Source organism: Leptotrichia sp. oral taxon 498 (assembly GCF_002240055.1).
Taxonomy (GTDB): domain Bacteria; phylum Fusobacteriota; class Fusobacteriia; order Fusobacteriales; family Leptotrichiaceae; genus Leptotrichia; species Leptotrichia rugosa.
In genome coordinates, this window is sequence record NZ_CP016753.1 from 1,668,558 (window position 1) to 1,726,228 (window position 57,671).

Here is a 57,671-nt window from a genome sequence, read left to right on the forward strand (position 1 = left end):
AATTTTATATCATAAAATGAAGTGGCAAATGAGCGAATTAATCCTTTCCAGCTTATATTTTGTCCAGATAAATATTTAGCCAGCATCATTCCGTGTTTATTTGCAACATCTCCAAGCGGCTCAAATAAATTTCTGTCAGTTTTGTAATACTTGTTAAATATACAATCTCCAATTGCGTAGACATCGTCTATATTTGTTTCGAATTTATCATTTATGACGATTTTTCCGCTATCAGTTTTTAATGTTTTAGGTAAAAAATCTATGTTTGGAGTAACTCCGATACTAAATAATGCGATATCAAAGTCAATATTTTCAGATGAGTCTAATTTTACTGATTTTGCAACATTATTTTCAGAATTTACAGCAGTGACACCAGAATTTAATTTTAGATTTATATCTTTTTCTTTAAATTTTTTGTAAATTTTTTCCTTTAGATTTTCTGAAACTGTCGGGAAAATTTCTTTTGCTTTTTCAATGACAGTTACATTAAGTCCATTTTTTTTGAAAGATTCTGCCATTTCAATTCCAACAAATCCAGCTCCAATTACAACTGCATTTTTTAGTTTATTTTTGTTTTGAGTTAAATATTCTTTAATTTTAAAAGCACTTTCAGCGTGAGATAACGTAAAGACATTTTCTAAATTTGGAGAATATCCTTCAATATTTGGAACAAATGATTTTCCACCGACAGCAATTACAAGCTTGTCGTAAGAAAAAATTCCATTAATTTCATTTCCCTTTATTTCAAGTGTTTTATTTTCAAAATCAATGCTTTTAACTTCGTGATGAATTTTTACATTAACTCCTCTTTTTATAAAATCTTCAGGAGTTCCGTGCAAAACATCGCTTTTTTTTAATTCATCAGCGATAAAATAAGGAGTTGGACATCCAGCCCAAGCCACATAGCTTGATTTTTCAAACAAAAAAATTTCATCATTAGGATTTGCTTTTTTATATTGAGTGGAAAACATCATTCCTGCAGCTCCACCGCCAATTACAACTATTTTCATAAGATTACCTCTTTTCTATTTGTTTTTTAATTTGTTAAATAAGTAGCGAAGTCGGCTGACAACCATATTTATACCGACTTTATTGTCTTTTCCTCTTGGAATTATGACATCAGCATATCTTTTAGACGGTTCTACAAATTCCAAGTGCATAGGTTTAACGGTTTTGATATATTGATTTTTTATACTTTCAAAACTTCTGGCTCTTTCATTTAGATCTCTTTCTATTCTTCGCAAAAGTCTTTCGTCATCATCTGTATCTACAAATATTTTTGCATCAAATAAGTTACGGATCTTTTCAATTGCCAGAACTAAAATTCCCTCTACAATAATCAAATTTGCTGGCTCTATATGTTCAGTTCTGTTTACTCTGTTGTGAACTTGAAAATCATAAATAGGTTTTTCGATAGATTTATTGTTTTTTAATGCGAGAATGTGAGTTTCAAGCAAATCAAAATCTATCGCGTCCGGATGGTCATAATTTAATGTAACCCTTTGTTCGTAAGTCAAATGGTCATTTCTTTTGTAATAGGAATCTTGTTCAAGAAGTATTGAGTGAATTTCCTTTTTTTCCAAATTTTTAATAATTGCATGAGTGACACTAGTTTTTCCTGAGCCTGTTCCCCCTGCAATTCCGACAATAATCGTTTTATAATCCATAAAAATTACATCCTTCGTTTAATATTTTTTCTTGTATAAAGTATATAATAGATATTAATTTTTTTCAATATTAAATTTTATATTTAAAAAAAGAAATATTTCTAAAATTAGAATTAAAATTAGAAATATTTTCTTTACATAGTAATTAAGAATTAATAATTATCTTGAATAAGTTTTTGTCAATTTTGCAATATTTTGTGCTAGTTCGTCTGTCAATTGATTTGGTTTTAATCTCCATTGCCAATTTCCAGATGCAAGTCCTGGTGTATTTATACGAGCGTAGCTTCCAAGTCCTAAAAAGTCTTGAATTGGTGCAATTGCAATGTTTGCGACTGAACTCCAAGCTCCTCTTATAGCGTCCCAGTGTATATTTGCATCATTTGTTGAATTTAAATAATCTCTTGCAAATTGTTTGTCTTCTTCTTTTGCTTTTTCAAACCATCCAACGATTGTGTCGTTGTCGTGAGTACCTGTGTAGACAACGCAGTTTTTGTCATATGTGTGTGGCAAGTAGTCATTTTCTTCAGCTGAGTCAAATGCAAATCCTAAAATTTTCATTCCTGGGAAACCAGAAGCATTTCTCAAATCAATAACTCCTTGTGTCATTGTTCCTAAATCTTCAGCAATTATAGGTAAATCTCCAAGTTCATTTTTTATGGCATTAAATAAGTCCATTCTAGGACCTGGACACCAAGTACCATTTTCGGCAGTTTTATCTCCATAAGGAACAGCCCAGTATTCGTCAAATCCTCTGAAGTGGTCGATTCTTATTATATCACAAGTTGTAAGATTAGATTTTACTCTATCGATCCACCATCTGTAGTTAGTTTCTTTCAATTTTTGCCAGTCGTATAAAGGATTTCCCCAAAGTTGTCCTGTGGCACTGAAATAGTCAGGCGGAACTCCTGCCACTTTAACTGGTTTTTTATCTTTGTCAAATAGGAAAATATCAGTATTTGCCCAAGTGTCAGCACTGTCGGCAGCAACAAATATTGGAATATCTCCGATGATTTTAATTCCGTTTTCGTTTGCGTATCTTTTTACAGCTTCCCATTGTGAGAAGAATAAAAATTGAATGAAATTATGATATTCAATGTCGTCAGAAAGTTCGTTTCTATATCTCTCCATAGCTTGTGGTTCTCTGTTTTTAATATCTTCTTGCCATTCGTTCCAAGAAAGTCCACCAAAATGGTTTTTTAGCGAAATGTAAAGGCTGTAGTCGTCTAACCATTCAGCATTCTTAAATTTAAATTCTTCAAATTTTCCTCTTAATTCGTCATTCTGATTAGCTTTATAGTTTTCGTAAGCTTTTCTAAGTAGCGGATATTTACTGTTGTAAATTGCACCATAATCAACGAATTCTTCGTTTTCTCCAAAATTTACATTTTCAAGATCGTTTCCTGAAAGCAAGTTTTGCTCAATTAATAAATCAAAGTCAATCAAATAAGGATTTCCTGCAAATGAAGAAAAACATTGATAAGGCGAATCTCCATAACCTGTGGGTCCAAGTGGAAAAATTTGCCAAAGTTTTTGATTAGATTTTTTCAAAAAATCTATAAAATTAAAAGCTTCTCTTCCAAGTGTTCCAATTCCATATTTTCCTGGAAGTGAAGTTGGATGTAATAAAATCCCAGAACTTCTTTTAAACATAGTAGCCCTCCTAAAATTTTTTTATTAAAAAATATATTTTTATAAAAACTATACTACTTTAAATATACTATATTTTTTTTAAAAAGTCAACTTATCCGTAAAAGTTATTAAAAAAATTTTTACTTATTCGAATATCTTGACTATATAAAAAAAATGTTGTAATATTAAAGTGTAATATAATATTAAGAAAAATAAAAAATAGGAGGCAGTGGAATGAAATTATTGACAATCAACACACATGCGTGGTTGGAAGAAAATCAAGATGAAAAGATGGAAATTTTGGCAAAGACGATTGCTGAAAAGCAGTATGATGTAATTGCTATGCAAGAAGTGAATCAGCTTATGAATAGTCCAGTTATTTACGATGGAATTAGAAACGATAATTACGGATGGAAATTGCTGGAAAAGCTGGAAAAGTACACAGATACTGATTATTATTATCATTGGAGCAATTCTCACATCGGTTTTGGGAAATATGACGAAGGAGTGGCAATTATTACAAAGCATCCAATAAAAGATGAGGATGAGTTTTATTGCACCTTTTCACAATCTGTCAGAGTTATTAACGCAAGAAGAATTGTGAGTATAACTTTGGATTATGAAGGGCAAAAAGTAGAGTTTTACAGTTGCCATATGAATTTGCCAAATTGTGAAACAGAAGATATGGGAGAAAATATTCAGACAATTTTAAAAAGAACGAAAAATGATAATTTAAAATTTTTGATGGGTGATTTCAACACGGATGCTATACATAATCAAGAAGCTTATCAAAATATAATAAATCAAGGATTGTTTGACACTTATGAATTAGCTGAAAAAAAAGATAGTGGAATAACAGTCAATAAAAAAATTGATGGTTGGGCAACTAGCGGTTCTGAGAAAAGACTGGATTACATTTTTTCAAATAAAAAAGTAAAAGTTTTGGAAAGTAAAGTCATTTTTAATGGAGAAAATAAGGAAGTTGTTTCAGATCATTTTGGTTTAGAAGTGAAAATTGAGTTATAAAATCTTCATTCTGGTAAAAGATAAAAAAAATTTAAAAAGTTTTCCGTAAATGTCTTGACAAATGAAAATTATGAGGTATAACTAATATGTAAAACAAATTTTAATTTATAAATATTTTTAGGAGGTACTCAATCATGATGAAAAAAATTCAGCGATTTGGTGGAGCAATGATGGCGCCAGTTCTATTATTTGCATTCACAGGGTTAGTCGTAGGAATAGCATCACTATTTACGAATCCACAAGTAATGGGTTCAATTGCAAATGAAGGGACAAACTGGTATAAATTCTGGTTTGTGATAAGTGAAGGTGGTTGGACAGTATTTAGACAAATGCCGTTATTGTTCGCAATCGGATTGCCAATCAGCCTTGCGAATAAAACAAATGCAAGAGCATGTCTTGAAGCTTTTGCTTTATATACAACTTATAATTATCTTGTAGCAGCAATGCTTGCACAATGGAGCTTCTTTGGTGTTGACATGAGTCAAGAAGCTGGAGGAACAAGTGGACTTGCAGTAATTGCTGGAGTAAAAACACTAGATACAAACTTATTTGGTGCAATTATAATTTCTGCAATAGTAGTTTATTTACATAATAAATATTTTGATAAAAAGTTACCAGACTTTTTAGGAGTATTTCAAGGAACAGTATTTGTTTATATTATTGGTTTCTTAGTAATGATTCCATGTGCTTTCATAACTGCACTTTGCTGGCCAAAAGTTCAAATTGGAATTAACAACTTGCAACAATTATTAAAAGTTTCAGGACCAATTGGAGTATGGATTTACACATTCCTTGAAAGAGCATTGATTCCAACAGGATTGCATCACTTTGTATATACACCATTTATATTCGGACCAGCAGCAGTTCCAGGTGGAATTCAAACTTATTGGGTTCAACATATAAGTCAATTTGCTCAATCTACAAAACCTTTAAAAGAAATGTTCCCACAAGGTGGATTTGCATTGCACGGTAACTCAAAAATCTTTGGTTCAGTAGGTATCGCACTTGCAATGTACTCAACTTCTAAACCTGAAAACAAGAAAAAAGTAGCAGGATTGTTATTACCAGTTTTATTAACTGCAATAGTTTCAGGAATAACAGAACCACTTGAATTTACATTCTTATTTATAGCTCCAGTATTATTTGGATTACATGCAGTACTAGCTGCAACAATGTCAACATTGATGTATATGTTCGGAGTTGTAGGAAACTTTGGTGGAGGATTCTTAGACTTTATGTTCTTAAACTGGATTCCAATGTTTAAAAACCACAGCGGAACAGTAATTACTCAAATTGTAATTGGATTAATCTTCACATGTATTTACTTCATATTATTCAGATTCTTAATTTTAAAAATGGATTTAAAAACTCCAGGTAGAGAAGATGAAGATGAAGAAATGAAACTTTATACAAAAGCTGATTATAGAGCTAAACACGGTGAAGGTGGAGCACAAGGTGCAGCTGCCGCAGCTGGTGGAGATGAATATGCTCAAAAAGGTGCAATCATTCTTGAAGCATTAGGTGGAAGAGAAAACATTGAAGAACTTAACAACTGTGCAACTAGACTTAGAGTAAGTGTAAAAGATGCAAGTAAATTATTACCAGATGCAGCATTTAAAGCAGCAGGAGCTCATGGTGTAGTTAGAAAAGGAACAGCTATTCAAGTAATCATCGGATTGTCAGTACCTCAAGTAAGAGAAAGAATTGAAGACATGATGAAAAAAGGGTAAAAATAAAATTTGATAAATAATAAATAATTGAAATTAAATTTTATAAAAAAATTAAGAAAGAATTTTCAAAAGTCAAAAATTTTAAGTATAAAATTATAAAACTTGCGAAAGTTCTTTCTTTTACATAAATTTATTTTTTGATATTTATATGATTGGATTTGTTAAAGCGTTTGAAAAAATTTAAAAATAAAAGAAAAAGAGGTTGTTTCAAAAGTGATATAACCTCTATTTTTTGTATAAAAATTACCTTTTTGCAATAGCAGTAAAAGTAAATTTCTCAGGATGATGGATTATTGTTTCATATTGGAATAATGTGCCGTTTGACAAATAGGCGTGAGTTTCGATGACAACAACCATATTTATATCTTTTAATTTGAGATATTTCTGTTCTTCTGGCGTAATCTTTCTGAAATTAATATCTCTTCGAGAATAACCAATCTTTAATTTTAAATCCTTTTCCAAATATTCATATATCGACTTTTTGGCAATCTCTTCATTCAAAAAAGGTACAATTTTTCTGTCAAAAAAACTTGTGGAATAATTTAAGACTTCCCCATTTAAGGAATTTGTACGGACAACTTTGTAGAAATCGGCACTTTCAGAAACTTGAAATTCTTTCATTAACTTTTTATCTCCCTGAACAATATATAAGCTAATTAAGTCAGTTTCAAGATTAATATTTTGAAGTTTATTGAGTTCCTGCACAGTTTGAATTGAAGTCAGAGAAATATTTTCCAAATTTTTTTTTTCCAGTACAATTGATTTTTTTCCCTTCACTTTTTGAATAAAACCCTCAGTTTCCAGCATAGAAAGAGCTTTTCTTACAGTAAGTTTGGAAAAATTATAATCTTTTGCCAAGTCATCTTCTTTTTTTAAAAAATCTCCTGGTTTAATAATACCATTTTTAATTTTGTCTTTTATATCATAATATACTTTTTCATATTTAGTCATTTGTATAAACCTTTCATGTTATTTTTATACATTATACACTAAATTGCTTTAAATAACAACTAAAATAAAAAGATTTATATAATAATAATAAAATTTTTAAAAGGATTTATATAAACCTATTGACTTTTTAAAAATTTATGATATAATAGTTACTGAAATGAGAAAACAAAAAATATATAACTAATAAATTATAGGAGATGATTATTTATGAAAAAATTTTCAATTGTAGTAGCTGGTGGAGGGAGTACATTTACTCCAGGGATTGTTTTGATGTTGTTAGAAAACTTGGATAAATTTCCAATTAGACAAATAAAATTTTATGATAATGACGCTGAAAGACAAGAAGTTATTGCAAAAGCATGTGATATTATAATAAAAGAAAAAGCACCTGATATTAACTTTGTTTATACAACTGATCCTGAAACAGCATTTACAGATGTTGACTTTGTTATGGCACATATAAGAGTTGGAAAATATGCAATGCGTGAAAAAGATGAAAAAATACCTTTAAGACACGGAGTATTAGGACAAGAAACTTGTGGACCTGGAGGAATTGCTTATGGAATGCGTTCAATTGGTGGAGTTATTGAATTAGTCGACTTTATGGAAAAATATTCACCAAATGCTTGGATGCTGAACTACTCAAATCCTGCGGCAATTGTGGCAGAAGCAACTAGAAGATTACGTCCAAACTCTAAGATATTAAATATCTGTGATATGCCAATTGGAATTGAAATAAGAATGGCTGAAACGCTTGGATTGAAATCAAGAAAAGATATGGTAGTCAGATACTTTGGATTGAATCACTTTGGTTGGTGGACAGATATTAGAGATAAACAAGGAAATGATTTAATGCCTGCATTAAGAGAAAAAGTTGCGAAAGTTGGATATAATGTGGAAATTGAAGGTGAAAATACAGAAGCAAGCTGGAATGACACATTTACAAAAGCAAAAGATGTGTTTGCAGTTGATCCGACAACAATGCCAAATACTTATTTAAAATATTATTTATTCCCTGATTATGTAGTGAAACATTCAAATCCTAATCACACAAGAGCAAATGAAGTAATGGAAGGAAGAGAAAAATTTGTATTCGGTGAATGTAGAGCAATCGCTGAAAAAGGAACTGCAAAAGACAGTAAACTTCACGTGGATGATCACGCTTCATACATAGTTGACTTGGCGAGAGCAATAGCTTATAACACAAAAGAAAGAATGCTGTTAATCGTAGAAAATGACGGGGCAATCTCAAACTTTGATCCAACTGCAATGGTTGAAATTCCTTGTATAGTAGGTTCAAACGGGCCTGAAAAAATCGTTCAAGGTAAAATTCCTCAATTCCAAAAAGGGCTTATGGAACAACAAGTATCAGTTGAAAAATTGACAGTAGAAGCATGGATAGAAGGTTCGTATCAAAAATTATGGCAAGCAATCACATTGTCAAGAACTGTACCGAGTGCCTCTGTTGCAAAAGCAATATTAGATGATTTAATTGAAGCAAATAAAGACTTCTGGCCAGTATTGAAATAGATTACATCTGAATAATTTTAAAATGAAAATAAATTTTTAGTGCTTGAAATGTTAATTAGTTTATGATATAATTACAATAAGAAAAGAAAAACCAACTGTTTCGTTTGGAAATAAAAAATTTGCAGAAGAAAAGGCTCTATTCTTTATTGAATGGGGTCTTTTTTTATGATATAATTACCAAGTTAGTTCTGCAAAACTAACAAACAAATGGAACAGTTGGGAGGTGGTAAAAATGAATTGGGATTTTACTATTTTTATAGCTATAATCGTATTATTTTTGATTATTAGTAAAAAATGGTTAAAATTCATCATCGGTATCACCTTAATGCCTGTCAATCTGTATATTTAGATTGGCAGGTTTAAAAAAATAACTTTATTGAATATGAAGGAGAAAAATATGGATATAAAAAAATTAAATAAAAAATGGTGGAAAAAAGAAGTTGGATATCAAATTTATCCAAGAAGTTTTTATGACAGTAATAACGATGGAATTGGGGATTTGAATGGAATTACAGAAAAGTTGGATTATTTGAAGGATTTAGGAATAACGCTTATTTGGGTTTGTCCGATATTTAAGTCGCCAATGGATGACAATGGGTATGATATTTCAGATTATTATGATGTGAATCCTGAATTTGGGACAAAGGAAGATTTGGAGAGATTGATTGCGGAGGCTGAAAAAAGAGGAATAAAAATAATTCTAGATTTAGTAATTAATCATACTTCTGATGAGCACGAGTGGTTTTTGGAAGCATTGAGAAATCCTGAAAGTAAGTATAGAGATTACTATATTTTTAAAAGAGGAGAAAACGGATTGCCACCGACAAACTGGAGAAGCCATTTTGGTGGTTCTGCTTGGGAAAAAGTTGAAGGGGAAACAGATGAAAACGGGAATGAAATGTATTATCTGCATTTATTCTCAAAAAAACAGCCTGACTTAAACTGGGAAAATCCTGAAGTTAGGGAAGAGCTTTACAAAATGGTAAATTATTGGCTTGAAAAGGGAATTGCTGGATTTAGAGTTGATGCAATTAATTCGATAAAAAAAAATGCAAGATATTTGGATTTGCCTGTTGATGGAGCGGATGGATTCGCCTACAGTATTAAATATACATTAAATCAACCTGGAATCGAGGAATTTTTGGGTGAATTAGCGAAAAAAACTTTTAAAAAGCATAATTGTATGACTGTGGCTGAAACGCCGTTGTTGGAGTATGAAAGATACAATGATTTTATTGGTGCAGACGGATTTTTTTCAATGATTTTTGATTTCAGTTATTCAGATTTGGATATGGCGAAAGAAGGTTTTTATTATTCAGTGCAGGATGTGAAAATTAGCGAATTAAGAAATAAAATTTTTGAAAGTCAATTGACACAGCAGAAATATGGCTGGGGAGCACCATTCCTTGAAAATCATGACTTACCTAGAAGTTTAAATAAATTTTTAGGGGAAAAAGCAAATGAAATAAATGCAAAACTACTTGCAACATTATTTTTCTTTTTACGTGGGACACCGTTTATCTATCAGGGACAGGAAATAGGAATGGACAATTTTGAGAGAACTGATATAGCACAGTTTGATGATATTGCCAGCAAAGATCAGTATCAGCGTGCATTGGGAGAAGGATTTTCTCCTAAAGAAGCACTATATTTTGTAAACAAAAGAAGCCGTGACAATTCAAGAACACCTTTCCAATGGAATAGCAGTAAAAATGCTGGATTTTCAAAAAATGAAGATGTAAAAGCATGGATAGAATTAACTAGAAGTCAAGATAAAGTAAATGCAGAATCTCAAATAAATAATGAAAATTCAATTTTTGCCCATTATAAAAATATGATTGAGTTACGGCAAAATGGAAAATATTCAGATTGTCTAACTTTTGGAGAATTTATTCCAGTAGAATTGGAAAATGATGAAATAATCGCATATATAAGAAAATATGAAAATCAGAAAGTTCTTTGTATCAATAATTTTTCTGACAAAAATCAGCAAGTGGAATTAAGTGAAATTGCCAAAAATATTGGTAAAAAAGAAATCAAATTAAGAGATATTTTGATTAATAATTATGGGAATATTGAAAATGACGGAAAAGTGTTAGTTCTTGAAAGATATCAAAGTTTATTAGTTGCAATTTAACAATAAAATTTAAGGTAAGATTTTTTCAAGAATTGAATAAAAATAAAAATAGAACTAAAGATAATTGATTACTCGGAGGAAAAATGAAAATAAAAGGGATATTATTTGATTTTAATGGAACAATGCTTTTTGATAGTGCTTTACAGGAAGATGTATGGAAAAAATTTTTAAGAAGCAAAATTGGTAGGGAAATAACAAATGAAGAAATTCATAAGTATATTCATGGTGGAAATAATAAAACTGCACTTTCATACTTTTTTAACAAAAATTTTTCAAATGAAGAAGTTCAAAAACTAGGAGAAGAAAAGGAAAGCATGTATCGGGATATGTGCCTAAAAGATGAGAAAATGTTCAAATTAGTAAAAGGATTGCCAGAATTTCTTAATAAGTTAAAAGAGGCTGGTATTCCAATTACTATAGCAACAGGTGCTCCGATAAGCAATGTAAAATTTTATTTTGAACATCTAAATTTGGGCAAATGGTTTGATATAAATAAAGTTGTTTATACTGACGGAAGTTTTAAAGGAAAGCCAGAACCAGATATTTTTTTGAAAGCAGCCAAAAATATAAATGTGGATATTGAAAACTGTGCAGTATTTGAAGATGCGATACTTGGAATAGAGGCGGCAAAAAGGGCAAATGCTGCAAAAATTATAGCTGTTTCCTCGACTCTTGAGAACAATAAATTATTATCAATTGACGGGATTTCGTATGTTATAAAAGATTTTACGGAAATATCAGTAGATAATCTGTAATTTAAAAATAAAAAAAGAAAAAACTGACTTTTATTCTTAAAAATAGGAATATCAGACAGTTTTTTTTAAATCCTCAATTTAACCCAATAATTTAAAATTCAATTCAAAGATTTTAAATATAAATTTTATCCCTTTTATCTATTTGAACAACCAAAATAAGTAATTCGTTTTCTTCAATTTTTACAATAATTCTATAATTTTCAACTCGATATCTCCAGAATCCTTTTAGATTATATCTCAAAGCTTTTCCAAATTTTTTTGGATTATCTGTATCAAAAAGATTTTGATCAATATATTTTAAAATTTTTGATTTCATAGAATTATCTAGTTTATTTAGTTGTTTCTGCGCTTTTTCAGAGTACATTAGACTATATTTCATTTTCCAACCCTAATTTTTTTATTAAATCTTCGTGGCTAATCCAGTTTTCTCTGTTGTCTTTTTCTTCTTCATAAGCCTCAACAGCCAACTTATAGTCCTCTTCATCTTCGATTTTTTCAAGAATTAAATCTAACATTACTTGGTTTAAATTGATATTATTTTCCTTAACATAATTGTTTATTTTATTTTCTATGTCAGGATTAGCGTTTATAGAAACGGTTATCATTGATTTCACACCCTTTCTGATTATTTCTATTAATGTAATTTTAACATAAAAAGGAAAAAAAAGCAATAAAAATGTTATTTTTCCTAAAATTTTTATAAAAATAAGTTTTTTTAATTTTTTATTGAAAAACTAAAAAATATTAGGTATAATGTAATATATGAAAAAGTTTTGGAAGGAGGATGTGGACAAAAAAGTTCATAAAATTATGAAAAATATAGAAAAGTTAAGAAAAGTATTAAAAATATCATATTTTCTAATAATTGTGGCAGTTGGTTTGATATTGACATTTCCAAAAGAATTGAAACCAAATGAGTGGAAACTTTACATCGTTGACAGTTATTTGATAACAACAGTTGGTTTGACAATTGGAGGAGCTTTGATTGGAATATTTTTGGGGATGTTTTTAGCATTTTTAAAATTTTTGAGAACAAACTTTCCAGTTTTTGATATGATAAAAGAAATAATAATTGATGAATACATAGATATAATGCGTGGAACGCCTATGATATTACAATTACTTATACTTTCAGTACTTATAAAATTATTTGCTAACTATTGGATAGCGATGATTGCACTAGGATTAAATAGTGCTGCCTATGTTGCAGAAGTAGTTCGTTCGGGAATTGAAAGTATTGATAAAGGACAAATGGAAGCGGCAAGGGCAACAGGTATGCCTTACAAAATGGCAATGAATGAAATAATTATGCCACAAGCGATAAAAAATATATTACCCGCACTTGTAAATGAGTTTATTACATTATTTAAAGAAACATCGGTTGTGGGATATATAAGTGTCGTTGATATAACAATGAATAGTAACGGACTTCAAGCAACTTATTACAGTGTTGGACCAATATTATTTACAGGTATTATTTATTATGTGAGCGTAAAAATATTTTCATTTTTAGGAAGAATGCTGGAAATGAGGTTGAGAAGAAATGACTAATTCGAAAGATTTAACTCAAATAAAAAAAGAAATTAACACAAATGAAATGATTAAAATAAAAAATCTTAAAAAGTCATACGGTAAATTGGAAGTTTTAAAAGGAATTGATACAAAAATAAGAGAAGGTGAAGTAATTTCAATAATAGGACCGTCTGGTTCAGGAAAATCAACTTTTTTAAGATGTATTAACAGACTTGAAGAGCCAACTTCAGGGCAAATTTTTATACATGGGACGGATGTTTTAGGAAAAAAAGTAAACATAAATAAAATTCGTGAAAATGTCGGAATGGTCTTTCAGCATTTTAATTTGTATCCTCACAAAACTGTACTTGAAAATATTACTTTGGGACCAATAAAATTAAAAAAAATCTCAAAAACGGAAGCGGGAAAAAAGGCAGTTGAACTTTTAAAAAAAGTTGGCTTGGAAGATAAAAGAGATGTTTATCCAAATAAATTGTCAGGAGGACAAAAACAAAGGGTGGCAATTGCAAGGGCGTTAGCAATGGATCCTAAAATTATGCTATTTGATGAACCTACGAGTGCGCTTGATCCTGAGATGATAGGAGAAGTTCTAAAAGTTATGAAAGAACTGGCTCAAGCAGGAATGACAATGATTGTGGTTACTCATGAAATGGGATTTGCAAGAAATGTTGCAAATAGAGTGTTCTTTATGGATGATGGATATATTTTGGAAGATGATTTACCAAAAGAGATTTTTGACAATCCAAAAAATGAAAGAACAAAAGAGTTTTTGAAAAAAGTTTTGAATCCAATTGATTAGTTTTGGGAAAGAAATATAAAAAATAAAATTTATAAAATAAAAAAATTAAATGCAAAGGAGAAAAAATATGAAAAAAGTATTTTTAATGTTAACATTGTTAGTTTTTGGACTGACTTCATGTGGCGGAAATAAAGCGGCAAAGGACTCAAAAAAATTGAGAGTGGGATTGAATGCAGTATTTGCACCGTTTGAATATAAAGAGAATGGGCAAGTTGTAGGATTTGATGTGGATTTAATAAATGAGATTGCAAAAGATTTAAACTATGAAACCGAAATTATTGACCAGTCGTTTGATGGACTTATTCCTTCATTAAAAGCTGGAAAAATTGACGTTATAGTTTCAGGAATGACAGCGACAGATGACAGAAGAAAATCAGTGGATTTCACAGATGACTACTTTGTGTCAAAACAACTTTACATCAGAAAAAAAGGTAACAGCTCAGTTACGCCTTCAACTTTAAAAGGAAAGAAAATTGGAGTCTTACTTGGGTCAATACAGGAAATTGCAGCTAGAAAAATTAATGGTGCTGTTGTTGTGCCAAATAAGAGTATTGTAAATACAATCTTAGATTTAAAAATGGGAAAAGTTGACGCTCTTATAATGGATAACGTAGTTGCAATTGAATATATGAAAAAAAATCCTGAAATGGAAATTTTTGATGAAAAAGTGGATAATGATGGAATGGCAATGGCATTTGACAAAGGAAAAAATGCTGAGTTAATTCAGAAGATAAATGCAGAACTTAAGAAATTAAAAGAAAATGGAAAATATGATGAGTTACTTAAAAAATATGATTTAAGAAAATAATTGATTATTTGAAATTTTATTCTTAAAAAATAAAAGATAAAGGAGGTAAAATTGATGAAAAAACCGGTAGTGTTAGCGATGTCCTCGATTGTAGCAATGTCAGTACCGACTGTTTCAGGCAAAGTGACAACTTCGGAAATGAGAAAAGAAATCATTCGTGCAAATGTAGCTGATGTGACAGAAGAAGATGAAGAAGAAGATGTGCCAACATTGGATCCGCCTAATCCTGAAAAGCCCGTAGATGATCCTGATTTGATAACAGTTTCACTCACTCGGGACGGAACAGGTACAAAGATAGATAAAGATGAAAATGATGTTCAAAAGAAAAATTCCGATTTGAGTTTGACACAGAAAAAAATTTCTAAAGCAGTTGACGAAACACCATTAGATGAAAATGACAAGTTTGAGTTGACAAAGTCTGATTTTATTTCACTTCGTTCTCATGAATTAGTTTTTGATAAAAATAGTGCTGAGCTAAAAAAAGCAGCTTATCCTATATTGGAAGATGTAAAAGCTTATGTTGAAAAAAATGATTTTTTAGTTTCGGTAGTTGGATATACTGATACAACTGGTATGAAATCATATAATAAAAGATTATCACAAAAAAGGGCAGAAAATGTTAGTTCCAATCTTTTAAATATTGGTCTTGCAGAAGATAGAATTGTAAGTGTAATGGGACGGGGCGAAAAAAATCCCATAAGTTCAAATGATACTGAAGAAGGAAGAATCAAAAATAGAAGAGTGGAATTTAAATTTATAAAAAAAGGTCAAATATAAATTTTCAAGACAAATTGTTAAAAAAAAACTGTTTCACAATATCTAGATTTAGAAACAGTTTTAAAATATAACTATTTGTCTTTTTTTTGTATCTTTTTATTGCTGTTGTCTCCAGCATCTCCAAAAATATCTCTGAAGAATCCGACTTCCAGTTCTTTTGAAAAGACATTTTTTAAAATAATCATGACAACAGGTCCGATTAAAAATCCGCTGACTCCAAAGACTTTAAAGCCTGAATACATTGAAATAAGAGTAATCAAAGGATGAACTCCCAAATTTTGACTTATTAATTTTGGTTCCAACATCTGTCTTACTGACATAATTATTAAATAACAAATAAGTAGTGCAATTCCCAATTTTATATTTCTTGTAGCAAAAGATAGAATAGACCAAGGAATTAAAATTGTCCCAGCACCTAAAATTGGTAAAATATCAGCAATACAAATGATGATGGACATTAAAAGGGGATACGGTACATCAAATTTTAAAAACGCCAGTAAATTTAATAATATTAATGATTCAATAAGACAAATAGTTCCTAAAATTGCCTGTGCTTTTAAATATGAAACAAGCACTGTAAACATTTCCGTTTTTATGCTGAACACTTTATCAAGCCAACTTTTTGGCAATTGATGCTCCAAATAATTAAGTATCTCATCTCTATCTAAAATCATAAAAAAAGTAGATAAAATTGTAATCACAATATATAAAATTAAAGTTGGAATAGATGTAACAAAACTGATAACAGCATTTATAAAAGAGCCAATTTTTACAGAGCCCTTTGAAACAAAGCTATTTATTGTATTGTTTAGCTGATCATTAAATCCAGCGGGAAAATTACCTAGATAAATATAAATTTTTTTAACATTTTCTGTCCATAACTTTTGAATATCAGTGCTATAACTATTTAAATTTTGAGATAATTTATAAATTTCAACAAAAAATTTTAAAGAGAGAATTCCAATTATTCCGAAAAATACTATTAAAAATGTTACAATTGAAATTATGGAAGCCGTTTTTCTGGAAAACTTCAATTTATTCATTAAAAACCTTGTAAGTGGTCGAATTATTATTGAAATAAATAGTGCAAGAGTAAATGGAAATAAAAAAATTCCCAGTTTAAACAGTAAAAAAACTACTAATAAAATTAGAGCTATGTATACAATAAAATATAATTTTTTAAAGTCAAAATCTTTATAACTAGCCATAAATACTCCTTTATTTTTATTGTTTTTGTATATTATATACTAAAATGATATAATTGTAAATGATTATATTATTAGACAGAATAAAATAAAAATTGTAAAATAAAGTGTTGCTATTAGAAATAAAAAATAAGAATCATAAAAATTTTCTGTAGTATAATTGATTTAAGCCAAAAATCAAAGGAGAAAACTAATATGATTCATACAAGCAATACGATAAAAAAGGATTACAAAGAAACAAAAAGTGGAAAAGAAGAAAAAAAATAAAAGGTAAGTATACAACAGTTTATCAAGGTGAAAAGATTATAATTTATATGGAAAGTAATGCTAATTTGCGTACTTCGTATGGTTCATATAAAATATCTTATGAAGAATTTCTAAAATTAGTGAAGAAAGCAGGAAAATAAAATTATGTTTAAATTTAATTACTTAATATACGATAGTATGAAAAAAAAATTAAAAAATATTTCGATAAAAGAATTTGAAGAAGAATATAGTATGATTTATGGAGCTTTTGAACTTTTAATTAATGATAAAATGTATAATTATATTGTAAGGTATAAAGATCAAAAATTTTGTAATGAAAAAGAAAAAGAGGAATTTGATGATTTATTTGAACTTCAAGATATTATAAGTTTATGGATAATAATTTTTTTAGAAATTTGTATTGAATTGAAAAAAAAGGATTATGTTGCTGTAATGGATATTGAATCAAAAAATTGGATCGAATTTAAGAGAATAAATAACGAATTATACATAAGTCAAATTGAAGAAGAAAAAGTAAAATTAAAAATAACAAATTCACATATTGTAAAAGTATATAATAAATTTTATGATGAAGATAAGAATAAGAATATTTTTTTCAAAGAGGAAAAAATTAATTTTGAAGAATTTATATCAGAAATACAAATAACTACTAAAAAATTTATTAAAGAAATAAAAGAAATAAATCCAGTTTTATTGAAAAGTAAAGAAGTTAGTAGTATAATAAAAAAATATAATATTTTGACATCTAAAGAGTATTCGGCAGAGGAAAATTAGAATTATGAGAGTTTCAAATAAAGGGGTAGGTGGAGCTAGACAGATGTCTCCTGACTGGGTAAGAAATGTATTAAACAAATTAGAAAACAATAATCCTGTTAAATATACAATTAAAAATGCTAAGAATAGCGGAAAATTGAATACAGGATTAGTTGGAGTAGATAAAAAAACAGGGGAATTAATTTTTGTACCTGTAAGGATTACAAAATAAATAATTAATGAGCAAGGATTTAAAATGAGTGTAGTAGCAAGTAAAAATAAATATGAAAAAGGAATTAATTTAATTTCAAGTTTTTTAAGAAAGGAATCATAATATGGAAGTTAATTATTATATTACTTCTGAATTTGAAAAATATAAGAAATATGCAGAAGAAGGAATTATGGAATTAATAGAACTGAAATTTTTAAATATTTCAAAAGAAGAAGAACAAATTTTAAAAAATCTTAACATAAATTATAAAATATATAGGAATAAAACTATAAAAATTCAGCTATTGAATTTTATAAACTATATAGTTGAAAAAGATGGGGAGGAAAAAGGAATATATATCAAAAAAACAAAAGAATATGAAAAATTTTTTAAAGAAGCAAATATGATTTTTAATAAAAATGAAAAATATGAAAATTTGATAATATCAAAAGATAAAGTAAGAGTTGAAATTATTATAGAAAGGGATATAAATAATGTTAAAACAGAAATTTAAAAATATTTTTATAAAAAAATGTAGATATAAAGATACAAAATTATATATTTATTATAGGCATAAAAATAATAGTAAATGTCTGGTTTTTTCTAATGTAAAAAGTTTTAAGTCAGTATTTTCTGAACTTTATTGTTATGATAGTCTGTTAAAGAAATTAGAAATAAATGAGTTTTCGAATATGATAAATAGAAATTATAAAGATAATGAAGTATATATAATTGATGGACTGTGGATGAGATATATCATAAAATTCAATGATTAATAAAAAAATACGGAATAGGTGTAAATATAGGAAACACAGGACGTGTGGAAGGATGGAATAATCTGCTTACGCTAAGTGGTTTCTACATACCGTCAGCAAGACCTGACTCGAAGTATATAGTTGAGAGCAGGGCTGAATTTACAGACATAAGCGGATTTTATGGAAGTGAATACTTCCTTGACAGGGCAGGATTTAAGGAGGACTGGAACAGGACAAAGCTTCTAGGGGATGCATACTATAAGAACGGTAACAGGGTCAGTTGTTCCAAATCTGATTACATCAGGAAAGAGTGTGACAACACTGGAAGCACCAAAGAATCCTGTAGTTAAACCAGTTACTAAAGTTGAACAGAATATAGAAACAGTAAAGCAACCAGCTGTTACTTCTGAGAAACCTAAAACAGTAGAGAAAAGTCGTTCTCAGGGAAGTAATAATCATAACAGTAATAAAGAAAGTTTTAATCAGAAAAGAAAAACAGGAGAAAACAAATCTGATAATGGAGATCTTTACTATGAAGGGCGGAAAGTTTATACTGCAAGTGAACTGAATCAGTTAGGAAGAGGAAGTGATGCTACTCCTAACAGAGGAGTTGAGTATATATTTGAAACCCCTGCAGGAAAGCCTAAAGCACAAGAATTTCAGTGGGGAACAGCGGGAAGTATGATGCAGCAGACCCCAGATGGACCGAAAAATATAATTCCGGCTTTAAGATATGACAATAGTAACCCCAGAGGAATGAACTTCATAAAATTTGATGGAATCAGAGTAGAGAATGGTACAACTTATTTGATTGACGCAAAGAGAAATATTCCTTATTGGATTCCAGAAGCAATGGAAGGTTACAAAAACACATTTGATAGAATAAATGAAGCTAAGAAACAAAATCCAGAAATTAAAATAATATATGAATTTCCAGATAAAAAAGCAAAGACTAAATTTACTGACTGGTTAGATAAGAATCCATTGTATCAGAAAACAATTGATGAAATTAGGATTAGACCAGAAAAATAATGTTGAAAGGATATTTAAATTTATGAAAAATAAAGAAAGAACCATCAGAATATACAGAAAAGTAGATGTAAATGAGTCAATGGAAGAAAGACATAAGAAAGTTATGGAAGGGCTGTCGAAACTGGAAGCTCCTTTAGGCTTAAAAGACAGTGAGATCCCGGAAGTACCAGATTTTGGTATAGAAATAAGAGCCTATTACCGTACAAAAAATTCTAAAACTAAAGGAGTTTCAATAGAAGGTGTATATAGATGGAGAGGACTTAAATATGTAACTTGGGATGAGTTACTATATGAATTTAAGATAACATACAATCTGATAGACTATAAGAAAATAATATATGAAGATCTTCCAAAGGTAATAAATATTTTTGATCCTTATGTTGCTGATTTATATGTAGCTTATAATGGTTCCTACGAAGAAGGAAGAACACCGGAAACAAGAACATATGGAGAAAGTATAAATCCTGAATTTTTAAAACTGAAGGAGAAAAATTGTAACATAGGAATGCTGGAAGATGTATTATTTACACTATCCCCAGTGATGTATTTCAATGAAGAGAGTTATACTAAGCTAATAAAAATACCTAAGGAAGAGCTTCTAGAAAGACTCAAAGGGAAAGCGAATGAAGTTCTGTTACTTGAAAAGGGTATATACATTATCTTTAATGACAAGGCAGATATTACTTATAAAGAATTTGTGGAAATGAATAATATATTTAAACCGTTATTAGGATTAATCTAAAAGAAATTGAAAATGTCCAAAATTTTTGTGTGAGTGTGTAAAAAATTTTATGTAAACCTCTAAATAACATATGGTAAAATAACTGTATAATATTTAAAGGTTTTTGTTATGGCTAAAAAGCAATCTGTCTGTTAAAATATAGTTATAGAAATATTTAATAATCTGAATAGAAAAAATGAAAGTTTCTTATAAATAGAGGTTTAAAGCAAGGTGTGGAAAAAAATACAAAACAGTACCATTATTAGAATATAAGCCAGATTATATAAATAATATACAAAATATAATTCAAAAACAACAAATGAAAATACCTATAAAATAATAGGAAAGGGATATCAAAATGTCAAAATATAAAACAATATGGGCAGCAGTAAGATTTGGAACATTAAAAGATGTTATAGAAATATTCAAAAAAGGAGATGAAAAAATTGGAGATGCATCAGGAGATAGTATCTTATTTGATGCATTAGCAAATACTAATAGCATTGCACGTTATGAAATTACTAATTTTTTAATAAATAAAGGAGCTGATGTTAAAGCAGTAACAGAAGATGGGATAAGTTTATTTTTCCCGTTATTCTCATATGGTTGGACAGATATAGTAAAAACAACAATATTATGTAAAACATTATTGGAAAAAGGCGCGGATATAACAACAATATATAAGAAAGAGAAAACGGTTTCTTTCAAGGAATTATTTAATATTGGTGCTCCTGAAATGGAAATGTTACCGTTATACCAACTGATATTTTCTCAACCAGGACTTCCTCTTTTAGTAAAGGATAAATGGGGATTAACAGTGATTGAATTTGCCAGAAGATCTAATAGGCCAATAGCAGTGAAAATGATGGAAGATTATGTAAAGAAATATAATTTGAAAGAAGAAAATTAGAATTTTTAGATAACCGTTGTTGTAAAAAACAGCGGTTATTTTTTATTTATTACGTTTAATATTGGAAATAAGCCTACCTAGGCTTTTATACTCTAAATTGAAAAAAATATTAAAAATTTGTCATACTTTTGTCAAAAAAATATGATATAATAAAAAAAAATTTTTTAAAATGAAACTTTTGTTTATAATAGTTTTATTTGAGAAAGGAAAGTGATGTTTAAAACGTTTTTTGATATTAAGATTATTAATGTAAGTATACTGTTTTGTTTTATGGAAACTTTGAGCTATGGGATTAACGTTGATGACGTGATTTCACAGTATGAAAAAAATTCTTACACGACGAAAATAAACGAAGTTAATATGAAAACTTATGACATAAAAGACAAAGCTTTAAAAAATGGTGACTGGAATGAAATTAAAGTAACTTCTGATAGTAATTATACATTACACGGGGATTTTGATGGCTTAACTATGGAAAATAATGTGAAATACGGAATGCTTTATTACAAAAATGGGTATAATTTTAGAAATAAAAAGGTTACAGAAAATAAAATAGGAATTTCTAAAGAATTAAATGATTATTTTGGGTATAGCGACAATAAATATAATAAAAGTACTAATGATATTTCAAGAAATATTCAAAAAATAAATAATGAGACTACTAAAAATTCTGAAATTAGGGATTTAATTGATTTGTATAAAGATTATAAAAATAAAGAAAAAGAAATCGAGCAGGAAAAATTGACACTGGAAGACAGTAAAAGAGATTATGCCATTCAGTCGGAAAAATGGAATTTGGGAACGACAACGCTTTATGATTTTGAGCTGGCAAAAACAGAATATGAAAATTCCCAGTTAAAATGTGAAAATCTTGAAAGAGAGTTAAAGATTTTGGGAGAAAAATTTATGATTTATAATGTGAAATTGCCTGAAAAAAGCGAACTTGAAGATTTAAAAAAAGTTGAATTAAAAAAAGAGGATTTTTATAATTTGAGATTGTCAGAAGCGGAGTCGATTGAGTTAAATGGCAAACTCAATGATGAAAAATTGAGAAAGGAATCAATAGATTATAAGTATCCAAAATTGACGGCGGATGTCGGATATTCATTAAAAAATCATTCAGTTGTATTTGGTCTTGGCGTTACTAAAACATTTAAAAGGTACAACGATACGATTGAAGATTTGAAAAATGAAAAAGAAAAATTGGAACTACAGTATGCGCAGAAAAAAAATGAGCTATTATCAAATGTGGGACAGCAAATGATAACTTATACGACTTATGAAACCAATGAGATAACTGCTGAAAACACTATGAACATCACAAAGAGAAACTCTGAAATTTATGCGAAAAAATACGAATTGGGAGTTGATACTTTTGAAAACTATGTGGAAAAAAGAAATGAGTACAGAAAAGCTGTAAAAGATTATGAAAAAGCTAAAAATGAACTTGCGGCATTTACGAAAAAGATAAAATATTATAAATAATACAAAAAAAGAGGTGATTTTGTGAAAGGAAGTTATATTTTGAATAAAAAAAATATTATGAAAATATTATCAATTTTTATTATTTTATCATTTCTTTTAATTAGTTGTGGTAAAAAGGAAGCTGTTTTGGAATATGAAGTAACAAAAGTCGGTGTTGGAGATATAGAACTTTCCGTGTCAAAAACGGGACAAGTGGTGTCTGAAAATGAAGTGTCAGTATATACGAGTTCCAGTCAAAGAGTAAAAGATGTATTTTTTAAAACAGGTGATAATGTAAAAAAAGGAGATGTAGTCGTAACATTTTATCCAGCTGATAAAAATGAAACTTTGAGAAAAATTCAGATGAAAAATTTAGAAATTAAAAAATATGAAAGAAATTTAGCTAGTGCTCAAAGTTCCCTTAGAAGAAAAAAAGAAACTAAAAGTTTGGAAATTCAGCAAAAGTCACGAGATTTGCATAACGCTGAAGAGCTTTACAAAGTTGGAGGGGAAACTAGGGTTAATGTGGATGATGCAAGAAAAGCATTAAGAACTTCTAGGCTAGAATCAGATACCGTTGATAGCGAAGAAAGAACTAACATAGAAGACGCAAGGACAGCGTTAAAGACTGCAAAATTGGAACTAGCGACATTGCAGGAAGATATGACGCTTATAAAAAATGAAATAACAAGTCCAGTAGATGGAGTTATTACAGAGATGACTGCCGATGAAAATTATAAAGTAAACACTGAAACAACTTTATTCAAGGTATCAGATTCCAAAAATATGAAAGTGGAAGTGAGTTTATCAGACACGCAAGTAAAAGATATAGAAGTGGGACAAAGAGTAGAAATTACATCAGATGCATTGCCTAAAGGAGAAAAAGTCGAAGGATATGTATCGCAAATTTCAGGAGTGGCTAAAAAAAGTGAGAATTTGGATGAAAGTAACACGACTGTTACTATAAAAATGAACGATACAAAAAATTTAAGACCAGGAACTACAATAAGTGCCACAATTTTTTATAAAGAGAGAAAAAATATTATAAAAATTCCGTATAGCGCAGTAATAAATGAAAACGGAAAGTATTTTGTGTTTATAGTTGGAAAGGATAAAAAAATTACAAAAAGAGAAGTAAAAGTAGGAATCAGTGATGAAACTTATTATGAAGTAACTTCTGGATTGAGCTTAGGAGATAATATAATTTCTATTGTTGACGAAACATTAAAAGATGGTCAGAAAATAAAAATTGCGGATCCTAAAAAACCTAGAAAAGATAACAAAAAAATAATAAAACAACAAGATGTAGAAAGTGTACCAGCAGGTGATGCAGCGCCAGGAGGTCCAGGACCTATGTAAAATTATGTAAAAAAATTTAAAATCTGATAAAGGAATTATAAATTTATGATAGATGTAAAAGATGTTGTAAAGACGTATAAAAATGGAAATTTGGAATTGACTGTATTAAAAGGACTTAATCTATCAGTCAAAAAAGGAGAGTATGTCGCATTTATGGGACCAAGTGGAAGTGGAAAATCTACTCTTATGAACATTTTGGGCTGCCTTGACAGTCTGACTTCAGGAACATATATTTTAGACGGTCAAGATGTTTCTAGAATAAAAGGCGATGCACTGGCAAAAGTAAGAAATGAAAAAATTGGATTTGTGTTTCAGACTTTTAATTTGCTTCCCAAAATGAATGCTGTTGAAAATGTTGCACTTCCAGCACTTTATGCAGGGGTAAAAAAGTCAGAAAGAATGAGAAGGGCGATAGAAGCACTTGAAAGTGTAGGACTTGGAGATAGAATTCACCATAAGCCAAATGAGATGTCTGGAGGACAAAGACAAAGGGTTGCAATTGCAAGAGCCATCATTAATAGTCCAAATATACTTTTGGCAGATGAGCCAACTGGAAATCTGGATTCCAAATCGACTGAAGAAATTTTGGAAATCTTTAAAAAATTAAACGATAAGGGGACAACGATTGTTATGGTAACTCACGAAGAAGATGTCGCCGAGCACTGTAAAAGAATTATTAGATTAAAGGATGGCGTAATTGAAAAAGATGAAATTGTCGTAAATCGGAGAGGAGTGTAAATGGATTTTTTGGAATCGCTAAAGTTGTCTTTATCCAATTTATTTAGTTATAAAGTGAGGTCATTTTTGACGATGTTAGGTATAATAATTGGAATTGGAGCAGTTATTATGATGTCATCATTGGGAGCTGGAATGAAGCAAAATATAACGGGAGACTTAAATAAGCTGGGAGTGGGAAATTTTAACGTTTCGATTGATACCTCTCCTGGACAAACTTATAAAAGCGAAGATCTGATGACAGAAAAAGATATTGAAAATATAAAAAAAATAGAAGAAGTTGAAGCGGTTAGTCCAACTTCCAGTGCCTTTGCCAGAATTGAAGTTGATGGAAATACAAAAATGTTTATGGGAACGGGAGTTACACAAGATTATTTTAAGATATCAAATTTTACTATAGTAAAAGGAAGAAAATTTTTACCAAGCGAGTATAAAAAAGATGGAAGATTCATAATAATTGACAGTTCTACAGCAGAGCAGCTGTATCCAGATGAAAACCCGATAGGAAAGAAGGTAACTCTAAACTTTAAAAAGAACAGATATGAATTAGTCATTGTCGGAGTGTATAAAGATCCCTATTCAAGTCTAAATTTTGGAGGTGGAGGAGGTGCGCCATCGAGTGGACTTATACCAAACCAGTTTTTAGTGTTTGTCAATGGAGGAGAGCAAAATAAGTTTGAAGAACTGCAAGTAAAGGTGGCTTCTGCAAATTCATTAAATATCGCAATGGCGGAAGTTAAAGATTTGATGTCAAGAAGGGGAAGTTCTCCTGATATATATAATGTGAGATCAGAAAGTTCTGGATTAGATCAATTTAATAATATCTTAAATATGGTAACTTTATTTATAAGCGGAGTTGCTGGAATTTCACTATTTGTCGGTGGAATTGGAGTAATGAACATTATGCTTGTCAGCGTTACCGAAAGAATAAGGGAAGTTGGCCTAAGAAAAGCACTGGGAGCCAGAACGAAGGACATTCTTGTGCAATTTTTGATTGAAGCGGTAATCTTAACATTTTTTGGAGGTATAATTGGAGTTATAATTGGGTATTCTTTGGCACTTTTAATTGGTATCTTTATTAAGACATCTCCAATATTAAGTCCAGGTGTAGTGTTTGTATGTATATTTGTTTCTACAATGTTAGGACTTGCATTTGGAGTTTATCCAGCTAAAAAAGCGGCAAAATTGGAACCTATGGAAGCACTTAGAACAGATTAGAAAAATAAATCAACGCCTTTTTGCTTTTATGTTAAAATCTTATTAATAAAAGTTGACTTTTCTAAATATATGTGGTATTTTTATAGTAGTATTTATGGCAATATTTCTCATAAAAAAATGAATTTTAAGGAGAATAGTTATGACGAAGAATATAGCGGCTTTTTTTGATATAGATGGGACGATTTACAGAGATTCGCTATTAATTGAACATTTTAAAATGTTACTGAAATATCAATATATAGATATGACGAGCTGGGAGCTGAAAGTAAAAGAAAAATTTTCTAAGTGGGAAAATAGAACTGGAGACTATGATGATTATTTAGATGAGCTTGTTAGAACGTATACAGAAGCGTTAAAAAATTTTAGTAAAAGTGATATGGATTTTATAGCAAAAAGGGTAATGGAATTAAAAGGCGACAAAGTCTATCGCTATACAAGGGAAAGACTTTTATTTCACAAAAATGAAAATCATAAGGTCATCATAATTTCTGGGAGCCCAGATTTTCTGGTAAGTAAACTTGCTATAAAATATGGAGTCAAGGATTATCGTGCTTCTATTTATAAAGTTAATAAAAATGGGATTTTTACGGGGGAAGTGGTGCCGATGTGGGATGCCGAAAGTAAGCAAAAAGCAATTTCTGATTTCGTAAAAAAATATAATATTGATTTAAAGAAATCTTACGCCTATGGAGATACGACGGGTGATTTGACAATGTTTAAGAATGTGGGAAACGCCATTGCAATTAATCCTGCAAAAAAGTTGCTAGAAAAAATAAAAAAAGATATAGATCTGAGTGAAAAAGTTAAAATTATAGTTGAAAGAAAAGATGTTATCTATAGTTTGAATGCAAAAGTTGAAATTTTATAAATAATGGAGGCAAAACTATGAAAAAAAATATTTTTATTGGAGTTTTAGCATTACTCGTCACAGTTTCATGCGGAAAAAAGGATGGCAGTAAAAGTGGTGCAAAAGATAAAGCGCAAATTACTTATGTCAAAGATGATTTAAGTTCCGACCGTCTATCTAAATATACGGAGTATGTGAGAATAAGCGAAGTACCTAATTCAGATGAATGGCTTATGCTATTTGATGGAATTGATGAGGGAAAATTTAAAAATGCAAATGGAGAGGTTTTAACTAATTTAAAAGGGAATGATGCCGTTGAAAATATAAAAAGTTCAGTAAAATTGCTGGGAAACCAAATTCGAGATTTGGAAGATGTGATGCAAAGAAATCCAAAATTTGAAACTATTGACAAAAATGCGGAAAATCTTTTGAAATCGCTTGTTGAAGAACAAAAGGTGCTAAACGAGATAGACGATTATTTTGAAAAAGGTGAGTATAAAGCAGATAATTTGGGAAAAGTAAAAGAATTGAATGATAAATATAAATTAGTCTCACAGACAAGAAAAGAAAATGACAAAATTTTGACAACTTCATTGCAGGAAATGTCGATTTTGTTAAATAAAAAATTAGCTGAAAAATTTGAGAAAAATAATAAAAAAGTTAAATCAAGTGTAGTTCAATTTGTAAATGACATAAATAAATTTTCAGAAGAGGCATTTTCAAAAAATAATTTAAGCTACGATGAAAATGAGATTGCAAATTTGGAAAAATTAAAAGAAGAAGTAAAAAAATCGTATAAAAATATTGAAATTCTAACTTTTGAAGATGCTAGAAAAGAAAATATAAGCAAGGAAAGCTATGAGAAACTTAAGAAAAATGCCAAGATATTGACTGAAAGCATAGAAAATATGATAAAATCCATAAGAGCCAAAAATATTGAAGCAACAGTCAAAAATGCAAGTAATATTTTAGGAAGTGAAACAGACTTAAAAAATATCTATGGAACATTAATAATGAAATAATAATTTTTTACAGGAGATAAACTTTCTCCTGTTTTTTTGATATGTTAACAAAAAATGTGACATAACTAAAATACTTAATATATAAAATTTTAAGAGGAGAAAAAAGATGTTTGAAAAAAATGAGTTCAATTTGATGGAATATCTTTTAGTAAATATTGATTACGAAACGGAGTTTGAAATTATTTCAAATCCCAAAACTTCTTACAGTAATTTACTTTTGACGGGAGAATTTAATTTTGATGGAAATCTTCTGTTCAATGCAAAATTTTTTGCAAAAAGAACAAATGTTAAAATTGCAACGGTTGTGCTTCAAATTATAGATTCTGAAAAAGAATCAGAATCATTTCCAAAAACGGCAGTTGAGATTAAAAAATTGAAAGTGGTGGGAAATGGAGAAATAAAATTTAAAGTTGGAACTTTATGTAATTTTTGAAAAATTAATAATAAAAATAATTTTACTTTTTACTCTTGACATTTTAAAAAAAAGTGTTATCATAAAAATAGAAAGAGAAGTTTGTGAATCAAACTATTTTAAATTAGGAGGATTATTACAATGAAAAAAAGATTAGAAAGAATGAGAAATGGTAAAGGATTTATTGCAGCATTGGATCAAAGTGGTGGAAGTACTCCGAAAGCATTAAAATTATATGGAATTGATGAAAGCGAGTATTCTAATGATACAGAAATGTTTGACTTAATTCATAAAATGAGAACAAGAATCATAAAAAGTCCTGCTTTTAGTGATAAGGAAATTGTAGGAGCTATTTTATTTGAGCAAACTATGGATAGAAAAATTGATGATAAATATACAGCTGACTTTTTGTGGGAAGAAAAAGGAGTTTTACCTTTCTTGAAAGTTGACAAGGGACTAGAAGAATTGGAAGATGGAGTTCAAATTATGAAACCTATCCCAGGATTGGACGATCTTTTGAGCCGAGCAAATGAAAGACATATTTTCGGAACAAAAATGCGTTCTGTTATTAAAAAAGCGTCTCAAACAGGAATTGCAAAAGTTGTAGACCAGCAATTTGAAGTTGCAGATAAAATTATTGCAGCTGGTCTTGTTCCAATTATTGAGCCAGAAGTAGATATTCATAATGTTGACAAAGCAGAATGTGAAACTATTTTGAAAAATGAAATCAAAAAACATCTTGATAAATTACCTGAAACTTCAAATGTTATGTTAAAAGTTACACTTCCAACAGTTGAAAACTTTTATGAAGATTTGACAAAACATCCAAGAGTTGTAAGAGTTGTTGCATTATCAGGAGGTTATCCAAGAAAAGAAGCAAACGAAATTCTTGCTAAAAATAAAGGAGTTATCGCAAGTTTCTCAAGAGCATTAACTGAAGGATTGTCAGCACAACAAAGTGATGATGAATTTAATAAAGATTTGGCAAAAGCTATTAAAGAAATTTATGAAGCATCTGTAAAATAATTTTATAAAAAATAAAAAATATTATAGGACATTCTAAAATATTTAAAATATTAAGAAAAATCACAGTCTTAAATTTAATTTAATTGATTGTGATTTTTTTTAAATTTATTTTATAATAATTTTTATTATTATTTATTTAAAGATCTTTTTTTCATTTTGGCTCCATTGCTTTTTCAAATTATCTATGGTAAAATAATGTATATCAAAGGAAAGCCTTGTTTATTTGAAAAATGATGTTTTTTGAAGGAAAAATATTAAAATTATGGAGGTAAAAAATGAAAAAAGTATTATTACTAATGATCGCGGCGCTGTTGTTTGTAATGTGCAGTGTTAAAAAAGATGAAAAAAAAGAAGTTAGTAAAGATGGAATCCCAAAAAAAATTATTGTGGGACTTGATGACTCATTTGTTCCGATGGGATTCAAAAATGAAAAAGGTGAAATTGTGGGATTTGACATTGACTTAGCTCGTGCAGTTGCTAAAAAAATTGGAAGTGAAGTTGAGTTTAAACCGATAAACTGGGATTCTAAAATTTTGGACTTGAATGCAGGAAATATAGATTTGATTTGGAATGGACTTACTATTACAGATGAAAGAAAAAAGGAGACAGAAATGTCTAATCCTTATTTGACAGTGCATCAACTTATTGTTGCAAGAGCTGGTGAAAAAATTGAAAATAAAAATGATTTAATTGGAAAAAATGTTGGAAGCCAGACTCAGAGCAGTGGGGAAGAAGCTGTGAAAAAATCTGGATTTGACAAGAAATTTAAAGAATTTAAAACATACGCTCAATATGACCAGGCGTTTATGGATTTAGATGCTAGAAGAGTGGATGCAATTGTAGCAGATGAAGTTTTGGCAAAATATACAAAAAAAGTAAAAGAAACACAAGCTAAAAAAGAGTTATATAAAATTTTAAAAGAAGATTTTGGACAGGAAGAATATGCGGTTGCTGCTAAAAAAGGAAATACAAAACTGATTGATGCAATTAATAAAGCAATTGAAGAATTGAAAAAAGACGGGACTTATCAGCAAATTTATTCAAAATGGTTTAAAGATTAAATATGGAAAAAATGACCTTTTTTCAAATATTTTTTGAACTTGTAAAGACATTGCCAAGTATGTTTCTATTGTATATAACAACGATAGTATTTTCCGTCCCGTTAGGAATTTTAGGTGCGCTGTCATATACTGGGAAAAATAAAATTATAAAATTTTTGATTTCAACTTACACTTGGATTTTTCGTGGAACGCCGCTTATGCTGCAACTTTTGATGGTGTACTATGGATTGCCGCTTATAAAAATAAAAGGATATAGTATAACTTTGACTGCTTATATGGCTGTTGCAATAACATTTGTGATAAATTATGCAGCGTATCTTATTGAAATTATAAGAAGTGGACTTGAGAGCATTGATAAAGGGCAGCACGAAGCTGCAAAAGTCTTGGGTTATACATATTGGCAAAAAATAATTTATATTATTTTGCCACAGGCGCTAAGAAGAGTTCTTCCCACTCTGGGAAATGAAGCGATTACCCTTATAAAAGACACATCGCTTATGTATATTTTGGCTGTTACAGAAGTTATGAAGAGAACAAAAGATTTGGCGAATATTTCTTACACAATAACTCCTTATATTTGTGCAATTATCATTTATTTGATTTTGAGTTTTTGTATTGACAGATTGTTTAAAGTTATTGAAAAACGAAATAAAGTTAGAATATAATATAAAATTGGGCAGAAAAAAGAGAAATTGGGAGTTAAATAATGGAAAAAATAATTGAAGTAAAAAATTTGAGAAAAAATTTTGGTAAAAATGAAGTCTTGCACGATATAAATTTGACTGTTAATAGAGGGGAAGTCGTTTCGCTTATAGGACCTTCAGGAAGTGGAAAATCTACAATTTTGAGATGTATCATTGATTTGGAGACAATTACCAGCGGCGATATTCTTATCGAAGGGAAAAATTTGAAGGATAGAAAATTAAAAAAAGAGATTTTATTAAAAACAGGGATGGTTTTTCAATCATTCAATTTATTTCCGCATATGACGGTGAGAAATAATATTGTGAGAACACTAAAATTGGTAAAAAAATCTTCTGTGGGTGAAGCTGCAAAAATTGCAAAAGAAGTTTTGGAAGTCGTTGGACTTGCCGATAAAATTGATAATTTTCCGAGTGAGCTTTCGGGAGGGCAAAGACAGAGAGTGGCAATTGCTAGAGCGCTGGCACTTAGACCTGATATTTTGCTTTTTGATGAGCCGACTTCGGCACTTGATCCAGAGCTTGTAAAAGAAGTCTTAGATATTATAAGAAAATTGAAGAATGAAAGAATAACAATGTTAATTGTAAGTCACGAGATGAATTTTGTGAAAGAAATTTCAGATAAAGTTGTCGTTTTGGAAAATGGGAAAATATTGGAAAAAGGAACTTCTAAACAAATTTTTGAAAATCCAGAATCTCACCGTGTAAAAGAATTTTTAAATACAATTTATTAATATTTTTGAAAAATCAAAAAAAACGTTTGCATATACACATAAAAAATGATATAATGAACCATAATAATTCTAATTTTAAAATTATTCAAAAATATTAGAAGTAAAATAAATATGAAAGAGGTGAAAATGGTTGGAAAGTTTTATAGAAATAAAAGATTTGGTAAAAAAGTATAAATTAGCCGATGGAAAAGAGATTTTTGCAGTAAATAACATAAATCTTGAGATTGAAAAGGGCGATATTTATGGAATTATGGGGCTTAGCGGCGCTGGAAAATCAACACTTATAAGGCTATTAAATAGGCTTGAGGAACCGACTTCAGGACAGATTCTGGTTGAAGAAAATGCTGATTCAAATGGTACAGACTCTGATTTTTCAAAAAAGAATATTTTGGAATTTAATGAAGCGGAACTTAGAGAATACAGGAAAAAAACTGGAATGATATTTCAACACTTCAATTTGTTAAATTCGAGAAATGTTGCACAAAATGTTGCGTTTCCGCTAGAAATTTCTGGGTGGCAAAAAGCTGATATTGATAAAAGAGTGGATGAATTGCTTGAAATTGTTGGGCTTTCAGACAGAAAAGAAAATTATCCTGAACAACTTTCAGGAGGGCAAAAGCAAAGAGTGGCAATTGCTAGGGCTTTAGCGAATAATCCTAAAATACTTCTGTCTGATGAAGCGACTTCAGCGCTTGACCCTAGAACTACAAATTCAATTTTAGATTTATTAAAACAGATAAATAAAGATTTTGGGATAACTATTATTCTAATTACTCACCAAATGGAAGTGATTAGAAAAATATGTAACAAAGTTGCGATTATGTCGAATGGGGAAATTGTTGAAAGTGGAACTACAAAACAAATATTTTTAAGTCCCAAAAATGAACTAACTAAAGAATTTGTCGCTCACTTGTCACACGATACTTTTAGAACGGAAGAAGAAATTAAGAGAAGAAAAGAAAATAGCAGTGGCGGTAAACTAAGATTAAAATTAAAATATAACGAAGAGCAAGTTAGCCGTTCTTATATTGCAGAACTTATAAGAACTTTCGATGTGGAAGTAAATATTTTAGGTGGCTTTATTGACAAAGTAAGCAACATCATAATTGGAAATTTGCTTATTGAAATTACAGCGAATGAAAAAAAAGTTCACGAAATTATAGATTGGCTTACAAAACATAAAATAGATTCGGAGGTGTTATAATTTATGAGATTTGATTGGATAGAATTTTTTCAATTTCAAAATATGATTGTACCACTTTGGGAAACAATTTATATGGTTGGAATTGCGACTTTAATTTCATTAATTATTGGTTTTCCAATAGGAATTTTGTTGGTTACTTCTGAAGAGAAAGGAATTAAGCCGAATAAATCACTGCATAAAATCTTAGATGTTATTTTGGTAAATATAACAAGATCAATTCCATTTATTATATTAATGGTTTTGTTGCTTCCATTAATGAGATTTATTGTGGGAACTTCCATTGGAAGTGTTCCGTTTATTATACCACTTGCGTTAGGTGCTGCTCCATTTGTTGCAAGAATAATTGAAGGAGCATTAAAAGAAGTGGATGAAGGATTAATAGAAGCTTCAAAATCAATGGGAGCAACTTCTAAAGAAATAATTTTAAAAGTGATGATACCAGAAGCATTGCCTTCGTTAGTACATGGAATTACTTTGACAATTATCACGCTTATTGGGTATTCCGCACTTGCTGGAACTATTGGCGGTGGAGGATTAGGAAATTCGGCTGTAATGGATGGTTATCAAAATCAAAATTATGCAATTATATGGCAAGCTACAATAGTTATTATTGTTTTAGTTCAAATTATACAATTTATTGGAGATACAATTGTAAATAAAATTATTGAAAAAAGAAAAAAAGTATAAATAAAAAATTTAATTTAATTTAAAAAGAAAGGATGATGCAAAATGAAAAAAATATTAGCATTGTTAGTTGCACTTGCACTATTTGTAGTGTCTTGCGGAAAAGGGGAAAAATTGAAAGTTGGAGCGACTCCAGTTCCACATGGAGAGTTCCTAAAATTAGTAAAAGATGATTTGAAAAAACAAGGAGTTGATTTGGAAATTGTTGAATTTAACGACTATATTTTGCCGAATAAGGCTCTTGCGGATAAAAGTATAGACGCAAACTTTTTCCAACATGTTCCATATATGGAAGATTTTGCAAAAAGAAATAACATTCCTTTAGTTTCAGTTGGAAATGTGCACTTGGAACCAATGGCGCTTTATTCTAAAAAAATTAAAAATATAAAAGATTTGAAACCGAATGACACATTAATTATTCCAAACGATCCGACAAACGGTGGAAGAGCTTTAATTTTGCTTGACAAAGCGGGAATTATAAAATTAAAAGATAACAAAAAATTGGATTCTACAACTAAAGATATAGCAAGCAATCCTAAAAAAATTAAAATTGTAACTTTGTCAAATGAACAAATTGCACCAAGATTAGTTGAAGTAGCAGGAGCAATCATTAATTCAAACTTTGCAATTAATGCGGGAGTTACTAAAAACGAAATTATTTTGCAGGAAGATAAAAATTCGCCTTATGCAAATGTTGTAACTGTTCTAAAAGGTAATGAAAATGACCCTAGAATACAAAAATTGATGAAAGCGTTGCAAAGTGAAAAAGTAAAAAAATATATTGAAGAAAAATATGAAGGAAGAATTATTCCAGCATTTTAGAATTTATTTTAAAATTTCAGAAAGTTTTTTATTAAATTAAAAAAATGAGCGGTATAATAGTTTTGAGGAAAAACCAGTTAAGAGGGTAAAAAAAGCAGCAAAAATAAAGACTCTGTTCTTATTGAATAAGGGTCTTTATTTATTAATTAATTTGTGAATCATCTTCAAAAAATTGGACAGATATTTTTGTGTACCACCATTTATTTTCAATAAGCTAATTTTGTCAACACATAAAAATACTCCGTATGAAAAGTGTCGTGATTTAAAATTGACTTTACTGTTTCCATATGATAGTATTCATATAGAAGAGATTGCTAATTTGAAGACATAAGTCATTTAGTAAATAATAATATTAAATTCAAGAAAATAAAAAAGTGAGGAAGTGATTTTATGGAGAAAAAAGCGGCTCCCGTAGGAATTGAAAATTTTAAAGAATTGATACAAGACGGATATTATTATATTGACAAAACTTTGTTAATAGATGAAATATTAATAACCAAAGCAAAAGTTACACTTTTTACAAGGCCACGGCGATTTGGAAAAACACTGAATATGTCAATGATAAAATACTTTTTCGATGTAAAAAATAAAGAAGAAAATAGAAAACTTTTTGAAAATTTAAAAATATCTAGCAGTAAATATATGAGTGAACAGGGGAAATATTCTGTTATATTTATTTCACTAAAAGATTTGAAGGGAAATACTTGGGAAAAGTGCTTTGAAAATTTAAAAAAAACAATGTATAAAATTTTTAATGAATACGAATTTGTGCGAGAAAAATTAAATATTGTTGAAAAAAGAGAATTTGATAAAATTTGGGAAATGATAGATAGTGAAGAAAGTTTTAAAACCTCGCTTTTGGATTTATCGAATTATTTGTGTAAATATTACGGAGAAAAAGTAATAATCCTAATAGATGAATATGATGCTGCAATAATAAATGCTTTTGATAAAGGATACTACAATGAAGCAATAAACTTTTTCCAAGTATTTTACAGCTCAGCATTAAAAACAAATGATTCCTTAAAATATGGTATTTTAACTGGAATAACAAGGATTATAAAAGAAGGAATATTTTCAGGATTAAATAATCTTTATGTGAATACAATTCTAAGTAAAAATTACTCAGAGTATTTTGGACTTCTTGAAAGTGAAGTAATTGAAATGCTTGAGTATTTTGATATGAAATACAGAATAGAAGAAGTCAGAGAATGGTATGACGGATACATTTTTGGAAACAAAAAAATTTACAATCCTTGGTCTATTGTGAATTATGCGGGAGAAAAAGAAATAAAAGCGTACTGGGCAAATGTTTCGGGAAATACACTTTTAGAAAATATGCTTTATCACGCTGGAGAAAGTGTTTACAATGATTTAAAAAGGTTTACTGAAGGGGAGAGTATTGAAAAATATATTTCAGATGGGACTACGATAAAAAGCCTTTTAAACAGTGATGATGAAATATGGCAGCTACTTTTATACAGCGGATATTTGACAAAGGATGAAAAGCAAAGAGAGATAGATGTAACTTCAGAATATACGAATATTTACAATTTAAAAATACCAAACAAGGAAATACGAAAGTATTTTGGAAATATGTTTTTAGATAGATTTTTTGGAACAGAAATAAAGACTGATATTTTAACAAAAAGATAGCAAGAAGTCGTAGGCTTTCTATAAGTGGGAGATGAATTGCTTTTTTTGTAAAAAAATTGAAAAAAGGACACACCTATGATACAATTTTTGTATAAAATATTGAAGAGAAGTCATTAAAAATAATATTCAAAATTAAAAGGAGGTGTAATTTTATGAAATATAATTTAGCATTCAAATACAGAATTTATCCAAATAAAGAGCAGGAATTATTGATAAACAAGACTTTTGGATGTGTTCGTTTTGTCTACAATACGCTCTTGTATACTGCTAATAAAATTTATGAAGAAACCGGAAAAAATAAAATAATTACACCTGCCAGTTTGAAAAGTGAAAATCAATTTTTAAAAGAAGTGGACAGTCTGGCACTTTCAAATGCTCAATTGAATGTAAAACGATCGTTTACGAATTTTTTTCAGAAGAGGGCAAAGTTTCTAAGGTTCAAATCTAAAAAGAATAGTGTTAAAAGTTATACGACAAATTGTGTGAATAATTCGATACGAATTGAAGAAAATAAATATTTGATTTTGCCAAAATTGAAAAAAGTAAAATTGAAATATCATAGAGAAATACCAAAGGATTACAAGATAAAGTCGGTAACATTGACAAACAGTAATGGAAATTACTATGTTTCTGTTTTGACGGAATTTGAAAAAGAAATTCAAAAAATACCAAGTAGCGATAAAGTAATTGGGCTTGATTTTTCAATGCCTGAATTATTTGTCAGTTCTGAAAACCAAAGGGCTGATTATCCAAGATATTTTAGGATGCTGGAGAAAAAATTGAAGAAATTACAGAAATCATTGTCAAGAAAAGTGAAATTTTCTAAAAATTGGTATAAGCAAAAAGCGAAAATATCGAAATTACATGAGTATATCAAAAATTGTCGAAGAGATTTTCTACATAAATTATCGAAAAAATTGTCTGAAGCGTATAATGCTGTAGTTGTTGAGGATTTGAATATGAAAGGGATGAGCCAGGCATTAAATTTTGGGAAAAGTATAGGAGATAATGGGTTGGGAATGTTTTTGAAAATGCTTGAGTACAAGTTGATGTTTTTGGGAAAGCAATTTTTGAAGATAGATAAGTGGTTTCCATCGTCGAAAACTTGCAGTAAATGTGGAAATATTAAAGAGGAACTGAAATTATCAGAAAGAAGTTATAAATGTGAATGCTGTGGGATTGAAATTGATAGAGATTACAATGCGGCACTGAATATAAAAAACATTGGGAAATTGATGTTGGAATATTAGAAAAATAAAAAAAGACAGGGTAGGGACTGCCCGAAGAGCTTGGTAAATATATTTGGCTAGCAAAAGCAGATACTTCCCAAGAAGCTCCCGCTTCTAAAAGCGGGAGTAGTTCACATTGTAGTTTAAAATTAAAAGATGAGAGATGTAGTGATTTTGAAAAAAGTCATTTGATATGGAAATAGGTAAATTACAAAAATTAAGACTCTGCTATTGAAGTAGTGTCTTTTTTTTGTAACTAAAAATAAAAAAAATTTTTTCCTAAAATAAATAAAAAACTTTTTTACGCTATACCTATAAATATTGAAATTGCGTTTGTTTTTCCTTTTTAAATAAATAAAAAAATTATTATTTATTTAAATTTTTTTGCTATTTCTTAAAAAAATACTTGTTTTTTTTTTTTTTTTTTGTTATAATGTTAATGGTTCAAGAAATAAAAACAAATAAAATTGAAGAAACTGAAAAATCTATTAACCACTCACTCACTCATTTAAAACTATTCTTGATAGTTTTTTTGGATTTTTTAATTTTAGGAAAGAAGAGGTAAAAGTATGACAAATGATTTGAGAATTCTAAAAAAAGAATTGAAATCTTTTGCAAAAAGAGTTAAAGATTTTAAATACACCGATTCGGCACTTATTACTTTCTTACTTACTGGGCTAATAATGCTTAGCGGTATTTCACTTAATCTTTACTCAGATGAAATCAAGACACAGCAGGAAGCAATAAACACATCAATATTCCAGCTGCAAAAGGACTTTAAGCGTGCAAGGCAGGAAAACAATAAACTTTTGAGAAATACGAATTTAGAATTGATTCAGTTAATGGAACAGGGGGATCATGTAGTAAAATCACCTTGGGGCAGTTTTCAGTTTGGTTCAAACTATGTGTATAACGACTGGAAAGGGACTTACAAAGGTCGTGGAGATAAAAAAGAAGCTGTAAAATATGCAAGAGAAAATGACAAGTTTGGGACTTATGCGGGAGCAAAGCAGGGGACTACTGAGTTGAAAAGGGTTATTGAACCGATTTCAGCTGTGCCTGTGGATGCAGCGGTTAGACCAAAAACTGTAACTATAGATGCTATAGCTGGTGCTTCAGCTCCAGTTATAAAAACACCAACTTTGAATGTTAATGTGTCAAGTGTGACACCATCGACTGCATCGGTTCCATCTATAACACCGCCGAAGGTTAATATTCCTGGTGTTAATATGAATTCTGTTAGTGGATTTACATTATTTTTTCCTAGTTCAGGATATTTTTTACCTAACAAACCTACAAATGTTGATGGCACATATGATATAACACCTAGTGATTTGCCAGGTTTTTCAGGTATGATTCCTGCTGGTGGTCAAAATGATTATATAGGATATCATTATTTTGCTGCTGGTGGTGGTATAACCACAGCAACTCCTGTAACAGCAACTATGAGGGGACATGGAGTAGCAAATAATATTAGAGATGCTACTACTTATTATGGTGGTGGAAGTCGATATGCATTTGTTGATGATGTGAGAAATTATACTGGTGGTGGCCCTAGTATAACACCTAATTCTCAAGTAAAATTCACTTTGCGAAATGAAGCTAATATTGAGTTAAGAGGACCTGCAATAGCTGCCATATTAAATGAAGAAACAGATTGGACAGACGGTAAAACAACTACTAATATTACAAATATGGGAAGTATTAATGATGAAAATGAAAATATAACTGGTTCATATAGTGGAACATTATTAGAAAAGGCATCTGGAGGAACTTATACTAAGACGATTACAGCAAACTCTAAAAATAAGATTGGTTATAAAGTGGGTATGACACAGACTGTTGAAGAAACTATTGATCATACAAGTGGTACTAACTATGAATTTTATAATGGTGATGGTATAGCAAGTGCTTCTTTTAAGGGCTTTGCTACTTTTGACTCAACATTGGAAACTGCTATTAGAAATAATCCGACTCTTACTTCACTTGGTACAACAGGAACGAAGACAAAAATTGATGGAACAAGCAATAAATTTTCACAAGATGGGGTAATACATTTTAATGGAGATTATTCGACAGGAATACAAGTTGCTTCTGAAAATAGACCGGTTATTAGTGGGGCGTGGCCTTCGGGGACTCCTAGTACTTGGAGTGATACTAATTCACGTTCATTAGTTAGAGCTACCAATAAATCAAATGGCTATATTCAAATGGATGGTTCACATTCTTACGGGATGAAATTATCAGGGACGGCTCTGTTTGTTGATGATAAAGATTATATTCAAAAGTTAGCAGAAACTGATATAAAGAAGATATCTTCTCATATGGTAAATGAAGGTTTAATTTTAATTTCAGGTTCGTATGACACAGCAATAAATAAAGAGGGTTCGTCTGCCGGTATTGCAAAATTAAAAGAAGCAAAATGGTCTTCGTTAAAAACAATATTCAATAATGGTAAAATTTATGTAGGAGGTTATAATAATTCAGGAATTTTATTGGAATCAATTTATGATGATACTGTAACAAATAATGGAAATATTACTATTGATAAAGCATATAATTTGTTCAATAATCCTGATAATTCAGTTAATTTTTCTAATGCCGTTGCTGAAAGTAATGCTGGAATAAGAGTTCAGAGTTATTATGATACAACACCACCAATGGGTAATGCAGAAGGGAGTCCTGAAGGGATAAATAATGGGACAATAAATGTTAATAATGGAGAAGGAAATGTTGGTATATATGTTCTGGACGTCGATAGTAATGGTGGTACTATTCCTTCAGCTAGTGGAAAAAATATTTTAGGTAATAATACTGGTACTATTAATATTAATGGTGGAAAAAACGTTGGTATGATGGCACAAGATAAGTCTGGAGCAGCTAATTTCAAAACTATTATTAGAAATAGTGGAACTATAAATGTTGGTGGTAAAGGTTCAATAGGTATGTATACAAATGACAAAGCTTCTTTTGCTGAACAAAATGGCGGAACTATTGCTGCCTCTTCAAACAATGTAGGAGTTGTAAATAACGGAACCTTTGATTTCAAAGGTGGAACAATAAAAGCAACTGGAGTAAATTCAGTGGGAGTCTATTCTAAAAATGGTACAAACTCAACTACCACTATAGGTACTGGTACTCCAAATTCAGCAACATTAAATGTTTCTGATGGTGGAGTAGGACTTTATGCAGACGATGGTTCCACACAAACTTTAAAAGGATTGAATGCCGATGTTTCAGGAACTGATAAGGCTGGATCAATTTTATTTTATAACATTAAGTCACAATCAGCAACAAGTGGTGGAAAATTTGATGTAGCAAATGCAAATGCTGGTAATGCAACAATAGGTAAATATTCATTTGCTTTTTATACTAACGATAATTTATTTTCAGGTGGAACTACATTTGCTCAATTTTTAAATGATTGGATTGGTGCATCAGGACCAGGAGTGAAATTAACAATGAAGCCTGGTTCAAGTTTATTGTTAGATGATGTAAGTGATGCTGGAAATAAAAATGTATTATTCAGTAATATAACACCTATAACAGGACCAACTTTACAAAATAAAAGTAGTAAAATAGTAGCGACACTTACTGGAGATTATCAATATTTAACAGTAAAAGGGGCAGATGTAAAAATAGACGAAACAAATTATGATTTGTCAGACGTAAATAATAAGTTAAATAAAGTTTCAATATATGACTCAAATATAACTGTAAATAATGGAACAACTGTTCATGATGGGGCTTCTCCTAATGTAGCGGCATCAACTAATTTAGTCAGTCAAGGGTATATTCTTGGAGTAAATAACGGAAGAACCTTGACTAACAAAGGAACAATTACAATGAATTCTACAACGCCGGCATTAAAAACATTGGTTGCAATAGGAACTGATGACAAGACACATACAGTAGCTTCAAAAGCTGTAAATGATGGAACTATCACAAGTAAAATCAATGATGGAATTGGAATTTATGTTGGAGACGGTGCAGAAGGTACTAATAATAGTGGTAAATCTATAACAATGGACGGAATAAAAGCGTTTGGCATAGTCGGTTCAGAAGCTAATACAGAAAATAAAGGTGACATTACAATTAATGGAGTATCGTCAATAGGAATGTATTCTGTTGAAGATCCTTTGGCAGTTTTAGATAAAAAAGCAAAAAATAGTGGAAATATAACGACAACTGGAGACAATAACATTGCAATGGTTGGAGATAATTCCGATATATTAAATGACACAACTGGAAAAATTAATTTAAATAATTCTAATAACAATGTTGGAATGTATACAAGTGCTAAAGGAACAATTACAAATAATGGAACTATTAAAGGAATAGATAAAACAATAGGAATTTATGGAAAAGATAAAATTGAATTGGGAAGCAGCTCAAGTATAACAGTTGGAGATTCAGGAGTTGCCTTATATTCAAGTACAGGAGATGTTAAAGTTAATCCTGGCGCTAAGATTGAATTGATAAAAGGTGGAAGCGGGTCAACACCAGCTGACAATGCAACAGGAGTATTTGTAGATAATTCTCGTGGTACAGCTTCAACTGTAAATATAGATGTGCATGATTTAGTTCAAAGTAATCTTGGTAAAAACTCTTATGGATATTTCTTTAAAGATGTGAATACTTTAAATTATACAAATTCAAATGGAAGCAATCCAATTACATTAGATGACGGTTCTATTTTCATTTATTCTGATGCAACAAATGGAAATGTACATAATGCACAGGATTTAACTTCTGTAGGTAATGGAGTAATTGGTCTATACCAAACTGGCGGAACAATTACAAATACTGGAAAACTTGAATTTAATACAGGAACTAAAAATACCGCAGTATATACTGTAAATGGAGTGGCTACAAACCAAGCAGCTGGATCAATTGAGGTAGGTGCTTCCAATTTTGGTATGGTAACAACAGGTGGATTTTTAACAAATGATGGAAAAATTAACATAACAGCAAATAAAGGTACTGGTATGTATTCATCTAGTTTAAATGCAATAACAAATAATGGTATAGTAACAACAGCAACAGGTGTAACTGATGCAGTTGGTATTTACGGTAAAACTGTAAATAATACATCAAGCGGTAAAATTACTGTTGGAGATGCCAATGTAGGTATTTATTCCAACGATGGAGATATAACAAATGATGGAACTATTTCAGTTGGGAATAATAAAGCAATTGGTATCTATACGGTTGGTTCTAATCAAAACATCAATACAAATGCAGGTTCCACACTTAGCATAGGAGATGACTCATTTGGATTTGTGGACGCAGGAAAAGGGAACACGATAACATCATACGCAAATCCAGTAACTCTTGGAAGCGATGCAATCTATGCTTACCAGAATGACAATACAGGAAAGATAGTAAACTACACTCCATTGGCATCATCAGGGGACAGAAACTACGGACTTTATGGAAACGGGACTACTGAAAACTACGGAACAATAGACTTCTCAAATGGAAACGGTAACGTAGGAATTTATTCAACAAACGGCGGAGTAGCGACAAACTTTGGAACAATAAAAGTGGGACCTTCAAACACAAGTGCAAAAGAATATGGTGTAGGCATGGCAACAGGATACTATGATGAGGCAACAAATAAAACTTCAAATGAAGGAACAATCATAAACAGAGGGACAATAGAAGTAAGCAAGGCGAACACAATGGGAATGTATGCAGTGGGGCCTGGCTCAAAAGCGATAAACTACGGAACTATAAACCTATCGGGAAGAGATACGATAGGAATGTATCTTGACAGGGGTGCACATGGTGAAAACTGGGGGACAATCCAGACAACTGTATCAGGACTTAGAGGAGTAAAAGGAATTTATCTTTCAAACGGAAGCTACATAAAGAACTACGGGACAATAAACATAGCGGCTTCAGATATTAAGAGTGCAGGGATCTGGGCAGATACTCAGTCGTTCCCGAACGCTGAAGAAAATTCAAGCGGAAGAAACCCGATAACAGGGGCAAGCCAGACAGGAACTTCGACACCGCTAATAAAAGTGGTGACAGCGGATGACATGAAGGAAATGGGAGGAGTGACAATAAAAGTTCCGCCAAGAATGACGCCTGTGACAGTGACAGATGCGCAAGGGAATGTGATACCGATAGTAAAAGTTGACACAGACACTCCAGCACCGAATCCGGTGTCAGTAACGGTGACATCGCCATCAGGGATAACAACATTGAATCTGGCGGTAAACAATATGCAGAACTTCCCGTCAGCTTCGGAAGCGACAAGCATCGGAATGTATGTGGACACGTCAGGGGTAAACTACACAAATCCGATACAGGGGCTTAACAACTTAGTCGGGCTTGAGGATATAAGCCTGTACTTTGGACCGGAAGCTTCGAGATACACAACGTCTAAAGCCATAGAAATAGGGGACAACATTTTGAAGCCCTACAATGATGCGCTAAGAGGGCTTGTCACAGCAGGAACGACATTGTATGTAACTTCGCCGAGCCTTACTTGGATGGCGCAGCCTACGAAAGATCCGTCGACAGGACTTCTGGACAAGGTGTACCTGGTAAAAGTTCCTTATACAGCGTTTGCAAAAGACGGGGATGACCAGACATACAACTTCCTGGCAGGGCTTGAAAAGAGATACGGAGTCGAAGGACTGGGGACACAGGAGAAACTGATATTCGACAAGATAAGCAGCCTAACTGGCGGAGAAGGTCACATACTGGCACAAGCGATTGACGAGATGAAGGGTCACCAGTATTCAAATATCCAGCAGAGAACAAAGGAAACAGGGGATATTTTGAACAACGAGTTCAGCTACCTGCAGAATGAATGGGAAAACCCTACGAAAGACAGCAGCAAGATAAAAGCATTTGGTCAGAGAGGGGAATACAAGACAGACACAGCTGGAGTGGTAGACTACGCAAGCAACGCCTACGGGGTGGCCTATGTTCACGAGAAGGAAGGCGTGACGCTTGGAAACAAGACAGGATGGTATGCAGGAGCGGTAACAAACCACTTTAAATTCAAAGATTTGGGAAGATCAAGGGAAGACCAGACAATGATGAAAGCTGGAATCTTTAAGACAGTGTCGCCAGCAAAAGACCACAATGGCTCACTGCAATGGACAATATCAGGGGAAGCGTTTGCAGGAGCGAACCATATGAAGCGAAGATACTGGGTTGTAGACGACACATTTGAAGCGAAATCAGATTACGCGACATATGGAGTGGCGCTAAGAAATGAACTTGGAAAGGACATCAGAACGAGCGAGAGAACAAGCATAAGACCATACGGGGCGCTAAACTTGGAATATGGAAGATACACAGGAATAAAGGAAGATGGGCCGATGGCGCTTGAAGTGAGAGGAAACGACTACATTTCAGTGCAGCCGGAAGCGGGAGTTTCATTCAACTACAGACAGCCTGTGGGATTAAAGAGCAGCCTGAAAGCAAGCTTGGCAGCCGCCTATACAAATGAGCTTGGGGAAGTGAATGATGTCAAGAACAAAGCCAAATTGAGAGGGGCGGATGCGCCGCACTATGAACTTCGCGGAGATAAGGAAAATCGGAAAGGAAGCGGAAAGTTTGACTTGAATTTAGGATTTGAGAACACAAGATTTGGAGTGACAGTAAACGCCGGATACGATACAAAGGGAGAAAATGTAAGAGGAGGTATCGGATTCAGAGCGATTTACTAAGCTGAAGAGGATTTGCTGAAAATGGTTTAAATTATTTGTCATAATATGAAACAAAAGAATAACTCCTTTAAATTTAAAAATTTATGGGAGTTATTTTTTTTGATTTTATTGAAAAAAAATGATATAATTTAAAAAGTAATTTATAAAAAATGAAAATATATAAATCAAAAAAAAGATAATCGAGTGAAAGGAATAAAAAATGAAAAAAATATTTATAATTTGGGCAATTTTAATAGCCGCAAATAGTGTTTTTGCGGAAGAAAATACGAATGTAGAAAATGAAAAAAAAGTAAATGAAGTAACAAAAAAAACAAATACAAAAAAAATAGAATTTTGGGATTTTTATGAGCAGCAGCAGACAAAATTTTTAAAGCCTAATGATCAGAAACTGTTTAATGATTTAGATAAAAGTGTGAGACCGCAAGATGATTTTTACAAATATGTAAACAATAAATGGGATAAAAGTACAGTGATTCCAAGAGCAAAATCGTCTTGGGGATCATTTGTCGAAGTTACGGAAAAAAATCATGATTTTTTGAAAAATTTGATAAAGGAACTGGAAGAAAAAAATGTAAGCGGAAATACAAATGAACAGAAAATTTTAACTTTATACAAAAGTTTTTCCGATATGAAAAAAAGAAATGAACTTGGAATTTCGCCGATTAAAAACAGTTTGGATAAAATTAATGCGATTAAAGATATAAAAGATTTGCAAAAATATAATATTGAAAATACAAGACAGGGGGAAAACGAATTTTATGGCTGGGGAATTGGAACGGATTTTAATAATGCTAAAAATTATGCCGTATTTTTAGGAAGTGCAAGTTTAGGGCTATCTGTAGATTATTATCAAAAGGATACCGCTGAAAATAGAAAAATTTTGGCAGAATATACAAACTATGTCAGCGATATATTGAAATTTGCCGGAGAAAAAGATACATTGCAAAAAGCGCAAAAGATTGTACAATTTGAAAAAGATATGGCAAATACGATGTTAAAGGTGGAAGATTACCACGATGTGAAAAAGTACAACAATCCAAAAAGTGTAAAAGACTTGGCAAATATTACAAAAAATATAAATTTAGCTGACTACTTGCAAAAAGTTGGAGTAAATACAGATAAAGTCATCATTACTGAGCTAAATTACTTTAAAAATCTGGATAGATTCTTGCGGGATGAAAATATAGATTTAATCAAGGACTATATGAAATTTCAATTAGTTGACGGCTCATCTTCATACCTTACAGATGAACTTGGAAAAAGAAGTTTTGAGTTTTATGGAAAGTATTTAAATGGTCAGAAAGAAAGAGAAACTCTTGAAAAAAGGGCATTGTATTTTACAAACGGCTCACTTGGAGAGATGGTGGGACAAATTTATGTCAAAAGAAATTTTTCGCCTGAAGCTAAAAGAGATACAAAAGAAATGGTTGAATATATAAGAAAAGCGCTAAAAAATAGAATTACAAAACTTACTTGGATGAGTGAAACGACTAAGAAAAAAGCACTGGAAAAATTGGCAAAAATAAATGTTAAAATAGGTTATCCAGATAAATGGAAAGACTACAGCACATTGGTTTTCACAAATGACGATACACTTTATGACTTAGTTGAAAAAATGAACGACTGGAGCTATAAAGAAGCTCTAAAAAAAGTTGGAAAACCTGTAGATAAAACTGAGTGGGGAATGTCTGCGAATACAGTAAATGCCTATTATTCGCCAACTGGAAATGAAATAGTATTTCCGGCAGGAATACTTCAGCCTCCATTTTATGATGTCAAAAACTCTGAAGCCGCTGCAAATTTTGGAGCAATTGGAACTGTGATTGCACATGAAATAACGCACGGATTTGATGTGTCGGGAGCTTCATATGACGGGGACGGAAACGTGAGAAATTGGTGGACTGCTGAAGATAAAGCAAAATTTGATGCTGTTTCAAAAAAATTGGCAAACGAATTTTCAAGTTACACAGTAATAGATGATACAAAGGTAAACGGTGAATTTACATTGACTGAAAATATTGCCGATTTAGGCGGGGTAAATATCGCTTATGATGCATTGCAGCTTTATTTAAAAGATCATCCAGATGCGACAAAAGCTTATGATGACACAATAAGTAAATTATTCTTCTTAAGTTATGCGAGAATGTGGCGTCAAAAATCAACGCCTGAATATTTGAAAAATATGACAAAATCAGATTCTCATTCGCCAAACTTTTTAAGAGTAAACGCAATTTTGAAAAATGTCGATGCCTTTGAGAAAACATTTGAAGTAAAAGAAGGAGATAAGATGTATAAAGCTCCTGCTGATAGAATTAAGATTTGGTAAAAAAATTAAGACTGCTCAATTAAATAGAAAGAGTTAGAAAGAATTGAAATAAATGAAATAAAAATAAAAAGTAATATTTATTATAATTCAAATAAATTTTAAGAAAGGAGAGTATGATAATATTAAAATTTTTAAATTTTATCATACAGGAACATAGATTTGAGTAATAATTTAGAGAATTTAAAGAAGGAATTAAAATCTTTTGCTAAACAGGTACTTATAATTTAAATAGCGGTACCGTTGCAAATCAACATATTACTAGAAGTTCAGGAGAAAGTGGAGATGATTATGTAGTAGCTTTTATTAGTGATACAAGAGATCACGATACTAGTATTACTGGAAAATATGAGCTTCACAATAACATAACAAGTCCTAGTGATTCTATTAGTGGTGGAGGTACCATAGCAATGGTACAAAACTATTTTATAGCTTAAATCCAGCTGGAGTTGGTGGAAAGCCGTTATGGGGATGGAGCGATGGAACTGGAGTTGAACAGCATAGAACGGCTACTATCAATGCTGATGTAAATTTACATGGAGCAAGCAGTGACGGTATCAGTACATTAGCCGGATTGGAACTGCAACTTTATAATATTGATAAAGAATCAACTATAAATGCTGATACAAGTGAATGGAAAATTGCAAGTTCTAATTCTACATTACTAAATAAAGGAAATTTAAATTTAGTCGATGGTTATAACTTAGTTGGAATGATGATAGATATAGAGCGTTCCAATGATACTGATAAAGTGCAAGATAAAGTTATAAATGACGGGGTTATTAATATAAATTCCCAAAAAAGTGTAGGAATAGATTTTGGTAAATATATGAACGGACTACTTAAAGTTGATGTTGAACTTGGAACTATCAATGTCAATGGAAGTAATAACTATGGATTTAGAATGAGCAATATTTTTGATGGGACTACGGATTATTATAAAGATGAAGATGGTTCATCTCCAACAAACGGTGTTGTTCATATGACTTTTAAAGGTGATGATTACTATAACGAAGCAACTGTTGACGGTAAAGGAAAAACTATTACTGTAGCAGGAAACAATAATGTCGGAGTGTCAATTAGTAAAGGAATGTCAGCTACTGGAAGCAGTATTAATAATCATGGGAATAATGCCAATAAGAATGGGAATACGTCTGCAGTTGTAGCAAATGGCTCTTCACAAAAATATGGAACTACAAACTCAATTGCAAATGTGAAAAATTTAAATATACTTGTAACTGGAAGTGAAAATGTAGGATTTCTAAGAAATGAAAATTCCAGTAGTAATAATATAAATGATATTGAATTAAATGACAACACTGTTCAAAGTTTAACATTCGGAGATAATACCGCTAATGGTGGAAGTAAAGCTACGAAAAGTACTTTGGTCAGAAGTGATAAATATGGAATTTCGATTAATAGAGATTTGAGTGTAACTTCTGGAGGAGTTAAAAATAGTTTTGCGCAGGCTTCTAAAGGTGGATACGTCAAGCTTAATTCTGGAAAAACTTTGACTAGTACATTAGACGAATTTACAGGGATGCTTGCTACTGGTAAAGATTCCGCTAACAATCCTTCTGAAGTAACAAATGAAGGAACTATTAATTTATCTGGAAATAATGTGAGTGATATTGGACTTGCGGCAGTAGACAGTGCTATTGCTGAAAATAAAGGTAAAATAATAATTTCTAGTACTGGAAGTAACAATGCCGGAATTTATGTGGGCGGCGGCGCAACTCCTGCAACTGCAAATATAGGTGTAAATAGTGAAATTACTGTATCTGGGACTAATTCTACAGGTATTTACAATCAGGGAACTGTTAATATAAATGATAACAATAAAATTACTGGAATTGGAGGGACTACTGGTATATATAGTGATGGTGGGACTATAAATAATAGTTTGAGTAAAGTTGCAACTATTAATATAAATGATACTACAAAAACTGCCAGTGGTGTTTATATTAAAAACGGAGCTCAAGTTAATCTGACAAATGCTGCGATTAACGTACAAAGTGGTTCTGCGGGAGTTACTTCAGAAGACACTAAAGGAGCTGCAACTCCTTCAAATTTAAATTTAACAGGAGCTACTCTTACTTATAATGGGGAAGGATATGCTGTTTATTCCAATAATGGGAAAATTAACTTAACTAATGCGACTATTAATTTAGATGGAAAGGCTACTGGATTTTCTAGGGAAAATGCAAGTGATTTGATATTTAGCAACACAAAATTTATTGCACTTTCAGATGATGTTACTGTTAGTAATTTAAAAAATATTACACCAGCTCTTAATCAAAATAATTTGAATAATGAAATTAATGGTGCTTTGGGATTAGGACTTAGTGTTAGTGGTGCGCCTGGAATTAATAATTATAAACTTGCTAATATTGACGGAGCAACTCTGAATATTAATAGTAATATTGATAAAAATGCTGTAGCAAACGGAACAGGTGATATTAATGCAAGTACTTATGTCAGAAATACAACATTTCAAAGAACTAATATTATATTAAATTCAGGTTACAATGTAAGTTCATTACTGAATAGTGCAGAATTAGCAAATATTAAGAAAGGTGCTGTTGTAGGTCTAGATATTAGTTCCAGCAGAAGTGCAGCAAGTAGTGGAGAAACTGGAATCACAATGCAATCAGGTTCATACATTAAAGCTGACAGAACTGATGGTGGCAGTGGTGCAGTTGGACTTTATGTGAACTATGGACAAGTTCAAGTTGATAACGGTTCTACAATCAATGTTGAAAAAGAAGCAACAAATGTGGCAACTTCAACTTCATCGAATTTTAATACAGGAATTTTTACAAAAGATGCGGGAACCAGTATAGAAAATAACGGAAGTATAATCACAGGAGATAACTCTTACGGAATTTACGGAGTTGGAGATATTACAACGGGCTCAAATTCATTAACCAAAGTAGGAAATAATGGAGTGGCAATATTTTCGACAAGTTCACTATTAAATTTAAATGGAACCGTAACAGTTGGACAAAATGAGGCGGTGGGATTATTTACAACAGGAACTAATCCTGTAACAATTAATGGAAATATTCAAAATTTTAATATTGGAGACGGTTCTTATGGGTATGTCTTAATGGGAAGTGGCGGAACAACACTATTGAGTAATACACCAAATGTAACAGTAGGAAATGATACAGTATTTATTTATTCTGCCGATAAATTTGGAACAATTACAAATAATACTGCACTCTCTTCTACTGGAAGTAATAACTACGGTATTTATTCGGCACAAGATGTTATAAATAACGCAAATATTAATTATTCCAGTGGAGTTGGAAATGTGGCAATTTACAGTACCAATGGAACAATTACAAATAATGCAATAATTGATGTAAGCGCTTCTGACACGATTACCGATCCAGACAATAAAAAATATGGAATTGGTATGGCTACAGGATATTATAACGAAAATACAAGAAGTGTTACAAATCAAGGTACAATTATAAATAATGGAACAATAAATGTTACAAAAGATGGAAGTATTGGAATGTATGCAGTTGGAAGCGGTTCAATTGCCATAAACAGTGCAACAGGTGTAATTAACCTAGATGGAAATAACACAACTGGAATGTACATAGATAAAAATGCAGTTGGTATAAATTATGGAACTATTCAAACTGTTGCAAATTCAAGTGGAACTGGAATAATAGGAGTAGTTGTTGCAAATGGTGGAATAATAAAAAACTACGGACAAATTATTATTTCAGGGAATGGAAATGTTGGGATTTACAAACAAAATGCAAATCCGTCAAGTGTCATGGAAGGTGAAACTGATCCAGTGACTGGAGCAAGAGGAACAATAACTGCGACAAATGGAGCTAAAAAAACTGGAACGCCTAACACGGATACAAGTAAAAGAATAAAAGGCTTGGAGATTCAAGCAAGGGGACTTAGTCCAGTAGTTATAAAAAGAAATAATATTGTTGTAACGCCAGATACTGTAGATACAGTGGCTGCAACGCCACAGCCAAATTATGTAACTGTGAACTCTAAATTAGTAAATTTAGGAGAAATTCCAAATACTGCAAGAAGTGGAAATGGGAATAAAAATTTGGGAACAATCACATCTATTGGAATGTATGTTGATACTTCAGGAGTGAATTATACAAATCCAATAAAGGGAATACAATATTTAAAAGGCTTGGAAAAAATTGATCTGATTTTTGGGAGTGAAGCAGCCAGCTATACAAACGCAAAAGATATAAAAGTGGCAAATAACATTTTGGAACCATATAATAAAGCAATATTGGAAGCAGTAAATCTGGGAGTAGATGCAGAATGGATATTAAATTCTGGAAATTTAAACTGGATAGCTACGGCTACACAAAAATCTGACAGTACATTGAGTGCAGTTTATTTATCAAAAATACCATATACTTCTTATGCTTTGGACGGTGATACTGATAATTATAATTTTTTAGATGGTTTAGAACAGAGATATGGAGTTGATTGGTATGGAGATAGAGGTTCAAGAGAAAAAATATTATTTAATAAATTAAATGATTTAGGAAAATCTGAAACTAAAATATTCACACAAGCTGTTGATGAAATGAAAGGTCATGAGTATTCAAATACCCAACATAGAATAAAAGAAACAACAGATATATTGTCAAAAGAATTTGAATATTTAAGAAAAGATTGGAGAAATCCATCTAAACAAAATAATAAAATCAAAGTATTCGGTCAAAAAAATGAATATGAGACAGATACTGCTGGAATAATTGATTATACAAGCAATGCTTATGGAGTAGCCTATGTTCACGAAGATGAAACGGTTAAAATGGGAGATTCGCAAGGATGGTATGCAGGAGCTGTTAAAAATCATTTTAAGTTTGAAGATTTGGGTGGTTCAAGAGAAAATCAAACTATGATAAAAGCGGGATTATTTAAAACAATGTCGCCTGCAAATGACCACAATGGCTCACTTAGATGGACCGTTGCAGCAGATATGTTTGGTGGAATTGACGAAATGAAACGTCGATATTGGATAGTTGATGATATATTCAATGCTAGATCTGATTATTATTCTTATGGAACTTCTTTAAAAACAGAATTAGAATATGATATAAGACTTAGTGAGAGAGCTCATTTGAGACCTTATGGAGCCTTGAAAATGGAATATGGGAAATTTACGAATATAAAAGAAGATGATGGAGAAATTAGATTAAAAATAGATTCAAATGATTATTTTTCAGTAAAACCAGAAATTGGAGCAGAATTTAAATATATTCAACCATTAGCATTAAGGACACAACTCTCTGTGGGATTATCAGCCGCTTTCGAAAATGAGCTAGGAAGATTAGATGATGTAAATAATAAGGCAAAAGTAAGATATACAGCAGCAGATTGGTATAATTTAAGAAATGAAAAAGAAAATAAACATGGTAATGGAAAATTTGACTTGAATATCGGATTAGACAATACAAGATTTGGAATGACGTTAAATGCTGGATATGATACCAATGGAAAAAATATAAGAAGTGGAATAGGATTTAGAGCAATTTATTAGAAAATTAATTCAAAAAAATCATCATTTTTAAAACAACTTTTTATAAAAAATTTTTTGTTGAAAAAATACAAAAAGTATGATATAATAAACATAAGAAAATAGATTTTTAAGAGAGTGGGTTATTCCCACTCTTTAGTTTTAGATACAGAGGTGGCTTATGGAAAAAATTTTGAATGAATTTGAAAAGAAAATCGAATTACATTTGAAAGAAATGAATTTAGAACTGGCTGATGTTGAATATGTACGAGATGGCGGTTATAATTATTTGAGAGTTTATGTGGAAAAGGAAGAAGGGGTGACGACATTAGATGACTGTATTGACTTTAGCAGAAAAATTGATGGAATTGCCGACGAGCTTATAGATGAGAAGTTTTTTCTGGAAGTTTCAACTCCGGGGATTGAACGTAAACTGAAAAAAGAAAAAGATTTTGTGCGATTTACTGGAGAAAAGATTAATGTTCACACAAAAAGCAATATTGAAGGAACTAAGAAATTTATTGGAAAATTAGAAAAATTTGAAAATAGTACAATTTTTATTTCTGATGTGAAGTTGAAAAAAGTAGTTCAAATTCCGCTGGAAAAATTGAAAAAGGCGAATTTGGTGTATGAAATACCCAACGGAATATTAGATAGCGAGGAGGATTAGAGAGTGAAAGGGAAAGACCAAAAAATATTTTTGGAAGCGCTTGATGAATTAGAGAAAGAAAAAGGGATTTTGAAGGAGGAGCTGCTTGAAACGATAGAAACAGCACTTCTTGCAGCATATAAAAAAAATTATGGGGAAAGGGATAACGTTAAAGTTATAATAAATAGAAATAGTGGAGATGTGAAGGTATTTTCACAAAAAAAAGTTGTAGAAGTTGTGGAAAATCCAGATGATGAAATAAGTTTAGAAGATGCAGTTTCGTTGAAAAAGAGATCAAAATTGGGCGATATTTTGGATTTGGAAATCAATGCGGAAAATTTTAAAAGAAATGCTATTCAAAATGCAAAGCAAATTGTTGTGCAAAAAGTTAGAGAATGCGAAAAAAGAAATATTTTTAACAAATTTAAAGAAATCGAAAACACAATTGTTTCAGCAAATGTCAGAAAAACCGATGAGAAAGGCAACTTATATGTCGATATTAATGGACTTGAAGCGATTATTCCCGCAAAGGAGCTCTCAAGTGTGGATTCTTTTAAGCAAGGGGATAGAATAAAAGTTTTTATCGGGGAAGTTGAAGAAAATACGAAATTTACAAAGACATTTATTTCAAGAAAATCAGAAGAGCTTTTAAGAGGACTGTTAAAACTTGAAATTCCTGAAATTGAAGAAGGGATTATTGAAATAAAAAATATCGCCAGAGAAGCTGGAAGCCGTGCTAAGGTCGCAGTTTATTCAAATGATGAAAATCTTGATGTAAAGGGAGCTTGTATCGGGAAAAATGGTCTTAGAATTCAAAGTGTCATTGATGAACTGGGCGGAGAAAAGATAGATGTTGTACTTTGGGACGAAGATATTAAAGAATTTGTAAAAAATTCGCTAAATCCAGCGCAAGTTTTATCAGTGGAAATTATTGAAGAGGATGGAGAAAATGAAAAAATTAGTGAAAGCGAAGGCGAAAAAACTGATAAAGAGCTTGAAAAAACAAAAATTGCAAGAGTATTTGTTAAAGATGGCCAGCTTTCTCTTGCAATTGGGAAAAAAGGTCAAAATTCAAGACTTGCTGCTAGACTTTGTGGAATAAAAATTGACATTAATACTGTGGAAGATAGTGAAATATAAGAATAAATTTAAAAATTTAAAGGGAAAAATGAATTATGCCAACTAGAATGTGTGTCTGCTGTCGAAGAAAAGGTGAAAAGTCTTCTTTTTTCAGAATGGCACAAAGAGATAAAAAATATGTTTTTGACAAAGAAATGAAAATTCAAGCTCGCGGATTTTATGTCTGCAAAATGAAAGAATGTATTGAGAGATTGTCAAAAAATAAAAAATATGATATTGAGATTCAATGTTTGATAAAAATGTTGGAAAATATAAAGAAAAATGATATAATTGATATTTTAAAACCGATGAAAAATTCAGATTTTTTTGTCTTTGGAATTGAAGAAAATATTTATTATATAAAAAAGGAAAAAGTAAAATTAGTTGTAATTCCTCGTGATATAAATAAAAAATATATCGAAGAGTTTTTACATTTACAAAAAAAATATTCTATAAATATTATTTTTATCGAAAAAAAAGAAAAATTTATTAAACTTTTTATGCGAGATGTGAATGTCATTGGAATTTTTGATAAAAAAGTAATAAAGGGAATATTAAAAAAAATATAAAAATACACTGAAGAAAGTGGAGGTGATCTTGGATGAAAAAAGTACATGAATTGGCAAAAGAGATGGGCTACATAGGAACTGCAAAATTTATTGAAGATATTGCTAGATTGGGAGTAAATAAAAAACATCATATGAATGTTTTGACGTCTGAAGAAGAAGAACTCATAAAGAAAAATTTTTCAAAAGAAAAAAAAGAAGTTGAATCTATAAAAGAAAAAAATTTGAAAAAGAAGGAAACTGCGCAGAAAAACGAGCAAAATCTTAAAGAAAATCAAAAGAAAATGGAGATGAAAGTTAATTTGAGCAATCAAAATATAAATAAAAATTTGAATAAACAAAGTAGAGAAAATAATAAAGATAGTAGAAATTCTGGAAATAGAGATAATAGAGAAAATAGAAACTTTAAAGATAACGACAAAAATTCTGACAGTAAAAATTTTAGAAAAGATAGACCGTTTAATAGAGACAATAGAGACAACAATAGAAATTTTGGAAATAAAGATAACAGAAATTTTAGAGACAATGACAGAAATTCTGAAAATAAAAACTTTAGAAAAGATAGACCGTTTAATAGAGACAATAGAGACAACAATAGAAATTTTGGAAATAAAGATAACAGAAATTTTAGAGACAATGACAGAAATTCTGAAAATAAAAACTTTAGAAAAGATAGACCGTTTAATAAAGATAATAGAGACAACAGGGAAAATAGAAACTTTGGAAATAAAGATAACAGAAATTTTAGAGACAATGACAGAAATTCTGAAAATAAAAACTTTAAAAAAGATAGACCGTTTAATAAAGATAATAGAGACAACAGGGAAAATAGAAACTTTGGTGCAAAAAAAGAGATTCAGACTGACATCATAGCTACGCCTGTCGCTGAAAAAGGAAAAAATAGCGGAAAAGGTAAAGGAAAATTTGAAAAGAAAAAATATGAAAAAAATAGAAGAGACAGAGAAGAAAAAGAACTTCGTTCAGATTTTAGAAGGGATGACAGAAAGAAAAAGAAAAATAAAAAACAGGAAAAAGCTGTAAAAGACGAAATTGTGAGAATTGAAGGAGAATCTATCGGAATGATAACTATTGGAGAAGAAATAGTTATTAAAGATTTGGCTGAAAAATTAGGAATTAATATTTCAGACATAATTAAAAAATTCTTTATGGAAGGTAAAATGCTTACTGCAAATGCAATTTTAACTTTTGAAGAAGCTGAAGAAGTGGCGCTTGACTATGATGTAATTGTGGAAAAAGAAGAAATTGAAGAAATTAGTTACGGTGAAAAATATCACTTGGAAACTGAGGACAGTGAAAAAGACTTGGTTACAAGAGCGCCTGTAATTACTATAATGGGGCATGTTGACCATGGGAAAACTTCACTGCTTGACGCACTTAGACATACAAATGTAATTGAAGGAGAAGCTGGAGGAATCACTCAAAAAATTGGTGCTTATCAGGTGAACTGGAAAGGTCAGAAAATAACATTTATTGATACTCCTGGACACGAAGCGTTTACTGAAATGAGAGCTCGTGGAGCAAATATTACAGATATTTCGATTTTGATTGTAGCGGCAGACGATGGGGTTAAACCTCAAACTGTGGAAGCAATTTCCCACGCCAAAGAAGCTGGAGTACCTATAATTGTTGCAATTAATAAAATTGATAAGCCAGGTGCGGATCCGATAAAAGTTAGGACTGAGTTGACAGAATATGGACTTATGTCGCCTGAATGGGGTGGAACTACTGAATTTGTAGAAATTTCAGCTAAGAAAAAAATTAACTTGGAAGAACTTTTGGAAACAATTTTGATTACGGCTGAATTAGAAGAGTTAAAAGCAAATCCTAAGAAAAGACCAAAGGCAGTTGTCGTAGAGTCGAGATTAGATCCGAAAATGGGAGCAGTTGCCGATGTTTTAGTACAAGAAGGAACGCTTAAAATAGGAGATATTTTTGTTGCGGGAGAAGCGCACGGAAGAGTTCGTTCGATGGTTGATGACAGAGGTAAAAAGATTAATAAAGCTCTAATTTCTCAACCAGTTGAAATTACTGGATTCAATGTCGTTCCAAACGCTGGGGATATTTTGTATGGTGTGGAAAGTGACAAACATGCTAAGAAAATAGTCGAAGATTTCATTCGTGAGAAAAAAGTCAATGATCAGAACAAGAAAAAACACATTTCACTTGAAAGTTTGTCTCAGGAATTGGAAGAGCAGGAATTAAAAGAGTTGAAATGTATTATAAGAGCGGATTCCAAAGGGTCTGTTGAAGCGTTGAGAGAGTCGCTTGAAAAATTGAATAATGAAAAAGTTGTTGTAAATATAATTCAAGGAAGTGCTGGAGCGGTAACAGAAGGAGATGTGAAACTTGCTGAAGCGTCAAATGCGATAATTATTGCATTTGGAGTAAGACCAACTACACCAGCTAGA

At 30.8% G+C, this 57,671-nt stretch carries 46 protein-coding genes (2 of these 46 cut by a window edge); 39 read left to right on the forward strand and 7 right to left on the reverse strand.

What is annotated here, in order from left to right; all coding sequences use genetic code 11:
- The 3 genes from BCB68_RS08335 to malQ all read right to left on the reverse strand — a co-directional run.
- Window positions 1-1,010, reverse strand: partial view of an FAD-dependent oxidoreductase gene (locus BCB68_RS08335; RefSeq protein ID WP_094080357.1) — the 5' portion only. 328 nt of this gene lie to the left of the window's left edge; only the first 1,010 of its 1,338 coding nucleotides appear in the window; the start codon lies at window positions 1,008-1,010; its stop codon lies off the left edge, out of view.
- Between the two features lie 15 nt (window positions 1,011-1,025).
- Entirely contained in the window at window positions 1,026-1,667 is a 642-nt protein-coding gene (gene udk / locus BCB68_RS08340; RefSeq protein ID WP_094080358.1) for a uridine kinase, read from the reverse strand.
- A 159-nt stretch (window positions 1,668-1,826) separates the two neighbouring features.
- Entirely contained in the window at window positions 1,827-3,317 is a 1,491-nt protein-coding gene (malQ, locus tag BCB68_RS08345) for a 4-alpha-glucanotransferase (protein WP_094080359.1), read from the reverse strand.
- Between the two features lie 213 nt (window positions 3,318-3,530).
- On the opposite strand from malQ, the gene BCB68_RS08350 reads away from it, so the two are divergent.
- Window positions 3,531-4,322, forward strand: coding sequence for an endonuclease/exonuclease/phosphatase family protein (locus tag BCB68_RS08350; RefSeq protein ID WP_094080360.1), 792 nt, complete (start codon window positions 3,531-3,533; stop codon window positions 4,320-4,322).
- Between the two features lie 134 nt (window positions 4,323-4,456).
- A complete protein-coding gene (locus tag BCB68_RS08355) occupies window positions 4,457-6,052 on the forward strand; it encodes an alpha-glucoside-specific PTS transporter subunit IIBC (protein WP_094080361.1) in 1,596 nt (531 codons plus the stop codon).
- A 243-nt stretch (window positions 6,053-6,295) separates the two neighbouring features.
- Here BCB68_RS08355 and BCB68_RS08360 read toward each other — a convergent pair whose 3' ends face one another.
- A complete protein-coding gene (locus BCB68_RS08360) occupies window positions 6,296-7,003 on the reverse strand; it encodes a GntR family transcriptional regulator (RefSeq protein WP_094080362.1) in 708 nt (235 codons plus the stop codon).
- A gap of 207 nt (window positions 7,004-7,210) precedes the next feature.
- Here BCB68_RS08360 and BCB68_RS08365 point away from each other — a divergent pair, with 207 nt between their 5' ends.
- The 3 genes from BCB68_RS08365 to BCB68_RS08375 all read left to right on the forward strand — a co-directional run bounded on the left by BCB68_RS08365 (window position 7,211) and on the right by BCB68_RS08375 (window position 11,425).
- Window positions 7,211-8,533, forward strand: a complete 1,323-nt coding sequence (locus tag BCB68_RS08365; RefSeq protein ID WP_094080363.1) for a 6-phospho-alpha-glucosidase — start codon at window positions 7,211-7,213, stop codon at window positions 8,531-8,533.
- Window positions 8,534-8,930: 397 nt separating this feature from the next.
- The gene (locus BCB68_RS08370) at window positions 8,931-10,670 is read left to right on the forward strand and encodes a glycoside hydrolase family 13 protein (RefSeq protein ID WP_094080364.1); all 1,740 of its coding nucleotides are present in this window, start codon (window positions 8,931-8,933) and stop codon (window positions 10,668-10,670) included.
- Between the two features lie 83 nt (window positions 10,671-10,753).
- Window positions 10,754-11,425, forward strand: a complete 672-nt coding sequence (locus BCB68_RS08375; RefSeq protein WP_094080365.1) for an HAD family hydrolase — start codon at window positions 10,754-10,756, stop codon at window positions 11,423-11,425.
- Between the two features lie 112 nt (window positions 11,426-11,537).
- Here BCB68_RS08375 and BCB68_RS08380 read toward each other — a convergent pair whose 3' ends face one another.
- Window positions 11,538-11,804: a type II toxin-antitoxin system RelE family toxin gene (locus BCB68_RS08380; protein WP_094080366.1), complete on the reverse strand. Its 267-nt coding sequence runs from the start codon at window positions 11,802-11,804 to the stop codon at window positions 11,538-11,540.
- Window positions 11,794-12,030, reverse strand: coding sequence for a DUF6290 family protein (locus BCB68_RS08385; protein WP_015769735.1), 237 nt, complete (start codon window positions 12,028-12,030; stop codon window positions 11,794-11,796). The genes BCB68_RS08380 and BCB68_RS08385 overlap by 11 nt, the downstream gene beginning before the upstream one ends.
- Before the next feature lie 181 nt (window positions 12,031-12,211).
- Here BCB68_RS08385 and BCB68_RS08390 point away from each other — a divergent pair, with 181 nt between their 5' ends.
- The 4 genes from BCB68_RS08390 (at window position 12,212) to BCB68_RS08405 (ending at window position 15,342) form a co-directional block, all read left to right on the forward strand.
- Window positions 12,212-12,976 (forward strand): amino acid ABC transporter permease, encoded by a 765-nt coding sequence (locus BCB68_RS08390; RefSeq protein WP_231724704.1) that lies wholly within the window; start codon window positions 12,212-12,214, stop codon window positions 12,974-12,976.
- Between the two features lie 46 nt (window positions 12,977-13,022).
- Window positions 13,023-13,757: an amino acid ABC transporter ATP-binding protein gene (locus BCB68_RS08395; RefSeq protein WP_094080807.1), complete on the forward strand. Its 735-nt coding sequence runs from the start codon at window positions 13,023-13,025 to the stop codon at window positions 13,755-13,757.
- A gap of 67 nt (window positions 13,758-13,824) precedes the next feature.
- Complete coding sequence (locus tag BCB68_RS08400; RefSeq protein WP_094080367.1) at window positions 13,825-14,565, forward strand: basic amino acid ABC transporter substrate-binding protein; 741 nt, start codon at window positions 13,825-13,827, stop codon at window positions 14,563-14,565.
- A 54-nt stretch (window positions 14,566-14,619) separates the two neighbouring features.
- Window positions 14,620-15,342, forward strand: a complete 723-nt coding sequence (locus tag BCB68_RS08405; RefSeq protein WP_094080368.1) for an OmpA family protein — start codon at window positions 14,620-14,622, stop codon at window positions 15,340-15,342.
- A gap of 71 nt (window positions 15,343-15,413) precedes the next feature.
- On the opposite strand, the gene ytvI is transcribed toward BCB68_RS08405, so the two are convergent.
- Window positions 15,414-16,550: a sporulation integral membrane protein YtvI gene (gene ytvI / locus BCB68_RS08410; RefSeq protein WP_094080369.1), complete on the reverse strand. Its 1,137-nt coding sequence runs from the start codon at window positions 16,548-16,550 to the stop codon at window positions 15,414-15,416.
- A 408-nt stretch (window positions 16,551-16,958) separates the two neighbouring features.
- Between ytvI and BCB68_RS08415 the strand changes: the two genes are divergently transcribed.
- The 30 genes from BCB68_RS08415 to infB form a co-directional block, all read left to right on the forward strand.
- A complete protein-coding gene (locus tag BCB68_RS08415; RefSeq protein ID WP_094080370.1) occupies window positions 16,959-17,588 on the forward strand; it encodes a hypothetical protein in 630 nt (209 codons plus the stop codon).
- 4 nt (window positions 17,589-17,592) lie between these two features.
- Entirely contained in the window at window positions 17,593-17,799 is a 207-nt protein-coding gene (locus BCB68_RS08420; RefSeq protein ID WP_094080371.1) for a hypothetical protein, read from the forward strand.
- A 103-nt stretch (window positions 17,800-17,902) separates the two neighbouring features.
- Entirely contained in the window at window positions 17,903-18,292 is a 390-nt protein-coding gene (locus BCB68_RS08425; protein WP_094080372.1) for a hypothetical protein, read from the forward strand.
- 306 nt (window positions 18,293-18,598) lie between these two features.
- Complete coding sequence (locus tag BCB68_RS10585) at window positions 18,599-18,883, forward strand: hypothetical protein (RefSeq protein ID WP_157697378.1); 285 nt, start codon at window positions 18,599-18,601, stop codon at window positions 18,881-18,883.
- Window positions 18,846-19,565, forward strand: coding sequence for a hypothetical protein (locus BCB68_RS10930; RefSeq protein ID WP_237048607.1), 720 nt, complete (start codon window positions 18,846-18,848; stop codon window positions 19,563-19,565). Before BCB68_RS10585 ends, BCB68_RS10930 begins: the two co-directional genes overlap by 38 nt.
- Window positions 19,537-20,307 carry a helicase gene (locus BCB68_RS08440; protein WP_237048608.1) on the forward strand — a complete coding sequence of 257 codons (771 nt, stop codon included), beginning with the start codon at window positions 19,537-19,539 and terminating at the stop codon, window positions 20,305-20,307. Before BCB68_RS10930 ends, BCB68_RS08440 begins: the two co-directional genes overlap by 29 nt.
- A gap of 337 nt (window positions 20,308-20,644) precedes the next feature.
- Window positions 20,645-21,196 carry an ankyrin repeat domain-containing protein gene (locus BCB68_RS08445; RefSeq protein ID WP_094080374.1) on the forward strand — a complete coding sequence of 184 codons (552 nt, stop codon included), beginning with the start codon at window positions 20,645-20,647 and terminating at the stop codon, window positions 21,194-21,196.
- Between the two features lie 213 nt (window positions 21,197-21,409).
- The gene (locus BCB68_RS08450; protein WP_094080375.1) at window positions 21,410-22,681 is read left to right on the forward strand and encodes a TolC family protein; all 1,272 of its coding nucleotides are present in this window, start codon (window positions 21,410-21,412) and stop codon (window positions 22,679-22,681) included.
- Window positions 22,682-22,702: 21 nt separating this feature from the next.
- Entirely contained in the window at window positions 22,703-24,019 is a 1,317-nt protein-coding gene (locus BCB68_RS08455) for an efflux RND transporter periplasmic adaptor subunit (protein WP_094080376.1), read from the forward strand.
- Between the two features lie 45 nt (window positions 24,020-24,064).
- Window positions 24,065-24,757, forward strand: coding sequence for an ABC transporter ATP-binding protein (locus BCB68_RS08460; protein WP_068157739.1), 693 nt, complete (start codon window positions 24,065-24,067; stop codon window positions 24,755-24,757).
- Window positions 24,758-25,972: an ABC transporter permease gene (locus BCB68_RS08465; RefSeq protein WP_094080377.1), complete on the forward strand. Its 1,215-nt coding sequence runs from the start codon at window positions 24,758-24,760 to the stop codon at window positions 25,970-25,972.
- Window positions 25,973-26,111: 139 nt separating this feature from the next.
- The gene (locus BCB68_RS08470; RefSeq protein ID WP_094080378.1) at window positions 26,112-26,840 is read left to right on the forward strand and encodes an HAD family hydrolase; all 729 of its coding nucleotides are present in this window, start codon (window positions 26,112-26,114) and stop codon (window positions 26,838-26,840) included.
- A gap of 17 nt (window positions 26,841-26,857) precedes the next feature.
- Entirely contained in the window at window positions 26,858-27,841 is a 984-nt protein-coding gene (locus BCB68_RS08475) for a DUF3829 domain-containing protein (RefSeq protein ID WP_094080379.1), read from the forward strand.
- A gap of 106 nt (window positions 27,842-27,947) precedes the next feature.
- Window positions 27,948-28,274, forward strand: coding sequence for a hypothetical protein (locus BCB68_RS08480; protein WP_094080380.1), 327 nt, complete (start codon window positions 27,948-27,950; stop codon window positions 28,272-28,274).
- A 120-nt stretch (window positions 28,275-28,394) separates the two neighbouring features.
- Window positions 28,395-29,279 (forward strand): fructose bisphosphate aldolase, encoded by an 885-nt coding sequence (locus BCB68_RS08485; RefSeq protein WP_094080381.1) that lies wholly within the window; start codon window positions 28,395-28,397, stop codon window positions 29,277-29,279.
- Window positions 29,280-29,554: 275 nt separating this feature from the next.
- Entirely contained in the window at window positions 29,555-30,340 is a 786-nt protein-coding gene (locus tag BCB68_RS08490) for an amino acid ABC transporter substrate-binding protein (protein ID WP_094080382.1), read from the forward strand.
- Window positions 30,341-30,351: 11 nt separating this feature from the next.
- A complete protein-coding gene (locus BCB68_RS08495) occupies window positions 30,352-31,005 on the forward strand; it encodes an amino acid ABC transporter permease (RefSeq protein ID WP_094080810.1) in 654 nt (217 codons plus the stop codon).
- Between the two features lie 50 nt (window positions 31,006-31,055).
- Complete coding sequence (locus BCB68_RS08500) at window positions 31,056-31,775, forward strand: amino acid ABC transporter ATP-binding protein (RefSeq protein WP_172826485.1); 720 nt, start codon at window positions 31,056-31,058, stop codon at window positions 31,773-31,775.
- Window positions 31,776-31,905: 130 nt separating this feature from the next.
- Complete coding sequence (locus tag BCB68_RS08505) at window positions 31,906-32,979, forward strand: methionine ABC transporter ATP-binding protein (RefSeq protein ID WP_094080384.1); 1,074 nt, start codon at window positions 31,906-31,908, stop codon at window positions 32,977-32,979.
- A 3-nt stretch (window positions 32,980-32,982) separates the two neighbouring features.
- Entirely contained in the window at window positions 32,983-33,666 is a 684-nt protein-coding gene (locus BCB68_RS08510) for a methionine ABC transporter permease (protein WP_094080385.1), read from the forward strand.
- Between the two features lie 42 nt (window positions 33,667-33,708).
- Window positions 33,709-34,485, forward strand: coding sequence for a MetQ/NlpA family ABC transporter substrate-binding protein (locus tag BCB68_RS08515; RefSeq protein ID WP_094080386.1), 777 nt, complete (start codon window positions 33,709-33,711; stop codon window positions 34,483-34,485).
- 390 nt (window positions 34,486-34,875) lie between these two features.
- Window positions 34,876-36,141 (forward strand): AAA family ATPase, encoded by a 1,266-nt coding sequence (locus tag BCB68_RS08520; RefSeq protein ID WP_237048609.1) that lies wholly within the window; start codon window positions 34,876-34,878, stop codon window positions 36,139-36,141.
- Window positions 36,142-36,293: 152 nt separating this feature from the next.
- The gene (locus tag BCB68_RS08525; protein ID WP_094080387.1) at window positions 36,294-37,391 is read left to right on the forward strand and encodes an RNA-guided endonuclease TnpB family protein; all 1,098 of its coding nucleotides are present in this window, start codon (window positions 36,294-36,296) and stop codon (window positions 37,389-37,391) included.
- A gap of 548 nt (window positions 37,392-37,939) precedes the next feature.
- A complete protein-coding gene (locus tag BCB68_RS08530) occupies window positions 37,940-45,064 on the forward strand; it encodes an autotransporter-associated N-terminal domain-containing protein (RefSeq protein ID WP_094080388.1) in 7,125 nt (2,374 codons plus the stop codon).
- 199 nt (window positions 45,065-45,263) lie between these two features.
- Window positions 45,264-47,390, forward strand: a complete 2,127-nt coding sequence (locus tag BCB68_RS08535) for a M13 family metallopeptidase (protein WP_094080389.1) — start codon at window positions 45,264-45,266, stop codon at window positions 47,388-47,390.
- A gap of 571 nt (window positions 47,391-47,961) precedes the next feature.
- On the forward strand, window positions 47,962-52,932 hold the full coding sequence (locus BCB68_RS08540; protein ID WP_157697379.1) for an autotransporter domain-containing protein: 4,971 nt from the start codon (window positions 47,962-47,964) through the stop codon (window positions 52,930-52,932).
- 157 nt (window positions 52,933-53,089) lie between these two features.
- Window positions 53,090-53,578 carry a ribosome maturation factor RimP gene (gene rimP / locus BCB68_RS08545; RefSeq protein WP_094080390.1) on the forward strand — a complete coding sequence of 163 codons (489 nt, stop codon included), beginning with the start codon at window positions 53,090-53,092 and terminating at the stop codon, window positions 53,576-53,578.
- A gap of 3 nt (window positions 53,579-53,581) precedes the next feature.
- Window positions 53,582-54,697 (forward strand): transcription termination factor NusA, encoded by a 1,116-nt coding sequence (nusA, locus tag BCB68_RS08550; RefSeq protein WP_094080391.1) that lies wholly within the window; start codon window positions 53,582-53,584, stop codon window positions 54,695-54,697.
- A gap of 35 nt (window positions 54,698-54,732) precedes the next feature.
- Window positions 54,733-55,245, forward strand: coding sequence for a DUF448 domain-containing protein (locus BCB68_RS08555; protein WP_094080392.1), 513 nt, complete (start codon window positions 54,733-54,735; stop codon window positions 55,243-55,245).
- A 32-nt stretch (window positions 55,246-55,277) separates the two neighbouring features.
- Window positions 55,278-57,671, forward strand: the 5' portion of a protein-coding gene (gene infB, locus BCB68_RS08560) for a translation initiation factor IF-2 (RefSeq protein ID WP_094080393.1). Its footprint extends 399 nt past the window's final position; only the first 2,394 of its 2,793 coding nucleotides appear in the window; it begins with the start codon at window positions 55,278-55,280; the stop codon falls past the right edge of the window.

What these genes read in the sequence shown, in the direction of transcription:
- udk (WP_094080358.1), bottom strand. Translation starts at nt 1,667, where the DNA reads ATGGATTATAAAACGATTATTGTCGGAATTGCAGGGGGAACAGGCTCA.
- malQ (WP_094080359.1), bottom strand. Translation starts at nt 3,317, where the DNA reads ATGTTTAAAAGAAGTTCTGGGATTTTATTACATCCAACTTCACTTCCA.
- BCB68_RS08350 (WP_094080360.1), top strand. Translation starts at nt 3,531, where the DNA reads ATGAAATTATTGACAATCAACACACATGCGTGGTTGGAAGAAAATCAA.
- BCB68_RS08355 (WP_094080361.1), top strand. Translation starts at nt 4,457, where the DNA reads ATGATGAAAAAAATTCAGCGATTTGGTGGAGCAATGATGGCGCCAGTT.
- BCB68_RS08360 (WP_094080362.1), bottom strand. Translation starts at nt 7,003, where the DNA reads ATGACTAAATATGAAAAAGTATATTATGATATAAAAGACAAAATTAAA.
- BCB68_RS08365 (WP_094080363.1), top strand. Translation starts at nt 7,211, where the DNA reads ATGAAAAAATTTTCAATTGTAGTAGCTGGTGGAGGGAGTACATTTACT.
- BCB68_RS08370 (WP_094080364.1), top strand. Translation starts at nt 8,931, where the DNA reads ATGGATATAAAAAAATTAAATAAAAAATGGTGGAAAAAAGAAGTTGGA.
- BCB68_RS08375 (WP_094080365.1), top strand. Translation starts at nt 10,754, where the DNA reads ATGAAAATAAAAGGGATATTATTTGATTTTAATGGAACAATGCTTTTT.
- BCB68_RS08380 (WP_094080366.1), bottom strand. Translation starts at nt 11,804, where the DNA reads ATGAAATATAGTCTAATGTACTCTGAAAAAGCGCAGAAACAACTAAAT.
- BCB68_RS08385 (WP_015769735.1), bottom strand. Translation starts at nt 12,030, where the DNA reads ATGATAACCGTTTCTATAAACGCTAATCCTGACATAGAAAATAAAATA.
- BCB68_RS08395 (WP_094080807.1), top strand. Translation starts at nt 13,023, where the DNA reads ATGATTAAAATAAAAAATCTTAAAAAGTCATACGGTAAATTGGAAGTT.
- BCB68_RS08400 (WP_094080367.1), top strand. Translation starts at nt 13,825, where the DNA reads ATGAAAAAAGTATTTTTAATGTTAACATTGTTAGTTTTTGGACTGACT.
- BCB68_RS08405 (WP_094080368.1), top strand. Translation starts at nt 14,620, where the DNA reads ATGAAAAAACCGGTAGTGTTAGCGATGTCCTCGATTGTAGCAATGTCA.
- ytvI (WP_094080369.1), bottom strand. Translation starts at nt 16,550, where the DNA reads ATGGCTAGTTATAAAGATTTTGACTTTAAAAAATTATATTTTATTGTA.
- BCB68_RS08415 (WP_094080370.1), top strand. Translation starts at nt 16,959, where the DNA reads ATGTTTAAATTTAATTACTTAATATACGATAGTATGAAAAAAAAATTA.
- BCB68_RS08420 (WP_094080371.1), top strand. Translation starts at nt 17,593, where the DNA reads ATGAGAGTTTCAAATAAAGGGGTAGGTGGAGCTAGACAGATGTCTCCT.
- BCB68_RS08425 (WP_094080372.1), top strand. Translation starts at nt 17,903, where the DNA reads ATGGAAGTTAATTATTATATTACTTCTGAATTTGAAAAATATAAGAAA.
- BCB68_RS08440 (WP_237048608.1), top strand. Translation starts at nt 19,537, where the DNA reads ATGAAATTAGGATTAGACCAGAAAAATAATGTTGAAAGGATATTTAAA.
- BCB68_RS08445 (WP_094080374.1), top strand. Translation starts at nt 20,645, where the DNA reads ATGTCAAAATATAAAACAATATGGGCAGCAGTAAGATTTGGAACATTA.
- BCB68_RS08450 (WP_094080375.1), top strand. Translation starts at nt 21,410, where the DNA reads ATGTTTAAAACGTTTTTTGATATTAAGATTATTAATGTAAGTATACTG.
- BCB68_RS08460 (WP_068157739.1), top strand. Translation starts at nt 24,065, where the DNA reads ATGATAGATGTAAAAGATGTTGTAAAGACGTATAAAAATGGAAATTTG.
- BCB68_RS08465 (WP_094080377.1), top strand. Translation starts at nt 24,758, where the DNA reads ATGGATTTTTTGGAATCGCTAAAGTTGTCTTTATCCAATTTATTTAGT.
- BCB68_RS08470 (WP_094080378.1), top strand. Translation starts at nt 26,112, where the DNA reads ATGACGAAGAATATAGCGGCTTTTTTTGATATAGATGGGACGATTTAC.
- BCB68_RS08475 (WP_094080379.1), top strand. Translation starts at nt 26,858, where the DNA reads ATGAAAAAAAATATTTTTATTGGAGTTTTAGCATTACTCGTCACAGTT.
- BCB68_RS08480 (WP_094080380.1), top strand. Translation starts at nt 27,948, where the DNA reads ATGTTTGAAAAAAATGAGTTCAATTTGATGGAATATCTTTTAGTAAAT.
- BCB68_RS08485 (WP_094080381.1), top strand. Translation starts at nt 28,395, where the DNA reads ATGAAAAAAAGATTAGAAAGAATGAGAAATGGTAAAGGATTTATTGCA.
- BCB68_RS08490 (WP_094080382.1), top strand. Translation starts at nt 29,555, where the DNA reads ATGAAAAAAGTATTATTACTAATGATCGCGGCGCTGTTGTTTGTAATG.
- BCB68_RS08495 (WP_094080810.1), top strand. Translation starts at nt 30,352, where the DNA reads ATGACCTTTTTTCAAATATTTTTTGAACTTGTAAAGACATTGCCAAGT.
- BCB68_RS08510 (WP_094080385.1), top strand. Translation starts at nt 32,983, where the DNA reads ATGAGATTTGATTGGATAGAATTTTTTCAATTTCAAAATATGATTGTA.
- BCB68_RS08515 (WP_094080386.1), top strand. Translation starts at nt 33,709, where the DNA reads ATGAAAAAAATATTAGCATTGTTAGTTGCACTTGCACTATTTGTAGTG.
- BCB68_RS08520 (WP_237048609.1), top strand. Translation starts at nt 34,876, where the DNA reads ATGGAGAAAAAAGCGGCTCCCGTAGGAATTGAAAATTTTAAAGAATTG.
- BCB68_RS08525 (WP_094080387.1), top strand. Translation starts at nt 36,294, where the DNA reads ATGAAATATAATTTAGCATTCAAATACAGAATTTATCCAAATAAAGAG.
- BCB68_RS08530 (WP_094080388.1), top strand. Translation starts at nt 37,940, where the DNA reads ATGACAAATGATTTGAGAATTCTAAAAAAAGAATTGAAATCTTTTGCA.
- BCB68_RS08535 (WP_094080389.1), top strand. Translation starts at nt 45,264, where the DNA reads ATGAAAAAAATATTTATAATTTGGGCAATTTTAATAGCCGCAAATAGT.
- rimP (WP_094080390.1), top strand. Translation starts at nt 53,090, where the DNA reads ATGGAAAAAATTTTGAATGAATTTGAAAAGAAAATCGAATTACATTTG.
- BCB68_RS08555 (WP_094080392.1), top strand. Translation starts at nt 54,733, where the DNA reads ATGCCAACTAGAATGTGTGTCTGCTGTCGAAGAAAAGGTGAAAAGTCT.